Source organism: Streptomyces marinisediminis (genome assembly GCF_026262575.1).
GTDB lineage: Bacteria > Actinomycetota > Actinomycetes > Streptomycetales > Streptomycetaceae > Streptomyces > Streptomyces marinisediminis.
Map to the genome: position 1 here is coordinate 167,733 of NZ_JAPKFL010000007.1, position 50,510 is coordinate 218,242.

50 protein-coding genes (1 of these 50 only partly in view) are annotated in these 50,510 nt (G+C 75.0%); 19 read left to right on the plus strand and 31 right to left on the minus strand.

Annotated features, from left to right (window positions below; genetic code table 11):
- On the plus strand, nt 1–412 hold the 3' portion of the coding sequence (locus OSB71_RS08325) for a rhomboid family protein (protein WP_265945936.1). The gene continues 224 nt to the left of window position 1, outside the view; the window shows 412 of its 636 coding nt (coding positions 225–636); its start codon lies beyond the left edge, outside the window; the stop codon is at nt 410–412.
- Here OSB71_RS08325 and OSB71_RS08330 read toward each other — a convergent pair.
- Nucleotides 403–1,926: a PH domain-containing protein gene (locus OSB71_RS08330; RefSeq protein WP_265945938.1), complete on the minus strand. Its 1,524-nt coding sequence runs from the start codon at nt 1,924–1,926 to the stop codon at nt 403–405. The genes OSB71_RS08325 and OSB71_RS08330 overlap by 10 nt on opposite strands.
- Complete coding sequence (locus OSB71_RS08335) at nt 1,923–2,432, minus strand: PH domain-containing protein (protein WP_265945941.1); 510 nt, start codon at nt 2,430–2,432, stop codon at nt 1,923–1,925. Before OSB71_RS08335 ends, OSB71_RS08330 begins: the two co-directional genes overlap by 4 nt.
- 85 nt (nt 2,433–2,517) lie before the next feature.
- Between OSB71_RS08335 and OSB71_RS08340 the strand changes: the two genes are divergently transcribed.
- Both OSB71_RS08340 and OSB71_RS08345 read left to right on the plus strand, forming a co-directional pair.
- Entirely contained in the window at nt 2,518–3,099 is a 582-nt protein-coding gene (locus OSB71_RS08340) for a TetR/AcrR family transcriptional regulator (RefSeq protein WP_265945943.1), read from the plus strand.
- A gap of 184 nt (nt 3,100–3,283) precedes the next feature.
- Complete coding sequence (locus OSB71_RS08345; RefSeq protein WP_265945945.1) at nt 3,284–4,495, plus strand: glycoside hydrolase family 64 protein; 1,212 nt, start codon at nt 3,284–3,286, stop codon at nt 4,493–4,495.
- Here the strand turns inward: OSB71_RS08345 and OSB71_RS08350 are convergent.
- Both OSB71_RS08350 and OSB71_RS08355 read right to left on the minus strand, forming a co-directional pair.
- A complete protein-coding gene (locus OSB71_RS08350; protein ID WP_265945947.1) occupies nt 4,473–4,898 on the minus strand; it encodes a hypothetical protein in 426 nt (141 codons plus the stop codon). The two genes, OSB71_RS08345 and OSB71_RS08350, sit on opposite strands and share 23 nt — an antisense overlap.
- A gap of 248 nt (nt 4,899–5,146) precedes the next feature.
- Entirely contained in the window at nt 5,147–5,368 is a 222-nt protein-coding gene (locus OSB71_RS08355; RefSeq protein ID WP_265945950.1) for a hypothetical protein, read from the minus strand.
- A gap of 140 nt (nt 5,369–5,508) precedes the next feature.
- Here OSB71_RS08355 and OSB71_RS08360 point away from each other — a divergent pair, with 140 nt between their 5' ends.
- From OSB71_RS08360 to OSB71_RS08370, 3 genes are all read left to right on the plus strand, one after another.
- Complete coding sequence (locus tag OSB71_RS08360) at nt 5,509–6,366, plus strand: helix-turn-helix domain-containing protein (protein ID WP_265945952.1); 858 nt, start codon at nt 5,509–5,511, stop codon at nt 6,364–6,366.
- Nucleotides 6,356–6,574, plus strand: a complete 219-nt coding sequence (locus OSB71_RS08365) for a DUF397 domain-containing protein (RefSeq protein ID WP_265945954.1) — start codon at nt 6,356–6,358, stop codon at nt 6,572–6,574. The genes OSB71_RS08360 and OSB71_RS08365 overlap by 11 nt, the downstream gene beginning before the upstream one ends.
- Nucleotides 6,575–6,645: 71 nt before the next feature.
- Complete coding sequence (locus OSB71_RS08370; protein WP_265945956.1) at nt 6,646–6,864, plus strand: DUF397 domain-containing protein; 219 nt, start codon at nt 6,646–6,648, stop codon at nt 6,862–6,864.
- A gap of 12 nt (nt 6,865–6,876) precedes the next feature.
- Here the strand turns inward: OSB71_RS08370 and mqnP are convergent, their stop codons facing one another.
- Both mqnP and OSB71_RS08380 read right to left on the minus strand, forming a co-directional pair.
- Nucleotides 6,877–7,782 carry a menaquinone biosynthesis prenyltransferase MqnP gene (gene mqnP / locus OSB71_RS08375; protein ID WP_265945958.1) on the minus strand — a complete coding sequence of 302 codons (906 nt, stop codon included), beginning with the start codon at nt 7,780–7,782 and terminating at the stop codon, nt 6,877–6,879.
- Complete coding sequence (locus OSB71_RS08380; protein ID WP_265945960.1) at nt 7,779–9,224, minus strand: menaquinone biosynthesis decarboxylase; 1,446 nt, start codon at nt 9,222–9,224, stop codon at nt 7,779–7,781. The genes mqnP and OSB71_RS08380 overlap by 4 nt, the downstream gene beginning before the upstream one ends.
- 101 nt (nt 9,225–9,325) lie before the next feature.
- On the opposite strand from OSB71_RS08380, the gene OSB71_RS08385 reads away from it, so the two are divergent.
- The 3 genes from OSB71_RS08385 to OSB71_RS08395 all read left to right on the plus strand — a co-directional run bounded on the left by OSB71_RS08385 (nt 9,326) and on the right by OSB71_RS08395 (nt 11,843).
- Nucleotides 9,326–9,691 carry a PLD nuclease N-terminal domain-containing protein gene (locus tag OSB71_RS08385; protein WP_265945962.1) on the plus strand — a complete coding sequence of 122 codons (366 nt, stop codon included), beginning with the start codon at nt 9,326–9,328 and terminating at the stop codon, nt 9,689–9,691.
- 345 nt (nt 9,692–10,036) lie between these two features.
- Nucleotides 10,037–11,260, plus strand: coding sequence for a polysaccharide deacetylase family protein (locus OSB71_RS08390; protein ID WP_265945964.1), 1,224 nt, complete (start codon nt 10,037–10,039; stop codon nt 11,258–11,260).
- A gap of 46 nt (nt 11,261–11,306) precedes the next feature.
- The gene (locus OSB71_RS08395) at nt 11,307–11,843 is read left to right on the plus strand and encodes a DinB family protein (RefSeq protein ID WP_265945966.1); all 537 of its coding nucleotides are present in this window, start codon (nt 11,307–11,309) and stop codon (nt 11,841–11,843) included.
- Between the two features lie 61 nt (nt 11,844–11,904).
- Here the strand turns inward: OSB71_RS08395 and ccsB are convergent, their stop codons facing one another.
- The 6 genes from ccsB to hemL all read right to left on the minus strand — a co-directional run bounded on the left by ccsB (nt 11,905) and on the right by hemL (nt 18,518).
- On the minus strand, nt 11,905–13,011 hold the full coding sequence (ccsB, locus tag OSB71_RS08400) for a c-type cytochrome biogenesis protein CcsB (protein WP_265945969.1): 1,107 nt from the start codon (nt 13,009–13,011) through the stop codon (nt 11,905–11,907).
- Complete coding sequence (resB, locus tag OSB71_RS08405; protein ID WP_265945971.1) at nt 13,008–14,990, minus strand: cytochrome c biogenesis protein ResB; 1,983 nt, start codon at nt 14,988–14,990, stop codon at nt 13,008–13,010. The genes ccsB and resB overlap by 4 nt, the downstream gene beginning before the upstream one ends.
- A gap of 3 nt (nt 14,991–14,993) precedes the next feature.
- Nucleotides 14,994–15,758, minus strand: a complete 765-nt coding sequence (locus OSB71_RS08410) for a cytochrome c biogenesis CcdA family protein (protein ID WP_265945973.1) — start codon at nt 15,756–15,758, stop codon at nt 14,994–14,996.
- Nucleotides 15,759–15,770: 12 nt separating this feature from the next.
- Entirely contained in the window at nt 15,771–16,382 is a 612-nt protein-coding gene (locus OSB71_RS08415; protein WP_265945975.1) for a TlpA family protein disulfide reductase, read from the minus strand.
- Between the two features lie 67 nt (nt 16,383–16,449).
- Nucleotides 16,450–17,202 (minus strand): histidine phosphatase family protein, encoded by a 753-nt coding sequence (locus OSB71_RS08420; RefSeq protein WP_265945977.1) that lies wholly within the window; start codon nt 17,200–17,202, stop codon nt 16,450–16,452.
- Nucleotides 17,199–18,518, minus strand: a complete 1,320-nt coding sequence (gene hemL / locus OSB71_RS08425; RefSeq protein WP_265945979.1) for a glutamate-1-semialdehyde 2,1-aminomutase — start codon at nt 18,516–18,518, stop codon at nt 17,199–17,201. Before hemL ends, OSB71_RS08420 begins: the two co-directional genes overlap by 4 nt.
- A gap of 117 nt (nt 18,519–18,635) precedes the next feature.
- Here hemL and OSB71_RS08430 point away from each other — a divergent pair, with 117 nt between their 5' ends.
- Nucleotides 18,636–19,187, plus strand: coding sequence for a hypothetical protein (locus OSB71_RS08430; RefSeq protein WP_265945981.1), 552 nt, complete (start codon nt 18,636–18,638; stop codon nt 19,185–19,187).
- A 67-nt stretch (nt 19,188–19,254) separates the two neighbouring features.
- On the plus strand, nt 19,255–19,656 hold the full coding sequence (locus tag OSB71_RS08435; RefSeq protein WP_265945983.1) for a hypothetical protein: 402 nt from the start codon (nt 19,255–19,257) through the stop codon (nt 19,654–19,656).
- Nucleotides 19,657–19,669: 13 nt separating this feature from the next.
- Here OSB71_RS08435 and OSB71_RS08440 read toward each other — a convergent pair whose 3' ends face one another.
- From OSB71_RS08440 to ccmA, 3 genes are all read right to left on the minus strand, one after another.
- Complete coding sequence (locus OSB71_RS08440) at nt 19,670–20,077, minus strand: hypothetical protein (RefSeq protein WP_265945985.1); 408 nt, start codon at nt 20,075–20,077, stop codon at nt 19,670–19,672.
- Nucleotides 20,078–20,154: 77 nt separating this feature from the next.
- Entirely contained in the window at nt 20,155–21,828 is a 1,674-nt protein-coding gene (locus OSB71_RS08445; RefSeq protein WP_265945987.1) for a DUF6297 family protein, read from the minus strand.
- Nucleotides 21,818–22,516, minus strand: coding sequence for a heme ABC exporter ATP-binding protein CcmA (ccmA, locus tag OSB71_RS08450; RefSeq protein ID WP_265945989.1), 699 nt, complete (start codon nt 22,514–22,516; stop codon nt 21,818–21,820). The genes OSB71_RS08445 and ccmA overlap by 11 nt, the downstream gene beginning before the upstream one ends.
- A gap of 115 nt (nt 22,517–22,631) precedes the next feature.
- On the opposite strand from ccmA, the gene OSB71_RS08455 reads away from it, so the two are divergent.
- On the plus strand, nt 22,632–23,387 hold the full coding sequence (locus OSB71_RS08455; RefSeq protein ID WP_265945991.1) for an SDR family NAD(P)-dependent oxidoreductase: 756 nt from the start codon (nt 22,632–22,634) through the stop codon (nt 23,385–23,387).
- A gap of 35 nt (nt 23,388–23,422) precedes the next feature.
- Here the strand turns inward: OSB71_RS08455 and OSB71_RS08460 are convergent, their stop codons facing one another.
- The 3 genes from OSB71_RS08460 to OSB71_RS08470 all read right to left on the minus strand — a co-directional run bounded on the left by OSB71_RS08460 (nt 23,423) and on the right by OSB71_RS08470 (nt 26,817).
- Nucleotides 23,423–24,823 carry an MFS transporter gene (locus OSB71_RS08460; protein WP_265945994.1) on the minus strand — a complete coding sequence of 467 codons (1,401 nt, stop codon included), beginning with the start codon at nt 24,821–24,823 and terminating at the stop codon, nt 23,423–23,425.
- Nucleotides 24,820–25,515, minus strand: coding sequence for an ArsR/SmtB family transcription factor (locus OSB71_RS08465; protein ID WP_265945996.1), 696 nt, complete (start codon nt 25,513–25,515; stop codon nt 24,820–24,822). Before OSB71_RS08465 ends, OSB71_RS08460 begins: the two co-directional genes overlap by 4 nt.
- A gap of 108 nt (nt 25,516–25,623) precedes the next feature.
- Nucleotides 25,624–26,817: an RtcB family protein gene (locus tag OSB71_RS08470; protein ID WP_265945998.1), complete on the minus strand. Its 1,194-nt coding sequence runs from the start codon at nt 26,815–26,817 to the stop codon at nt 25,624–25,626.
- Nucleotides 26,818–27,513: 696 nt separating this feature from the next.
- On the opposite strand from OSB71_RS08470, the gene OSB71_RS08475 reads away from it, so the two are divergent.
- From OSB71_RS08475 to OSB71_RS08485, 3 genes are all read left to right on the plus strand, one after another.
- Nucleotides 27,514–28,425, plus strand: a complete 912-nt coding sequence (locus OSB71_RS08475; RefSeq protein WP_265946000.1) for a hypothetical protein — start codon at nt 27,514–27,516, stop codon at nt 28,423–28,425.
- A gap of 41 nt (nt 28,426–28,466) precedes the next feature.
- A complete protein-coding gene (locus OSB71_RS08480; protein ID WP_265946002.1) occupies nt 28,467–29,180 on the plus strand; it encodes a DUF3558 family protein in 714 nt (237 codons plus the stop codon).
- A 128-nt stretch (nt 29,181–29,308) separates the two neighbouring features.
- Nucleotides 29,309–30,598, plus strand: coding sequence for a DUF2637 domain-containing protein (locus OSB71_RS08485; RefSeq protein WP_265946004.1), 1,290 nt, complete (start codon nt 29,309–29,311; stop codon nt 30,596–30,598).
- A gap of 27 nt (nt 30,599–30,625) precedes the next feature.
- On the opposite strand, the gene lysS is transcribed toward OSB71_RS08485, so the two are convergent.
- Nucleotides 30,626–32,392: a lysine--tRNA ligase gene (lysS, locus tag OSB71_RS08490; protein WP_265946006.1), complete on the minus strand. Its 1,767-nt coding sequence runs from the start codon at nt 32,390–32,392 to the stop codon at nt 30,626–30,628.
- 280 nt (nt 32,393–32,672) lie between these two features.
- Here lysS and argS point away from each other — a divergent pair, with 280 nt between their 5' ends.
- Nucleotides 32,673–34,454, plus strand: coding sequence for an arginine--tRNA ligase (argS, locus tag OSB71_RS08495; protein ID WP_265946008.1), 1,782 nt, complete (start codon nt 32,673–32,675; stop codon nt 34,452–34,454).
- 69 nt (nt 34,455–34,523) lie between these two features.
- On the opposite strand, the gene hemB is transcribed toward argS, so the two are convergent.
- The 6 genes from hemB to OSB71_RS08525 form a co-directional block, all read right to left on the minus strand.
- Nucleotides 34,524–35,546 carry a porphobilinogen synthase gene (gene hemB, locus OSB71_RS08500; protein WP_265946010.1) on the minus strand — a complete coding sequence of 341 codons (1,023 nt, stop codon included), beginning with the start codon at nt 35,544–35,546 and terminating at the stop codon, nt 34,524–34,526.
- Nucleotides 35,543–37,165: a bifunctional uroporphyrinogen-III C-methyltransferase/uroporphyrinogen-III synthase gene (locus OSB71_RS08505; RefSeq protein ID WP_265946080.1), complete on the minus strand. Its 1,623-nt coding sequence runs from the start codon at nt 37,163–37,165 to the stop codon at nt 35,543–35,545. The genes hemB and OSB71_RS08505 overlap by 4 nt, the downstream gene beginning before the upstream one ends.
- A gap of 371 nt (nt 37,166–37,536) precedes the next feature.
- Nucleotides 37,537–38,556 (minus strand): hydroxymethylbilane synthase, encoded by a 1,020-nt coding sequence (gene hemC, locus OSB71_RS08510; protein ID WP_265946012.1) that lies wholly within the window; start codon nt 38,554–38,556, stop codon nt 37,537–37,539.
- The gene (locus tag OSB71_RS08515; RefSeq protein ID WP_265946014.1) at nt 38,537–39,874 is read right to left on the minus strand and encodes a glutamyl-tRNA reductase; all 1,338 of its coding nucleotides are present in this window, start codon (nt 39,872–39,874) and stop codon (nt 38,537–38,539) included. The genes hemC and OSB71_RS08515 overlap by 20 nt, the downstream gene beginning before the upstream one ends.
- Nucleotides 39,871–40,695 (minus strand): redox-sensing transcriptional repressor Rex, encoded by an 825-nt coding sequence (locus OSB71_RS08520; RefSeq protein ID WP_265946016.1) that lies wholly within the window; start codon nt 40,693–40,695, stop codon nt 39,871–39,873. The genes OSB71_RS08515 and OSB71_RS08520 overlap by 4 nt, the downstream gene beginning before the upstream one ends.
- 228 nt (nt 40,696–40,923) lie before the next feature.
- Nucleotides 40,924–41,181, minus strand: a complete 258-nt coding sequence (locus OSB71_RS08525; RefSeq protein WP_265946018.1) for a glutaredoxin family protein — start codon at nt 41,179–41,181, stop codon at nt 40,924–40,926.
- An 80-nt stretch (nt 41,182–41,261) separates the two neighbouring features.
- Here OSB71_RS08525 and OSB71_RS08530 point away from each other — a divergent pair, with 80 nt between their 5' ends.
- From OSB71_RS08530 to OSB71_RS08540, 3 genes are all read left to right on the plus strand, one after another.
- Nucleotides 41,262–42,158 (plus strand): HAD family hydrolase, encoded by an 897-nt coding sequence (locus OSB71_RS08530; RefSeq protein ID WP_265946020.1) that lies wholly within the window; start codon nt 41,262–41,264, stop codon nt 42,156–42,158.
- Nucleotides 42,159–42,578: 420 nt separating this feature from the next.
- A complete protein-coding gene (locus OSB71_RS08535) occupies nt 42,579–43,379 on the plus strand; it encodes an ECF subfamily RNA polymerase sigma factor, BldN family (RefSeq protein ID WP_265946022.1) in 801 nt (266 codons plus the stop codon).
- 331 nt (nt 43,380–43,710) lie between these two features.
- Nucleotides 43,711–44,994, plus strand: coding sequence for a DUF5667 domain-containing protein (locus OSB71_RS08540; RefSeq protein ID WP_265946024.1), 1,284 nt, complete (start codon nt 43,711–43,713; stop codon nt 44,992–44,994).
- A 109-nt stretch (nt 44,995–45,103) separates the two neighbouring features.
- Here OSB71_RS08540 and OSB71_RS08545 read toward each other — a convergent pair whose 3' ends face one another.
- The 6 genes from OSB71_RS08545 to OSB71_RS08570 all read right to left on the minus strand — a co-directional run bounded on the left by OSB71_RS08545 (nt 45,104) and on the right by OSB71_RS08570 (nt 50,372).
- Nucleotides 45,104–46,204 carry a lysophospholipid acyltransferase family protein gene (locus OSB71_RS08545; protein ID WP_265946026.1) on the minus strand — a complete coding sequence of 367 codons (1,101 nt, stop codon included), beginning with the start codon at nt 46,202–46,204 and terminating at the stop codon, nt 45,104–45,106.
- Nucleotides 46,197–47,231, minus strand: a complete 1,035-nt coding sequence (locus OSB71_RS08550) for an NAD-dependent epimerase/dehydratase family protein (RefSeq protein WP_265946027.1) — start codon at nt 47,229–47,231, stop codon at nt 46,197–46,199. Before OSB71_RS08550 ends, OSB71_RS08545 begins: the two co-directional genes overlap by 8 nt.
- A gap of 457 nt (nt 47,232–47,688) precedes the next feature.
- Nucleotides 47,689–47,787 (minus strand): 30S ribosomal protein bS22, encoded by a 99-nt coding sequence (locus tag OSB71_RS08555; RefSeq protein ID WP_003948845.1) that lies wholly within the window; start codon nt 47,785–47,787, stop codon nt 47,689–47,691.
- 119 nt (nt 47,788–47,906) lie between these two features.
- Entirely contained in the window at nt 47,907–48,116 is a 210-nt protein-coding gene (locus OSB71_RS08560) for a helix-turn-helix domain-containing protein (RefSeq protein ID WP_191211255.1), read from the minus strand.
- A gap of 127 nt (nt 48,117–48,243) precedes the next feature.
- Nucleotides 48,244–49,065 carry a phosphatase gene (locus tag OSB71_RS08565; RefSeq protein ID WP_265946059.1) on the minus strand — a complete coding sequence of 274 codons (822 nt, stop codon included), beginning with the start codon at nt 49,063–49,065 and terminating at the stop codon, nt 48,244–48,246.
- Nucleotides 49,066–49,199: 134 nt separating this feature from the next.
- Entirely contained in the window at nt 49,200–50,372 is a 1,173-nt protein-coding gene (locus tag OSB71_RS08570; protein ID WP_265946061.1) for an acetoin utilization protein AcuC, read from the minus strand.
- Nucleotides 50,373–50,510: the final 138 nt, after the last annotated feature.

Here is a 50,510-nt window from a genome sequence, read left to right on the forward strand (position 1 = left end):
GGCCGCCAACACCGTGCCCCTGGTGATCTTCGGCTTCCTCGCGGCCGTGCGCGGGCTGGCCCGGTTCATCGGCGTGGTGCTCGTCATCATCGTCGTCAGCGGGCTCGGGGTGTGGCTCACCGCCCCCGGCGGCACGAACACCGCGGGCGCCTCCGGCGTCGTCTTCGGCCTGTTCGGCTACCTGCTGGTGCGCGGGTTCGTCGAGCGCGACGCGCTGGACATCACCGTCGGCGTCACCGTGCTCCTGCTGTACGGCTCGATCCTGTGGGGGGTGCTGCCCACGTCCTCCGGCGTCTCCTGGCAGGGCCACCTCTTCGGCCTCGTCGGCGGCGTCCTGGCCGCGTTCTGGCTGCGCCGCACCCCCGCGCGCCGCGCGCCGCGCCAGGGCATCGGCCCCAGCCCCTACAGCTGACGGACGGCCGCGCGGCCCCGGGGGTCCCGCGCCGGGGGCCGCTCCCCCGGCGCCGCCAGGAACGGGGCGAGGTGGGGCAGGGCGTCGGCGGCGAAGGGGGCGGCGTCGGCGGCCGCGAGGTCGTGCGCGGTGTAGACGCCGTACCCCGCGGCGGTGCTCACGCTGACCGTGGCCAGGCCCAGCCGCCGCTGGAGGAGCGACTGCCGGACGCGGACCCCGCTCACGGCGTCCCGGCGCAGCGCGGACGTCGCCCGGCTGACGGCTCCGGAGCGCAGAACCAGGTACCGCCCGCTGACGGCGTGGCCCAGCGCGCGGTACCCGGCCTCCGCGAGCAGCGCCCCGGGGAGCAGCAGGGCCAGGGCGCCGAGCCACCAGGTGGCGGCGGGCAGCGCGGTGGTGGCGGCGAGCCAGTACAGGACGAGCGCGCCGGCGGCGGCGACGGCGGCCGCCCAGCACAGGCGGCGGCGCCGCGCGGCCGCGGGGTGCGGCGCCAGGCGTGCGGCGAGGGGGCTGACCGGCTCGGCCAGCACGGCGTCCGCGACCCGCCGCGCCACCCCGCGCGGGCCGCGCGGCAGGACGGTGGCGGCGACGCTCCAGCGGGACAGGCCGGTGGTGATGACGGAGGTGTCCGTCACCCCCGCCCACCGCCACAGCAGCGGCTCGGAGAGGGCGACGCCGCGCAGCCGGGCGTCGTCGCGGGTGATCTCGCGGGTCTTCAGCAGCCCCTGCGTGGTGCGCAGGGCGGTGCCGTTCTCGGTGGGGACGCGTTCGAGCCGGAAGTGGGCGTGCTCGGTGAAGTAGGCCCCGGCCATGCCGAGGAAGCCGAGCAGCCCCACGGCGGCGAGCACGACGAGGGCGGTGCGCCAGGGGCCGAGCGCGTCCCAGTCGGCGAGGCCGCCGACCCACCCGCCGGGGTCCGCGCCGAACATCGTCGCCGTCCAGTACGCGCCCCACAGCAGCCCCGCGGCCATGACGTAGGCCCACACGTTCACCATGTTGTAGAAGACCCACGTCCAGCGGAAGCGCGCCAGCGTGGCGAGGGCGTCGGGGGGCCCGGCCCCGTCCAGCAGGTCGCGGCGGAGCGCGAGGGCGGCGTCCAGCGAGAGCGCGTCCAGGGTGAGCGCGGACTCCCCGGCGGTGTTCACCTGCCCGGCGCCGATGGTGACGCGACGCAGCCCGGCCAGCCGCCGCAGCAGGCGCGCGTCGGCGTCGACGCTGCGGATGCGGTCGCGGCGCACCGAGCGGTGGCGGACGACGAACAGCCCGGTGCGCCGCTCGACGTGCTCGGCGGTGACCCGGTACCGGGTGCGGGACCAGCGCACGAGGTCGGCGACGGCGCTCACCGCGCCGAACGCGGCCACCCCGAGCAGGGGCCACACGGTGTCGGCGTCCACCCCGACGACGACCAGCGCGACGAGGGCCGGGAGCTGGGCCAGGACGAGGCGCAGCGCGTCGACCGCCACCATGCGGCGGTCCAGGCGCAGCCAGGGCGCCTCGGGCGCGGACCCGCTCACGTGGCGTCCCCCGGGGTGCGCTGGGTGAGCGTGTTGAGCCGCTCGGCCGCCTCCTCGGCCACCGCCGGGGCGAGCCCGCGGACGCGGACGGCGCCGCTGGAGGAGGCGGTGGTGACGACGAGGGTGGACAGGCCGAGGAGCCGCTCCACCGGCCCGCGCGTGGTGTCCACGGTCTGGATGCGGGAGACGGGCGCGACGCGCCACTCCCGCACCACCCAGCCGCCGGCGGCGTAGACCGACGCGTCGGTGACCTCCCAGCGGTGGACGGCGTACCGCACGCCGGGCATGACCAGGGCGTGCAGCACGCCGAGCCCGGCCACCACGGCCAGCAGCGGTCCGGCCCACGGGCGGGCGTCCGGCCACAGCAGGTGGACGAGGGTGGGCGGCGCCGCGGCGGCCACCGCGCCGCCCACCGCGCGCACCGCCCACAGGGCGATGGTGCGACGCTCCACGCGGTGACGGGGCGGGCGCAGGCCTATCCCGTCCGGTACGGCATGAGTCAGCATGGGACACAGTGTCCCATAGCAGAACAGCATGCGCCACGGTCGTACGCCGCACTCCCGTGATGGCACAGCGGTCTATCCTCGTCCCATGCCCCGACCCGCGTCCCCGCCCCCCGGAACCACGGCACGGACGCGGCGGGCCATCCTGGACGCGGCCCTCGCCGTGCTCACCGAGGACCGCACCGCCTCGCTCAGCGAGATCGCCAGGGCCGCGGAGGTCGGCCGCAGCACCCTGCACCGCTACTTCCCCGACCGGGCGGCCCTGGTCTCCGCGCTGTTCGAGGACGCCAGCCAGGCCACCGCCCGCACGATCGAGGAGGCGGCACTCGACCGGGGCACCCCCGCCGAGGCGCTCCGCCGCCTCGTGCCGGCCCTGTTCGAGCTGGGCCCCCGGGTGAACTTCCTGTTCAACGAGACGCAGGTCACCGACGCCACCTGGGACACCGAGGCCTGGGAGAAGGCGCACTGGCCGGTCGGCGCCCTCTACGAACGCGGGCGCGCGCAGGGCTACTTCGACACCGGAATCGACGTCGACTGGTTCATCCGCTGCCTGTGGTACCTGACGTCGGCGGGCTGGGAGGCGATGGGCGAGGGCGTCCTGGCCAAGCACGAGGCCGTCGCCCGCGTCACCCGCACCCTGGAGCGCGGCGTCCTCCTGCGCGGGGAGTGAGCCCCCACCCGCCCCACCGGCCCGGGCCGCGGCAGACGCCCGAGCGGACGCCGAAGCGCCGGGCGACCCCGCCCGAGAGGGCCCACCGCAAGGTTCCGCTGCGCGACGCGTTGACATGAGAGCGCTCTCACGCGACGCTGGCGACGCCTCGACCCCATCCCCCCCCCCCCACGAGGAGGAACGGATGCGCCCCCCACGCAGACTGCTGGCATCCCTCGCCGCCGCGGCGGCCGTCGCCGCGGGCGTGCTCACCGCGGGCCCCGCCGCTCCGGCCGCGGCCGAACCCGCGGTCGCCGCCGCCGCGGACACCATCCCGCTGACCCTCACCAACGACTCCGGCCGCGCCGACCCGGTGCACGTGTACGTGATCGGCACCCAGCTCTCCACCGGACGGCAGGGCTACGCCGACGCCGACGGGACCTTCCACCCCTGGCCCCGCGGCGCCACCCCGCCGGTGCCCGCGCCCGACGCGTCGTTCCCGGGCCCGGCCGACGGCCGCTCCATGACGCTGCGGCTGCCGAAGTTCTCCGGCCGGGTCTACTTCTCCTACGGGCGGAAGCTGGACTTCCGGCTGGCCGACGGCGGCCTGGTCCAGCCCGCCGTGCAGAACCCGGCCGACCCCAACCACGACACCCTGTTCAACTGGACCGAGTACACGCTCAACGACGCGGGCCTGTGGATCAACTCCACCCAGGTGGACATGTTCTCCGCCCCGTACACCGTCGGCCTGACCGCCGCCGACGGCACCACCGAGGAGACCGGGCGGCTCCGCCCCGGCGGCTACCGGGCCGTCCTGGACGGCCTGCGCGCCCAGGGCGGCGGCTGGGAGAACCTGGTCCGCACCCGCGCCGACGGCACGGTGCTGCGCGCCCTCTCCCCCGGCCACGCCGTCGGCTCCGGCATCCTCCGCCCGGACGTGATCGACGACTACATCGACCGCGTCTGGGCGAAGTACCGGCACGAGACGCTGACCGTGACCCCCTTCGCGCACGACCCCGGCACGAAGTACCACGGCAGGGTCGACGGCGACCGCATGCACTTCACGGACGCCTCCGGGTCCGTCGTCACCTCCTTCGCCAAGCCGGACGCGGACTCCGTCTTCGGCTGCCACAAGCTCCTGGACGCCCCCAACGACCAGGTGCGCGGCCCCATCGCCCGCACCCTGTGCGCGGGCTACCACCGCACCACCCTGCTCACCAACAGCCACCAGCCCGACAGGGACGCCTCCGGCTTCTACCGAGACCCGGTGACCAACCACTACGCCCGCCTGATCCACCAGCAGATGCGCGACGGCAAGGCGTACGCCTTCGCCTTCGACGACGTCGGCGCCCACGAGTCCCTCGTCCACGACGCCGCCCCCCGCAACGCCCACATCACCCTGACCCCCTTCGACTGACCCCCGGCCCGCCACGGGACGGCAGCGACACCGGCCGCGCGCGCAGCACGTACCGCGCGGTGACGTCCCCGAAGACGACGTCCAGCGGCCGGCAGGCGATCAGCGCGCCCAACGCGGCCCGTTGACGTCCCGGCTCCAGCACCCAGGCCCGCATCCGACCGGACACCCCCGCGTCCCCGTCGGAGTCCGGGCGCGGGCGCAGGGCCCCGGGCGGCGCCCACCAGGCGCCGCCCGGCTCGGGTTCCAGCCGGTCCGCCAGTCGCCACGCCTGCGCACGGAGCCAGTTCAGCGCCCCGTCGGGCGTGCGCGTCTGGCACGCGCCGAGGACGACGGCCACCCAGTCCCCACGCACAGCCCCCTCACCCACGACCTGCGTCCAGTAGCGGGTGACGCCCCGCCTCACCGGCCCAGCCTTTCCAGGTGCTCCCGAACCGCCCGCAGCCACTCCGCGACCCTGCGGGCCAGCTCGTCAGCCGAGATCCGGGGCGCCCGCCCCCGCTCACTCACGCCCCGCCTCCCCGGTCTCCGGCCCGGCGCACCGCCCGGCGTGCCTCCGCATCAGCACGACGCAGTCGGTGACCGCCGACCAGTCGCCGACCGCACGCGCCGCCGCCATCCGCGCACGGAGTTCCGCGCACGTGGCACAGCCGCTCACGAGGCGGCCGCCTGGCGCAGCGCGGCCGCGAGCTCCCGGGCCGCGTCGGGCAGCGCCCCACCCAACTCCACGAGCCGCACCGGACCGTGCGCCGGGGAGTCCCACACCCGCTCGTCCACCCGCACGCCCGGCAGTCCCACACCAGCCTCGCGGCACGCCCGCCGCAACTCCTCCGCCGCCGACTGCGCGTCGGCCAGCCGTCCTTCAGCGATCACCACGGCCACTCCTCGCTACGCGCGCACCCCTCGCCGGGCCCGCTCTTCGTAGTCAATTGGTGACCGTCGAAGCCCAGCCGCCTAGCGCATTGAGCACCTTGAGCCATGCCGCTAAAGTGGGTCACTGGATGGCTACCCTTAGTATGCAACAGTTGTGGGAGGTCAGAGCACTGGACGAAACCTTCGGTCACAGGAGCTTGAATCCACTTCAGCGCTTCGGGCTTGACGTCCGACAAGTACGGTTGGCACGGCGGATCACGCAAAGGCATCTGGGCAGGGCCACCGGCTACTCGGAGGCGTACGTCAGCCTGGTGGAGACCGGGAAGCAAAGGCCAAGCCCACGGTTCGCCAAGGGGTGTGACATGGCCTTCGGCACCGGGGAGTTGTTCAGCAGCCTCCTGCACCGCATCGAGGAAGGCGATCATCCGAGTTGGTTCTGGCCCTACCTGGAACTGGAGGGCAAGGCGTCCGGCATCCTGGACTACTCGGTGACGAGCATCATGGGTCTGCTTCAGACTGAGGAGTACGCTCGCGCCATCTTCCGCGCCGGATATCCACGGGCATGCGCCGAGATCGTCCGAGGCAAGGTGGAAGCACGCTTGGCACGCCGCCACGTACTCGATGAGACCAGTGCCCCGACTGTGTGGGTCGTGCTGCACGAAGCGTGCCTGCGCACGGTGGTAGGCGGGCCGGAAGTGATGGCCGAGCAACTCGCCTACCTCGTGGAAGCCGCTGACTCACCACAAGTCGACATTCAGGTCATCCCGTTCTCGGCCGGTGCTTCCGCGGCGCACCTGGCGGCCTTCACGCTTCTCACGTTCGACTCGTCGCCCACCGTCCTCTACTCAGACGGGCCGTCGGGCGGAAAACTGTACGACCAAGCGGACACCGTAAGCGCAGCCCTGGAAGACTATGATCGTTTGAGAGCCAACGCACTGTCCCTGACGAGTTCCCGCGCCCTCATGCTGTCCGTAATGGAGGAGTACCGCCATGAGCACTGAACCGAACCTCGTGACCACCGAGTGGATCAAGTCGTCCTACAGCGGGTCGAACGGCGGACAGTGTGTCGAGGTCTCGCGTGGCCTCCTCGCACACGGCGTCGTGCCCGTGCGCGACTCCAAGCGGCACCACGGCCCCCAGCTCACCCTGCCCGCCCCCGAGTGGGCCGCCTTCGTCAGCGCCCTGCGCGACGGCGGGCTCACCGCCTGAACTGTCAGCGTCCGGGAACGAACGCACTGCCCCGGACGGCGTCACGCCGCCCGTGCTGGAGGAGTACCGCCATGAGCGCTGAGCCGCTTCACACCGCAGCGGAGTGGATCAAGTCGTCTTACAGCGACGGAGACGGCGGACAGTGTGTCGAGGTCTCGCGTGGCCTCCTCCCACACGGCGTCGTGCCCGTGCGCGACTCCAAGCGGCGCCACGGCCCGCAGCTCACCCTCCCCGCCGCCGAGGGGGCGGCGTTCGTCGGCGCGTTGCGGGGCGGGGGGCTCACCGCCTGACGGGGTGGGGGGTCACAGGGTGAGGCCGCGCGTCGCCAGGTCGGCGAGGGCGCAGGTGAACAGGGCGATGCCGATGAAGCCGTTGACCGTGAAGAAGGCGCGGTTGAGGCGGGAGAGGTCGCCGGGGCGCACCAGGGAGTGCTCGTAGACGAAGGCGACCGCGACGACGGCCAGGCCCGCCCAGAAGAACGCCCCCGCGTCCGTGAGCAGCGCGTACCAGGCCAGCAGGGCGAGCGTGACGACGTGGCTGGCGCGCGCGCCGTACAGGGCCGCGGCGATGCCGAAGCGCGCGGGGACGGACTTCACGCCCTGCGCGCGGTCGGCGGCCACGTCCTGGCAGGCGAAGATGAGGTCGAAGCCGCCGATCCACACGCCCACCGCGAAGCCGAGGACGACGGCCTCCCAGGACCAGGCGCCGGTGACCGCGAGCCAGGCGCCGATCGGGCCGATGGCCTGCGCGAGCCCGAGGACGGCGTGCGGGAAGTTGGTGAACCGCTTGCCGTAGGGGTAGACGACCATCGGCACGACGGCCAGCGGGGACAGCGCCAGGCACAGCGGGTTCAGCAGGGCGGCGGCGGCCAGGAAGACGGCGAGCGCGACCGCCGAGCCGGTCCACGCGGTGCGCACCGACACCGCTCCGGTGACCAGTTCGCGCCCCGCGGTGCGCGGGTTGCGGGCGTCGATCTCGCGGTCGATGATCCGGTTGGCCGCCATCGCGAACGTGCGCAGCGACACCATGGCCACGGTGACCAGGAGCAGCGTCCACCACCGCACGGAGCCGCCGTGCAGGAACATCGCCGTCAGCGCCGCGATGTAGGCGAACGGCAGCGCGAAGACGGAGTGTTCGATCAGCACGAGGCGCAGGAAGGCGCGCACCTTCCCCGGGGGCCGCGTGGCGTTCCCGGCCGCGGAGCTCACAGGCCGTACTCCCGCCAGCGCCGGTCGACCTTGGCGGCGGTGCCGGGGTCGGAGACGACCATCTCCGGCCAGCCGCGCGCGTAGCCCTCCTCGGGCCACTTCCGGGTCGCGTCGATGCCCGCCTTGCCGCCCCAGAACTGCTGGTAGGAGGCGTGGTCGAGGTGGTCCACCGGGCCCTCGACGACGGTGAGGTCGCGCGCGTAGTCGGTGTTGCCGAGCGCCCGCCAGGCGACTTCGTGCAGGTCGTGCACGTCGCAGTCGGAGTCCACGACGACGATGAGCTTGGTGAGGGACATCATGTGCGCGCCCCACACCGCGTGCATCACCTTCTGCGCGTGCTTGGGGTACTTCTTGTCGATCGAGAGGATGGCGCAGTTGTGGAAACCGCCCGCCTCGGGCAAGTGGTAGTCCACGATGTCCGGGATGATGATCTTCAGCAGCGGCAGGAAGAAGCGCTCCGTGGCCCGGCCCAGCGGCCCGTCCTCCGTCGGCGGGCGCCCGACGACGATCGACTGGAGCAGCGGGCGCCGGCGCATGGTGACGCAGTCGACGGTCAGCGCCGGGAAGTCCTCCTGCGGCGTGTAGAAGCCGGTGTGGTCGCCGAACGGGCCCTCCGGCAGCGTCTTCCCCGGCTCCAGCCAGCCCTCGACGACGACCTCGGCCTGCGCGGGCACCTGGAGCGGCACCGTCTTGCAGTCGACCATCTCCACGCGCCGGCCCTGGAGGAACCCGGCGAAGAGGTACTCGTCGATGTCCCCGGGCAGCGGGGCGGTGGAGGCGTAGGTGACGGCGGGCGGGCAGCCGAAGGCGATGGCGACGGGCAGCCGCTCGCCGCGCCGCGCGGCCACCTGGTAGTGGTTGCGGCTGTCCTTGTGGATCTGCCAGTGCATGCCGATGGTGCGCCGGTCGTGGCGCTGGAGCCGGTACAGGCCCAGGTTGCGCACGCCCGTCTCCGGGTCCTTGGTGTGCGTCAGGCCCAGGTTGAAGAAGGAGCCGCCGTCCTCGGGCCAGGTGAACAGGGCGGGCAGCGCCTCCAGGTCGACGTCGTCACCGGTGAGCACGACGTCCTGGACGGGGGCCTCCTTCACCTTCTTCGGCGGGACGTGCGTCATGCCGGCGAGCTTGCCGAACGCCTCGCGGAAGCCGACGAAGCCCTGCGGCAGCTCGGGCTTGAGCAGGCCGCCGATGCGCTGGCTGATCTCGTCGTAGGAGCGCAGGCCGAGCGCCTTCAGCAGCCGCCGGTCGGTGCCGAAGACGTTCATGGCCAGCGGCATCGCCGAGCCCTTGACGTTCTCGAAGAGCAGCGCCGGGCCCCCGGCCTTGTTGACCCGGTCGGTGATCTCGCCGACCTCCAGGTACGGGTCGACTTCGGCCGTGATCCGCTTGAGGTCGCCGTCGCGCTCCAGGGCCCGCAGCAGCGAGCGGAGATCGTCGTATGCCATACGTGCCAGTATCCGGTACGGACGCGGGCGGGTGCGGCGGGGCTCCGTTTAGGCTGGCGGTACCGCCGTCCCGTCCGCGATACACCTGGGGGCTGACCCGCATGCTGAGGTATCTGCCGTTCCTGCTGATCCTGGCAGTGTGGATCTACGCCTTCATCGACGTGCTGAACACGCGCGATGAGGAGGTCCGCAAGCTGCCGAAGCTGGCGTGGGTCTTCATCGTCCTGCTGTTCGGCCAGGTGCTGGTGGGCCCGCTGGCCTGGTTCATCGCCGGACGGCCGCGCCGCAACGCCCCCTACGGCGCCGTCCGCGCCGACGAGCGCCGCTGGGTCGCGCCGGACGACAACCCGAACTTCCTGAAGTCCCTCGGCGACCCCGGCGGGCGCCGCTCCCCGGATCCCGAGGAGCCGCCCGCCTCCGGCGACGCCCGCGACACGGGCCCGGAGGACCCGCCGAAGGGACGCTGACCCGGCCGCGCGCCCGGGGGACGGCCCCGGCCGCCGGCCACGCGGGCCCGCTCGGCCGGGACCGCGCCGGGCCCGGGCGCCGTCGCCCGCCCGCGCCGTCGCCCCGGTGTCGTGCGTCACCCCGCCCCGCGTCGGGGCGGGTCCGCGGGCCGCCGCGGAGCGGTTCGGCGGACGGCGCCGGGGGCGGCCTCACCAGGAGCGTCGCGCAGGGGCGACGCTCCGGCGCGCGGTGTCGCGCGGGGGCGGCGTAACAACGGGGCAAAGCCCGGGGATTTTCGGAACCCGGGCTCGGCGTGTAGACCTCTTGGGCAGTGCACGACCGTCCGCACAGGCGAAGGGGTACGTATGGACGGGGTCTCCCGGCGCAAGCTGCTCACGTGGGGCGCCGCCGCGACGGCGCTCGGAGTGGCCGGCTGCACCCGGCCGTCGGAGGGCGACGCGCCGCCCGGCAAGGGCGCGTCGGGACCGGAGCCGAGTCCGAGCCCGACGGTGACGCCGATCGGGGACGGGTCGACGGCCGACACCGGGCCGCAGCCCAACCAGCCGCCCGCGCCGCGCCCCCTGGAGCCCGGCGAGCGGCCGCCCCAGTTCGTCGTCTTCTCCTGGGACGGCGCCGGAGAGGTGGGCAACGGGCTGTTCCCGCGCTTCCGGAAGGTCGCGCGGGACCACGGCGCGGCCATGACGTTCTTCCTCTCCGGCCTGTACCTGCTGCCCGAGAGCAAGCGGAACCTCTACGACCCGCCCGGCAACCCGCGCGGCGCCTCCGACATCGGCTACCTGGACGACGACAACATCCGCCGCACCCTGCAGAACCTGCGGGCGGCGTGGCTGGAGGGCCACGAGATAGGCACCCACTTCAACGGCCACTTCTGCGGCGGCAGCGGCTCCGTCGAGCACTGGACGCCGCGGCAGTGGCGCTCGGAGATCGAGCAGTCGGCGGCGTTCGTCAAGGAGTGGCGCACGAACACGGGCTTCACGGAGCTGGAGCCGCTGCCGTTCGACTACGACACGGAGCTCATAGGCGGCCGCACGCCGTGCCTGCTCGGCCAGGAGAACCTGCTGCCGACGGCCGCCGAGCTCGGCTGGCGCTACGACGCCAGCTCCCCGGGCGGGCTCCAGGTCTGGCCCGCGAAGAAGCAGGGCGTGTGGGACCTGCCACTCCAGTCCGTGCCCTTCCCCGGGCGCTCGTTCGAGGTGCTGTCGATGGACTACAACATCCTCGCCAACCAGTCCAAGAACAGCACGCAGGGCCCCGTCGCGCACCACGCCGCGTGGCGCGAGGAGGCCGTCGGCGCCTTCACCCAGGGCTTCGAGCGCGCCTACGAGACCAACCGCGCACCCCTGTTCATCGGCAACCACTTCGAGGAGTGGAACGGCGGCATCTACATGGACGCCGTCGAGGAGGCCGTCAAGCACATGGCCGACGGCAGCCGGCGCGACGTGCGGCTGGTCTCCTTCCGCCAGCTCTGCGACTGGCTGGACGTCCAGGACGAGGCCGTCCTCACCAAGCTCCGCGCGCTGGGCGTGGGCCGGGAGCCCACCGGTGGCTGGACGTCCTACCTGTCCTGAGGAAAACCGTTTCCCTTTCGGCACCCGGACCCGTAAGGGTGCTGCCATGACGACGACCACCCCGCACGACCCACGACCCGTCCCCCCGCCGCACGCCGACGAACGCACCATGCTGGAGTCCTGGCTGGACTTCCACCGCGAGACGCTGGCGCTCAAGTGCCGCGGCGTCACCGACGCGCAGGCGCGGACGGCCAGCGTCGAGCCCTCCGCGCTCACCCTGCTCGGCCTCGTCCAGCACCTGGCCACCGTCGAGAGGCAGTGGTTCCGCGCGGTGCTGGCCGGAGAGGACGCGCCCCGGCTGTACGAGGGCGAGGGGGAGGGCTACGGCTTCACCCTCGTGGAGGGCCGCGGGCTGCCGGAGGCGCTGGCCGACTGGCGCGCGCAGATCGCCTACGCCCGCAAGGCGTGCGCCGCCCGCACGCTGGACGACGGCGGCACGGTGAGCGACCGGGCGGCCGAGGTGCTCGGCGCGTCCACGGTCAGCCTGCGGTGGATCTACCTGCACATGATCGAGGAGTACGCGCGCCACAACGGGCACGCGGACCTGGTGCGCGAGCGCGTCGACGGCGTCACCGGTTCCTGAGCACCGGCGCCCGCCGCACCGGGCGCCCGCCGCCGGGCCGCGCGCGGCCCGGCGGCGGGCGTCACAGACCCGAGTAGGAGTGCAGCCCGGGCACCAGCATGTTCACGCCGTAGTAGTTGAACAGCCAGCAGGCGAACGCGGCGAGGGCCAGGTAGGCGGCCTTGCGGCCCTTCCACCCGGCGGTCGCGCGGGCGTGCAGGTAGCAGGCGTAGGCGGCCCAGGTGATGAAGGACCAGACCTCCTTGGGGTCCCAGCCCCAGTAGCGCCCCCACGCCGCCTCGGCCCAGATCGCCCCGGCGACGATGGTGAACGTCCAGAACGGGAAGACGGCCGCGTTGACCCGGTAGGCGAACTTGTCCAGCGACGCGGCGGACGGCAGCCGCTCCAGCACCGAGGTGGCGAACGCGCCCGGGCTCCCGCCCCGCTCCAGCTTCCCCTCGTACCGGTCGCGGAAGAGGTACAGCACCGTGCCGACGGCGCCGAGGTAGAACAGCGCGCCGCAGCCGATGGCCAGCGAGACGTGGATGACCAGCCAGAACGAGTCCAGCGCGGGCGGGAGCTGGTCGCTCTCGGTGTACAGGACGGTCGTGGCCAGGCCCAGGTCGAGCAGGACGGTGGTGACCAGCGGCAGGCCGATCCAGCGCACGTTCTTCCTGGCGACCACGAAGGCCAGGTAGGCGCCGACGGCCACCATCGAGAACGTCGTGGAGAACTCGTACATGTTCGCCCACGGCACGCGCTGGACGGACAGGCCGCGCGTGACGACACCGGCGGCGTGGATCAGGAACGCCAGCACGGTGAGGGCGAGGGCGATGGTGCCGTAGAGGTCGCCCCGGGCGTCGCCGGCCGCCGCCCCGGGCCCGTCGGGCACGTCGGCGCGGGCACTGCCGGAGCGGGTGACGACCGCGGGCCTGTCCAGGACGGCGGTGCCGCCGCCCGCGGCGGCCCGCGCGGAGCCGCCGGCCGCCGCGCCCCGGCCCGCGGGGGCGGCCCCTGCGGACCGCGCGGGGCTCAGCGCCTCCGCCGTGCGGGCCACCCTGCTCCGCGAGCCGAAGACCCACTCGGCGATGTGGCCGACGAAGGCCAGGACGTAGACGGCCATGGCGGAGTAGATCAGCACGGTGCTGAAGTCGGCCAAAGCCTGGTTGTTCGCCGCGGCGAGGTTCACGGTTCGCTCCTTGGGCGCTCATCGGCGGGCTGGGCGGGGACGGTGCGCGGCGCCGCACCGGCGGCGTCGGACGCCGGGTCGGCGGCGTCGGCACCGGCGGCGGCACCGGACTCGGCGGCGTCGTCGGCGTCGGAGGCGGAGGCGGCGGCGGAGGCGGAGGCGGCGGACGCCTCGCCACGGGCGTCGGACCCGGCCTCCAGCACGGCGTCGGACCCGGCGTCGGACCGGGCCGCGCGGGCGGTCAGGCGCTCGGCGAGCGTGCCGAGCTCCTCCGGGAGCCGGGCGGACTCGCTGCGGCCCAGCCCGGCCAGCTCGACCACGGTGCGCCCGTCGGCTCCCGCCCGGGCGCGCACCCACACGCGCCGCCGCTGGATGAACAGCGAGGCGGCCAGCCCCGCGATCGCGGCGAGGGCACCGCCCAGGGCCCAGCCCGTCGCGGGCTTCTCGGAGATCTGGAAGGACGCCCAGCGCTCGATGCGCTCGAACTTCAGCGTCCCGGCGCCGTCCGGCAGTTCCAGCGACTCGCCGGGCAGCAGTGCTTTGCGCAGGATGTCGCCGCTCTCGTCCTGGAACGGCTCCATGTTGGTGTCGTCGAGCTGGTAGACGCTCTGCGGGAGGCCCGCGTCCACGCCGAGGTCGCCGTGGTAGGCGGACAGCGAGAGCACCGGGTAGTTGAGCGCGGGGAAGGTCGAGTGCGGGCCGCGCCGGTCGTCGATGCCGAAGGTGGGCGTGAACAGGCCGATGAAGCCGAGCTGGTCGGGCTCGCCGTCGGCGTCGCGGTAGTCGGTGACCTTGATGACGCCCTGCGCGGTGCCGTTGTCGTCCTGCGGGATGAACGGGACGGGCCCGCGGTAGGCCAGCTCGCCCTGCCCGTCGCGGACGGTGACGACGGGGGCGTAGCCGTGGTTGAGCAGGTGCACGCGCGAGTCGCCGATGGCCAGCGGCTTGTTGACCTCGATGGTGTCCTGGTGCTCCGCCCCGTCGAGGCTGTCCCAGTAGGAGACGTCGGCGCGGAAGTCGCGCGGCGTGCCCTTCTGCGGCCCGGACGGCTCGAAGGCGGAGTGGAACTCCTCCAGGGTGAAGCCGAAGGTGCCCAGGTCCTCGTAGTCGTAGAAGGGGCCGGAGCGGATGTCGTCGTACTGGGTCAGCGTGTTGCTGAACGAGTGGCCCTGGACGACGAGCTTGCCGCCCTCGACGTACCAGAGCTGCCCGACGGCGAAGGCCACCAGCATGACGATGAGCGCCAGGTGGAAGACGAGGTTGCCGGCTTCCCGCAGGTACCCCTTCTCGGCGGCGACGGAGTCCGCGCCGCCGTCCCCGCCCGCGACGCGGAACCGCCTGCCGCGCAGCAGGCCGCGCGCGGCGTCCAGCACCTCCTCGGGCGGGGCGTCGGTGTGCCAGGTGGCGTGGGCGGGCATCCGGTCCAGGCGGCGCGGCGCGCGCGGCGGGCGGGAGCGGAGCTGGCCCACGAACTGCCAGGTGCGCGGCACGATGCAGCCGATGAGCGAGACGAACAGCAGCAGGTAGATCGCGGAGAACCACACCGAGCTGTAGACGTCGAAGAGCTGGAGCGCCTCGTAGACGTCCGCGAGCGTGGGGTTGTTCTCCTTGAACTCGGCCACCTGGAACTCGTCGACGCCGTTCTGCGGGATGAGCGACCCGGGGACGGCGCCCAGGGAGAGCAGCAGGAGCAGCAGCAGCGCCACGCGCATGGACGTGAGCTGGCGCCAGAACCAGCGGGCCCAGCCCAGGACGCCGATCCCGGCGGCGCCCCGCTCACCGGCGCCGCCCGTGGGCTCCTCGGCGGGGGTCGTCGTCAGCTCGGCCCGGGCCGCGCGCGCGTCGGCGTCGGCCGCGCGCGCGTCGGCCGCGCCCGCCTCGGTCCCGCGCGCCTCAGCCGCGCCCGCCTCACCGTCGGCCACGCCCGCCCGGGCGTCCTCGCCGCGCGTGCCGACGTCGGTGCTGTCCACGTGACTCATGCCTCAGATCCCCACGGTGAAGTCCGCGGACCACACCTGCAGCTTGTAGACGATCTCGTTCCAGATCCCCGTGACCAGCAGCACGCCCACCGCGACGAGCAGCCCGCCGCCGACGCGCATCACCCAGGCGTAGTGCCGCTTGACCCAGCCGAAAGCTCCCAGCGCCCGCCGGAAGGCGAGCGCCGCGACGACGAACGGCAGGCCAAGACCGAGGCAGAACACCACCATGAGCAGCGCGCCCCGGCCCGCGCTGGCCTCGTTGTAGGCCAGCGCGTTGACGGCCGCGAGCGTCGGCCCGATGCACGGCGTCCAGCCCAGGCCGAACAGCAGGCCCAGCACCGGGGCGCCCAGCAGGCCCACGGTGGGTTTGCGGTGGATGCGGAACTCGCGCTGCCGCAGCCAGGGCAGCGCGCCCATGAAGGACAGCCCGAGCACGATGACGAAGACGCCCAGCACCCGGGTGATCGTCTCCTGGTACATCAGCAGGTGGTCACCGACGTAGCCGAAGGCGGCCCCCGTGGAGACGAAGACGGCGGTGAAGCCGAGCACGAACAGCAGCGCGCCGCCCACCATCCGGCCGCGCCGCGCCTCGGCCAGATCGGAGCCGCCCACGCCGGTGACGTAGGAGAGGTAGCCCGGCACGAGCGGCAGCACGCACGGGGAGAAGAAGGAGACCAGGCCCGCGAGGAGCGCGATCGGCAGCGCGAGCAGCAGGGCCCCGGACAGGACGGTGTCGTTGGTGTCCGTGACGGCGGCGAGCAGGTTCATGGGTGACCCCGCTCACTTCTCCGCGAGGACCGGCTCGATGATGCCGCGCAGGTCCTCTTCCGAGAGCGGCTTCAGCGCGCGCACCGCGATCCGCCCCTCCCGGTCGATGACCAGCGTGGACGGGATGGCTCTGGGGTTCAGGTTGCCCTTGGGGAAGTGGAGGACCATCTTGCCGCTGGGGTCGAAGAAGCTCGGGTACTCGATGCCGTAGCCCTCGTCGTACTTCCTGGCCATGACGACGTCGAGGTCCCGGGTGTTGATGCCGACGAACTCCACGCCGTCGTCCTTGAGCTCCTTGGAGACCTCGGCGAAGTGGGGGGCCTCGGCTCGGCAGGGCGGGCACCACGAGCCCCACACGTTCATGACGACCACCTTGCCCCGGTAGTCGGTGAGCTTCAGCTCCTGGCCGTGCAGGTCCTCGCCGACGAGGTCGGGGGCCTTGGGGCGCTGGTCCTCGGGCAGCGTGCTGATCTCGCCGGTGCCCTGCACGTAGTTCGTTCCGTTGCCGGAGGAGACGTCGTCACCCTCGCAGGCGGTCAGCAGGAGAGTCCCGGCCACGGCGGCGGCCAGCGGGGTGGCAACGCGGCGTGTGAAGCGGCCCCGGAGGGCGCGGCGGATGCTCATGTGAAAAGTTTCGCATGAGCGCCCGGGGGGTATTCCGCGCCCCCCTTGTCCCGAACGTCCGCCCTGTTCAGGCCGGTCTTCCACCGGTTCGCCACGGCTTGCGCGACGGGCGCGACGGGCGGGGCTTGGGCTGCCGGGCGGAACCGGCGCGCAGGTGCGGCGGCACCAGGTCCAGCGCGGGCTCGGCGTAGGAGACGGACACGATCGTGTCGCCCACGTAGGTGAAGCTCGTCAGCGAGGCGAGCGTGCACTCGCGGCTGCGCGGGTCGTGCCACAGGCGGCGGCGCTCGACGAAGCTGCGCACGGTCCAGATCGGGAGCTGGTGGCTGACGCAGACCGCCTCCCGGCCCCGGGCGGCGTCCTTGGCGGCGTCCAGCGCGGCGGACATCCGCACCACCTGCTCGACGTACGGCTCGCCCCAGGACGGCTTGAACGGGTTGCGCAGGTGGCGCCAGTTCCCCGGGCGGCGCAGGGCGCCGTCGCCGACGCCGAACGTCTTGCCCTGGAAGAAGTTGCCCGCCTCGACCAGCCGCTCGTCGGTGGCCACGTCCACGCCGTGCGCCTTGGCGACCGGCTGCGCCGACTCCTGCGCCCGCTCCAGCGGCGAGGCGACGACGTGCGCGATGTCGTTGCCGTCGAGCGCGTCGGCCACCCGGTCGGCCATCCGGCGGCCCAGCTCGGACAGGTGGTAGCCGGGCAGGCGGCCGTAGAGGATGCCCTCGGGGTTCTCCACCTCGCCGTGGCGCATCAGGTGGACGACCGTGACCGTCTTGTCGCGCCGCACCGCGTCGCCCCGGACGGCGTCGTGCGTCCCGCTCATGCCGCGACCGCCCGGGCCGCGGCGCGGGCGGCGGCGGGCAGCGCGGCGGCGACGCGCTCGATCGCCCGCTCGTCGTGCGCGGTGGACACGAACCAGGACTCGAAGGCCGACGGCGGCAGGTACACCCCGGCCGAGAGCATCGCGTGGAAGAACGCGGTGTAGCGGAACGTCTCCTGGGCGCGGGCCCGCTCGTAGTCGGTGACCAGCTCGTCGGTGAAGAAGACGGAGAACATGTTCCCCGCGCGCTGCACCCGGTGGGCGACGCCCTCCCCGGCCAGCGCCTCGGTGACGAGCCCGCGCAGGGTGGCGGCCGTCTCGTCCAGCCGCGCGTAGGCCGCCTCGTCGAGCTGGCGGAGCTGCGCGACGCCGGCCGCGGTGGCCACCGGGTTACCGGAGAGCGTCCCCGCCTGGTAGACCGGGCCCGCCGGGGCGAGCGCGGCCATCACGTCGGCCCGGCCGCCGAACGCCGCGGCGGGGAAGCCGCCGCCCATGACCTTGCCGAAGGTCATCAGGTCCGGGGTGACGCCGTCGAGGCCGAACCAGCCGGCCGGGGAGACGCGGAAGCCGGTCATCACCTCGTCGGAGACGTAGAGGGCGCCGTGCTCGGCGCACAGCTCCCTGAGCCCGGCGTTGAACCCCTCGGCGGGCGGCACGACGCCCATGTTGCCGGGCGAGGCCTCGGTGATGACGCAGGCGATCTGGTCCGGGTGCGCGGCGAACGCGGCCCGCACCGCCGCCAGGTCGTTGTACGGCAGCACCAGCGTCTCGCCCGCCTGCGCGCCGGTGACCCCCGGGGTGTCGGGGAGCGCGAAGGTGGCGACGCCCGAGCCCGCCGCGGCCAGCAGGGCGTCCACGTGGCCGTGGTAGCAGCCCGCGAACTTGATCACCTTGGCGCGGCCGGTGAAGCCGCGCGCGAGCCGGATCGCGGACATCGTCGCCTCGGTGCCCGAGGACACCAGCCGCACTTGCTCCACGGGCGCGACGCGGGCGACGATCTCCTCGGCCAGCTCCACCTCGCCCTCGCCCGGCGTGCCGAAGGACGTGCCGCGCTCCACCGCGGCGCGCACGGCGTCCAGGACGGCCGGGTGCCGGTGCCCGAGGATCATCGGCCCCCAGGAGCAGACGAGGTCGACGTACTCGCGGCCGTCCGCGTCCGTCAGGTACGGACCGGAACCCGAGGTCATGAACCGCGGGGTGCCGCCGACGGCCCCGAAGGCCCGTACCGGGGAGTTCACACCACCCGGCGTCACGACGGCCGCACGGTCGAAGAGGGACTGCGATACTGGTGCTTCGTACGGATAGCTCACGCAAGCCATGGTGACAGAGCTTCGCGCGCTTGTGCGGCCGGGCGTTTCACCGGCCGTGGGCGGGGGAGGTCTCTGAGACGATGATCGGGTCAGCGCGGCGAGGGCCGCGCACAGTCGGGTGGTGACATGCAGCGCGGAGGCGGACCTGGCGAGGGTCCCGGGGACCTCGAACCGGAACGCGTACCACGGGGCCGGCACCGCGGCGATGCGGCGGAGAGCGAGAGCGTCAGGGGTGGCGGCCGCGTGGAGGTGACGTACAAGTACTTCGGCGCTCCGAACGGCGCCACGGCGGCGCGCGTGCCCCTGTCGATGCGGCCCGAGGAGCTGGGCGGGGACGAGCTGGGCCAGGGCATGTTCACACGCATCAAGCCGGAGACGGTGGCCGCGATGGTCCTCACCGGCATCGAGGGGATACCCCTGCACCGCGTCCCCCCGCTCGAACTGGTCGTGCTGCACCCGGACTACGCGGTGGTCAAGCTGCCGATGACGGTGGTCGACCCCCTGCGCGGCGTCGGCGAGGAGTCCGTGGGCGCCGCCGCGTTCATCTGGTCCACCGTTCCCGAACGCGGCGGCCTCCGCGACGCGTTCGACGTCTACCGGCTGCTGCACGAGTGGCAGGACTTCAGCCACCGCCTCCACGAAGCCGGCCACGAGGCCTACTGCCTCGTCTGGCCCTGACGCCAAGTCAGACGGCTCTGGCGCGGAGCCGGTCGGACCCGGCGCGGGCGGGGCATACTGGGTGGTGATGACGTGGGTGCGGCGTGGGGCAGGGGCGTTGGTCGGCTGCGTGATCGGCGTGGCGGGCGGCGCCGGGTGTGCGACGGTGCCGCTGGAGACGGCGGCGCCCTCCGCCGGACCGGCGCCGTCGCCCACCGCGTCGGAGAGCGGGTGGGACCCGGGGCCGGCGCTGAGCGAGCCGGTGCCCTACGCCAGTTACCTCGCCGCGCACGGCTCCGCCGCGCCCGACCCGGCGCCGCACGAGCCGGGCGCCCGCCACACCGCCCGGGCCGGGGCCGTCCTGCCGGGCGAGCGGTGCTCCGGCGGGGCCGGGGCCGTGCCCGCGGCGGACGGGGGCACGCTGTGGTGCCTCGACGGCACCTGGCAGGAGCCGGACGGAACGTTCCTGGCCCCGCTGCCGCCGCGCTGAGCGCCGGGCCGCGCTAGCGCAGGCGCAGCCGCACCTCGACCTCGTGCTCCCCGGGCGAGGTGCCGTGGTCCTCGGCGTCGAACGCGGCCGTCAGCACCCTCTTCACCTGTCCCACGGGCTCCGCGGGGCCGTCGAGGTCGACGTCCACCGGCTCGGACAGCGCGCTCGGCGCCGCCGTCGCGCCGGAGGAGCCGCGGCGGGTGTCGACCTCGGCGGACCACACCATGTGGCCGCCGTGGGCGCCGCCGTCCCCGCCGTCACCGTCGCCGCCCGCGTCCCGACCCAGCGCCTCCCGGCCCGCGGGCAGCAGTCCGGCGGGAAACGCGCTCTCCAGCGCACCGAACACCGTGCCCGCCGCCGCACGGCCGCAGCCGCTGACGTGGACCCCGACGTGGTACGCGTCCTCAGGCACACTCGTCATCCTTCGACCGTACGCCTCCCGCGCCGCCCGGGCACGCCCGGCTCCCCGGGCGCGGCGGCCCCGCCCGGCGGCCGGGCTCACCCCTGGTGGCGGGCGGCGCGGTGCGCCCACAGGGCGGAGCCGGGGGCGGCGACCACCAGCCACAGGGCCCAGGGGAGGGGGAGCGCGGCGGCGTGCACCGTGGCGGCCAGCGGCGGGACGGTGCACAGCAGGGCGCCCAGGGGGCCGCGGGCGTACCACAGGGCCATCTGGAAGGGCGCGGTGTTGCCGAACGGGGTCTCCACGCCGAGCGCGACGTGCGCGGGCAGGCCGCCGCGGTAGGCGCTCACCAGCGCCGCGCCCACCATCGTCGGCGCGGCGAGGAGCAGCACCGGCCAGCCGGGGTGCCCCGCGCCGGTGAGGGCGCCCGCGCCGCAGACCCCCAAGAGCCCGGCGAGCAGGGCGGCGGCCGGGAGGAGGCCGTGCCGCAGCGCCAGCCCGCCGCGGGAGTAGGGCAGCGGCCCGGCCCGGCGCGGATCGTCCCCGTCGACGCGGGCGGGCTCGGCCAGTTGGGCGGCGGCCAGGTAGAGGGCACCGAGTGCCAGGGCCGACACCAGCACCTGGTACCGCAGCCCGTCGGCCGGGGCGGCGGCCGTCAGCAGCACCGCGGCGGTCAGCGCGACGGCGGCCCCCAGCACGCGGGCCGGGGCGCGCAGCAGGCCGGTGGCGTCGCGCCAGGGGACCAGCAGCCACCGGCGCCGGGGCACGGGCAGCCGCACCCGGGACCGGCCGACCGCCTGGTGCGGGGCGCGCAGCGTCTGCCGGGCCGCCCGCAGCCGCAGCGAGAACAGCGACGCCGTCACCGCGCGGACGAGGTGGGCGCGCCGGCGCAGCGCCTCCCCGGGCACGCCCGGCGCGGCCCGCGCGCACCAGACCGCCGCGGCCCCGAGCAGCGCGGCGGTCAGCGCGCAGGCCACCGGCCACCGCGGCGCCCCTGCGCCGACCGCCGCCACCAGGGGCTGCACCGCCCACCCCCACGGCCCCGACCACAGCAGCACCGGTCCCAGCCAGTCCGGCACCCGCGCGGCCAGTGCGCACGCCGCGAGCGCCGCGAGGCCGCCGAGCACCACCCAGCCGGACGCGCGCAGACGGCGGCCGAGCCGGAGCACGGCGCGGTCGTACCGCTCGACGAGCACGCCCACCGCCACGCAGCCCAGCCCGAGCGCGGCACCCGCCCACGCCCCCGCCGCCGCCCCCGCGCCCACGGCCGCGCCGGGGAGCGTGCCGAGCAGGAACCCGGCCGCCGCGCCCGCCGCGCCGCCCGCGAGCGCGGTGCCGCAGGCGACGGCCGCCAGCCGGGGCAGCAGCAGCCGGCGCCGCAGCAGCGGCTGCGGCAGCGCCCACCAAGCGGTGGCCGGGTCGACGCCGACGGGGCCGTGCCAGGCGGCGTGGCGGGCGGCGAGCACCGGCCCGGCGGCCCACAGCGCGGGCAGCGCGACGGCGAGCGCGGCCGGCCACCCGGCCGCGCCGGGCACGCGCTGCCACCAGGCGCCCTCGGCGGCGGCGAGCAGGTACGGCGCGCCCAGCACGGCCGCGACGAGCAGGACGCCGTAACCGGTCACCAGGGCGCCGCGCCGGCGCTCCCGCCGCCCCCGGCGGTCCGCCGCGCGCAGGTGGGCCAGCGCGCGGCGGGTCGCGGCGTCCCGGGCGTGCGCGTCCCGGGCGGGCGCGTCCGGCGCCCCGGGCCGGCCGGGGTCCGCGTCAGCGCGCATGCGGATCGGCCGCCGGTTCCGGTGGGGCGGCCGGGCGGCCGGACTCCAGTGCGAGCACCCGGTCGGCGGCGCGCTCGGTGAGGCGGGCGTCGTGGGTGGCCAGGAGGACGGCGGCGCCGCGCCGCGCGTGGGCGCGCAACCGGTCGGTGAGCCGGGCGCGCGCCCGGGCGTCCAGGCGCTGCTCGGGCTCGTCGAGCAGCAGCAGCGCGTGCGGGCGGACGAACGCGGTGGCCAGCAGCAGCGCCTGCGTCTGGCCGGAGGACAGCGCCGCGGGCAGCGCGTCGGCCCGGTCGGTGAGGCGGTGGGCGGACAGCTCGCGGGCGACGGCCGCCTCGGCGTCCGCGTCGCGCAGCCCGTGGGCGAGGGCGACGAAGCGCAGGTGCTCGCCCACCGTGAGGTCCGGGTAGAAGGACGCCGCGTCCAGCACGGCGGCGATCCGGGCGCGGGTGGCCGGCTCGTCCTCGTCGACCTCGGCGCCGTCGAACACCACGCGGCCCGCCGTGGGACGCTCCCGGCCGGCCGCCAGCCGCAGCAGCGTGGACTTGCCGCAGCCGTTGGGCCCGACCAGCGCCACGCACTCCCCCGGCGCGACGGTCAGCGAGACGCCGTGCAGCACCTCGCGCTCGCCGTAGCGGTGCGCGACCTCCCGTACGGCCAGCAGCGCGGCACCGCGCTCCGACTCCGCCATCCCCACCCCTCACCGTGCGTCGGCGTCCATGGTGCCAGGGCCGGTAGCCTGCCGACCGGGCCGCACCACGCGCGCCGCAGGGCCGTCGAGCAGCACGTCGCCAGGAGGGCATCGCATGAGCAGCCGGACCGCCGTCGTCACCGGAGCCAGCAGCGGGATCGGCGCCGCGACCGCGCGGCGGCTCGCCACGGCCGGGTACCGCGTCGTGCTCACCGCGCGCCGCGCGGACCGCGTCGCGGAGCTCGCGCGGGAGCTGGCGGACGCCGGGCACGCGGCCGAGGCCCACCCCCTCGACGTCACCGACCGGGCGGCCGTCGACGCCTTCGCCACCGCGCTGGGCCCGGTGGACGTGCTGGTCAACAACGCGGGCGGCGCGCTCGGCACCGACCCGGTGGCCACCGGCGACCCGGCCGAGTGGCGCACCATGTACGAGGTCAACGTGCTCGGCGTGCTGCACATGACGCAGGCCCTGCTGCCCGCGCTCACCGCGTCCGGCGACGGCACGGTGGTCGTCGTCTCCTCCACCGCGGGGCTCGCCGTCTACGAGGGCGGCGCCGGGTACTCCGCCGCCAAGTACGGCGCCCACGCCCTGACGGAGACGCTGCGCCTGGAGCTGTGCGGGGAGCCGGTGCGCGTCATCGAGATCGCCCCCGGCATGGTGCGCACCGAGGAGTTCGCGCTCACCCGCTTCCGGGGCGACGCCGAGCGGGCCGACGCCGTCTACGCGGGTGTGCCGGACCCGCTGAGCGCGGAGGACGTCGCCGACACCATCGCCTGGGCGGTGACCCGGCCGGCCCACGTCAACGTCGACCTGCTCGTCGTCCGGCCCCGCGCGCAGGCGTCCAACCGCAAGGTGCACCGCACCGGCTGACCACCGGCGGGGCGGGGGCGCCGGCCGCCCGGCCGTCAGGCGACGGGACCTACGGGGTGCGGCCCCGGGGCGGCCGGGTCGTCGGCGCTCCGGGCGTCCGGCACGGCCGACGGCGGCACGGCGGACCCGGCGGGCGGGGCCTTGGTGTCGGCGCCGACCGCGCGCCGGGTGCCGCCCGCCCACAGCAGCGCGCCCGCCAGCAGCACGGCCCCGCCGAGCAGCCAGGGCGCCGCCCCCGGTCGCAGCGCCCCGACGAGCAGACCGGTGAGGGCCCCGGCGGCCTGGAGCGCCAGGGACTGCACGGACAGCGCGGTCGCCCGGGCGTCGCTCGCGACGCGGCGGTGCAGGAGGTCGTTCTCGTTGGGCCCGGCGGCGCCGAGCCCGAGGTAGACCAGGGCGTAGCCGGTGGCCGCGAGCACCGCGGCGAGCGCGCCGGTGAAGGCGGCCGTGGCGCCCAGCAGGAGCAGGCCGCCCGCCCCGGCCCCCAGGCTCACCAGGATCGCGCGCTCGCCGCCGCCCGCCACCCGCGCGGTGACCGGCGCGAGGTGGCTGCCGAGGGCCGAGCAGACGAACCCGGCGCAGGCCACCAGGGCGAAGAGCACGGCGCCCGACTCCGCCGCGCCGGTCATCGACGCGGCCCGTCCGGGCGCGAGCAGCTCGATGGTGGCGAGGGCTCCCCCGGCCGCGCCCGCGCTGAGCAGCACCCGGCGCACCAGCGCGTCGCGCCCGCCCAGCCGCAGTCCGCTCGCGACGGTGACCGGCACCCCGCGCAGCACCTCGCGAGCGGTGACCGCCACACGGGGCGGCTCCCGCAGGGCGGCCAGGACGTACAGCACGAAGCCCAGCTCGCCCACCGCGCCCAGCAGCAGCGGCACGGACAGCGGTACCACCAGCCCGGACGTCGCCGCTTCGAGCCGGGAGGCGAGCGCGGCGTCGAGCCCCAGCAGCCAGGGCAGCAGACCCCCGAGCAGGACCCCGGCGGCGAGCGCCGCGGAGGTCGCCGACTCGCCCCGCGCCAGCCCGGTGCGCAGCTCCGCGTCGGGGCCGGCGCACGCGTGGACGGTGTCGACGTACCAGGCCTCGGCGGGCCCGCTCGACAGGGCGCGGCCCGCCCCCATCAGCACCATGCCCCCGGTGAACGCCCAGGCGGTGGTGCCCAGCGCGAGGAAGGTGAGCGCGGCCAGGTTCAGCACACCGGCGGCGGCCAGGACGACCCGGCGGCCCACCACGTCGGACAGTCCTCCGGTGGGCAGCTCCAGCACGGCGGCGGTGAGCGAGTGCGCGGCGAAGAAGCCCGCGATGGCCGCCAGCGCCATGCCGCGCTCGGTGAACAGCAGCACGCCGGGGGCGATGGCCAGCCCCGCGGGCAGCCAGAACAGGGCGCTCACGGTGACGTAGCGCCGCCGGGCGGTGCGTGCCGCCCCGGCCGCGCTCACGCGGCGCCGTCCGCGTCCGGCCCGGCCTGCGTCCGTCCCTGCTCCGCCCGCCGCGGTGGCGGCTCCGACCCGGGCTCCGGCGCCGGCTCCCCTTCCGGTTCCGCGGGAGCCGGCGGCGCCAGCGGGAGACCGGCGGCGAGGAACACGACGTGCTCGGCGCGCGGGTCGCCCGCGTCCCGGTCGGTCAGCGCCGTCAGCTTCTCCTCGACCACCGCGAACAGCTCGCTCAGCGACTCCGGCGTGAGCCGCGGCATCCAGTCGCCGATCCCGGACGGCTCCACCCACGCGCCGTCCAGCCGTCCGGCGGCCATGTCCGCCTGGTGCCGGGCGAGGGAGGCCCCCAGGTGCTCGATCTGGCGCCTGCGCATGAGGTCGACGAAGGCGCGGCTCTCCGGCGAGGCGTCCATGGCCGCGTTGTCCCACGAGGTCAGGGAGTGCGCCGCGCGCCACCGGCGCTCCCGGCCGTCCCGGTGCTCGGCCTCCACCACGAAGTCGTACTTCGCCAGCACCCGCAGGTGGTAGCTGGTGGACGCGGACGACTCCCCGGTGACGGCGGCGAGTTCACTGGCCGTCGCGGGCCCCCTCTCCCGCAGCAGCCCCAGCAGCCGGACCCGCAGGGGGTGGGTGAGGGCCTTCAGGGCCGCCGCGTCCGCCACGGGGTCCAGTACGCGCTTGCGCTCGTCATCTGCCATGCCGGGAGCGTAGGAGCACCGGGAACACTTTGCCAAGAAGTTTTTGCAGAATTTGTTTGGGAAAACCATCGAGCCGGGCCCCACCGCCTGAGCGGCGGGGCCCGGTGGTCAGCCCTTGACGCAGACGACCTGCCTGAGCCGGGCGACGATCTCCACCAGGTCCCGCTGCCGCTCGATGACCTGCTCGATCGGCTTGTAGGCGCTGGGGATCTCGTCCACCACGCCGGCGTCCTTGCGGCACTCCACGCCCCGCGTCTGCTCCGCCAGGTCCCGCGCGGTGAACCGCCGGCGCGCCTGGTTCCGGCTCATGCGCCGACCCGCCCCGTGCGAGGCGGAGTTGAACGACGCCGCGTTGCCCAGGCCCTTGACGATGTAGGAGCCGGTGCCCATGGAGCCCGGGATGATGCCGTACTCGCCACGGCCCGCGCGGATCGCGCCCTTGCGGGTGACGAGCAGGTCCCTCCCCTCGTACCGCTCCTCGGCCACGTAGTTGTGGTGGCAGGAGATCACCGGGTCGAACACCGGCCGGGCCTTCCCGAACTCCCTGCGCAGCACGTCGAGCGAGAGCGCCATCATCACCTCGCGGTTGCGCCGCGCGTACTCCTGCGCCCAGAACAGGTCGTTGCGGTAGGCGGCCATCTGCGGGGTGTCGGCGACGAACACGGCCAGGTCGCGGTCGACCAGGTCCCGGTTGTGCGGCAGCCGCCGCGCCTCCCCGATGTGGTACTCGGCCAGCTCCTTGCCGATGTTGCGCGATCCCGAGTGCAGCATGACCCACACGGCGCCGGACTCGTCGACGCAGAGCTCCCAGAAGTGGTTCCCGCCCCCGAGCGTGCCCATCTGCCGGGCGGCGCGCTCGCGCCGGAAGCGCACGGCCTCGGCCACGCCGTCGAAACCCGCCCAGAAGGCGCCCCAGTCGGCCGTGGCCAGACCGTGCAGCCGGGCCGGGTCGACCGGGGTGTCGTGCGCCGCGCGCCCGACCGGGATGGCCGCCTCGATCCGCGACCGCAGCCGCGACAGGTCCCCGGGGAGGTCGTTCGCGGTCAGCGACGTGCGGACGGCCGACATGCCGCAACCGATGTCCACCCCGACCGCCGCCGGGCAGACCGCGCCGCGCATCGCGATGACCGAGCCCACCGTCGCGCCCTTGCCGTAGTGCACGTCCGGCATGACGGCCAGCCCCTCGACCCACGGCAGCGTGGTGGTGTTGCGCAGTTGCCGCATGGCGACGTCCTCGACGCCGGCCGGGTCCGCCCACATCCGGATCGGCACCCGGGCGCCCGGCACCTCCGTGTACGGCATGATCGCGTCAGCTCCCCCCTGCTCATGGACGACGACTCCCGCGCGGCAACGCCGACTTCGTGGCGGCCAGGGCGCGGGATCGGCTCCATTGTGGCCGCTCGCCACCACCGCGCGGCAACACGTTTTCCCCCCGGCACCGGCCGCACGACGCACCGGACCCCGGCGCGCACCGGGCGGCACGCGCGACGGACCACGGCGCGGAACGGGGGCACGCGCCACGGACCACGGAGGCGGGGCACGGACGACACGGACACCGGGCACGGACGCGCGACGTGCCGACGCGCACGGCCCGGGCCCGTGCGCGGAACACGCGAGCGCGGTTCACCCGGGCATGGGGGGCGCCCCCGGAAGTCCCGGGCGCGGACGGCACGCGGTGCACCCCGAACGCACACCGCGCCCGTCAGCACGCGACGCGCGGGCGCGGAAGGCACCGGTACGCGACGCGCGGGCGACCGGTACGGCCGGGGCGCGCAGGTACGGCCGGGTGCCCAGGCGCGCGCGCAGGCGCCCGCCCCGCGGTGGCGTCCGCAGTGACGTTTCTCAACCCCCGCGCAAGCCGGACATAGCGCCGCATATACGCTGGCGGGCCGGACGGCCGCGCGGCGCGTGCGGTAGACAATGGGTCTGCCGTCCCGACGACGGCGCGCCAGTGCCAGCTTGTTCTCGTCCGACCGTACGAGCCACCGGGAGGCCACCGTGCAGCGCAGGACGTACCTGGGCGGCGTCGCGGTGCTCGCGGCGCTGACCGCGGTCGTGACCGGCTGCTCCGGGGTGTCCGGGCAGGGCGGCGGGGCCGGCGACGGCACGTCCGGCACGTCCGCCGAGGCCACCCCGGCGGCGCCGCCCGGCCGCTACCGCACGCTGCCCGAGCCGTGCGGCGCGCTGGGGCGGGACGTGCTGCGCGGGGCGCTGTTCCCCGGCACGGAGTCGGACGGCGCGGGCGCCGAGGCGGTGGTGGCCGCCCTGGAGGGCGAGGCCGCCGTCACCTACGACACCGACCGGCGCGTCGGCTGCTCCTGGAAGAGCTCCACCGCGCTGGGCAGCCGCCACCTCACCGTGGACCTGGAACGCGTCGTCTCCTACGACCCGACGGTCAGCGACAACGACCAGGCGGCGGAGTTGTACGAGGAGCGCGCCGCCGAGGCCGACATCCCCGAGACGCCGCCACCCACGGAACCCGCGTCCGACGAGCCCACCGACGGGGCGACCGACGGCACGGCCGACGGCGGCGCCACCGACGGGGCGTCCCCCGTGGACGCGCCCGGCGCCGCGGACGGCACCACCGAGCGGACCGCACCGGAGCCGGACGCCGACGCCACGGGCGGCCCGGCCCGGGACGGGGCCACCGGCGCGCCGCCCCCCGACCCGGCGCTGGCCCCACGTCCCCTGGAGGGCGTCGGGGAGACGGCCTACCTCGACGACGAGCTGGTCACCGCCGACGCCGGGGTCCACCGCGACATCACGCTGGTCTTCCGCACGGGCAACGTCATCGTCACCGTCGAGTACGACCAGTGGTCCACCGACAAGCGCCGCCTGCCCGACAGCGGGGAACTGCAGGAACAGGCACTGCGCCTGGCCCGGCAGCTCGCCGAGCGGCTGGAGAGTTGACCCGAGACCGGGCAACCCGAGACTGGGAAAGCGAACACACCATGCTCCACACCACCTCCTCCCCCGCCGCCCGGGCCGGTGCCGTCCGGCTGCGCCGCGCCCTGGCCCTGGCCGCCGTGCCGGTCCTGCTGGTCGCCGGCTGCTCGGGCGGCTCCGACGACAAGGGCGGCGAGGCCGCGCCGTCCCCCAGCGCGAGCAGCGCGCCGCCGGAGCCGGAGCCGGTGAAGTTCGCCGAACTGCCGGACGCCTGCTCGGTGCTGCCGAAGAAGACGGTCGAGGACGTCGTGCCCGGCGTGGAGAACGAGAAGGGCAAGGCCCTGCGCTCCAAGGACACCGACACCTACACGAGCTGCCTGTGGACGGGCCTGGACGAGTACGACTACCGCTCGCTCACCGTCTCCCTGCGCCGCTACGAGTCCGACCTCACCCTGGGCACCGGTGACGAGCGCGCCGCCCAGTACGCCGAGGAGCAGGTCGCCAAGGTCGGCGGCGACGAGGCGCACGCGTCGGTGAAGGAGGCGCCGCTGGAGGGCGTCGGCGACAGCGCGACCGGGGTCGGCTTCGACGCCGAGGTCAAGGACGGCGACGCGGCGGGCGAGTACCGCCACCAGTTCATCGCCGCCCGCACCGCCAACGTCGTCGTGACCGTCGACTACTCGGGCACCGGGTTCGAGGACGCCAAGACCCCGAGCGCCGACGCGATCCGCGAGGGCGCCGAGAAGGCCGCCAAGGCCGCCGTCGCCGGCGTCAAGTAGCCCCGGCCACCCCGCACCCCCGCCCGGTTCGTGCCCCCGTCCCCCACGGGCATGCCCTTGACAACGTGTGCCAGGCTGGGCGCCGCTCACGCTTTCGAGGGCGTACCGCACCGGGAAGGGGTCCGCGCGTGTCCGTGCCGCAGCTCAACCGCACGCACCGGGTGCTCGTCGGGGTCGTCGTGGCCGGGGCCCTGGTCATCGCGGCCATCGGCTTCGCCGGCTCCTACGCGGCCGTCCGCGACCTGGCCGAGCGCAAGGGCTTCGGCGCCTTCGCCCCCTTCTTCCCCATCGGCATCGACGCGGGCATCGTCGTCCTCCTCGCGCTCGACCTGCTGCTGACCTGGCTGCGCATCGGCTTCCCGCTCCTGCGCCAGACCGCCTGGCTGCTGACGGCGGCGACCATCGCCTTCAACGGCGCCGCCGCCTGGCCGGACCCGCTCGGCGTCGGCATGCACGCCGTCATCCCCGTGCTGTTCGTCGTCTCCGTCGAGGCGGCCCGGCACGCGGTCGGACGCGTCGCCGACATCACCGCCGACAAGCACATGGACGGCGTGCGCCTGACCCGCTGGCTGCTGGCGTTCCCCTCCACCTTCCGGCTGTGGCGCCGCATGAAGCTGTGGGAGCTGCGCTCCTACGACGAGGTGATCCGGCTGGAGCAGGACCGGTTGGTCTACCGGGCGCGGCTGCGCGCCCGGTACGGCCGCGGCTGGCGGCGCAAGGCGCCGGTGGAGGCGCTGATGCCGCTGAAGCTCGCCCGCTACGGCGTCCCCCTCGCCCAGACCGCGCCCGCGGGCCTGGCCGCCGCGGGGCTCGTCGAGCCGGAGCGGCCGACGCCGGTCGAGCCCGCGCCGCGCGCCGCCCTGCCCCCGGAACCGACGCCGCAGCCCCAGCCGCAACCTCAGCCCGAGCCGCAGCCGCAGGCCCAGCCGGAGCCGGCGCGCCCGCACGGCACCGGGGACGGCACGCCCGGGCCCGCGCCGGAGCCCGCGCCCGGACCGCGGCGGGACGACGCCCCCGGGCCGCACCCGGCCGGGGCCGGGGAGCCGGAGCCGGGCCGGGAGTACATACGTCAGCCGGGGCGCCGACCGCTGCGCAGCCCCGCGCGGACCCGGCCCGCCCCACCGGAGCCCGCCCCACCGGAGCCCGCACCCGCGCCCGCGCCCGCCGCGGAACCGGAGCGGGCGGAGGAGCCGGTCGGCCTCCCCGACGGCGTTCCGCACGAGGACGTGTACTACGCGACGTACCGCGACCTGGCCGCGCGCGGGGAGCGGCCCACCGCGCGCAGCCTCGCCGTCGCCCTGCACGAGCGCCACGGGGTGACCAACCACGACGGCACCCTGCTCAGCGAGCGCTACCTGCGCCCCTACGTCCGCGAGTGCCGCGAGCGGCTCAACGAGGAGATCGGCGTCACCGGTTGACCCGGTGGGCCGCCGGCCGCGCGGCCGTCACCCCGCGAGGAGCTTGCGGACCCGGTCGGCGCCGACGGCCAGCAGCAGGGTGGGCAGCCGGGGCCCGGTGTCCCGGCCGACCAGGAGCCGGTAGAGCAGGGCGAAGAAGGCCCGCTGGGCCTGCTTGAGCTCCGGGGTGGGCTTCGCCTCGGGCGACAGCCCGGCCTGCACCTTCGGCACGCCGTAGACGAGCGTGGTCAGCCCGTCCAGCGACCAGTGGGTGTCCAGCCCCTCCAGCAGCAGCCGCAGCGCCTCGCGCTGGCCGTCGTCCAGCGTGTCCAGCAGCTCGGTGTCAGGGGTCGTGCGCACTCGGGTGCGCTGGTCGGCCGGGACGTGGGTGGTGACCCAGCAGGCGGCGCGGTCGAGCCGGGGCCGGGTCTGGTCCAGCGCGGTGACCGGACGCCCGGGGTCCAGCTCGCCGAGGATGCGCAGGGTCTGTTCGGGCGAGCCCTGGGCGACGTCCACGACGGAGGCCAGCGTGCGGTAGGGCAGCGGGCGCGGGGTGCGCGGCAGCTCACCGGCCGCGGTGCGCACCGAGCGGTCGTAGGCGGCGACGTCGGCGGGCTGCGCGGTGCCGTCGGCGATCCTGCGCTCCAGCGCGTCCCACTCGTCGTAGGTGCGCTGGATCTCCTGGTCGAAGGCGACCTTGAAGGACTGGTTCGGCTTGCGGCGGGTGTAGAGCCAGCGCAGCAGCGGCGCCTCCATGATCTCCAGCGCGTCGGCCGGGGTGGGCACGCCACCGCGCGAGCTGGACATCTTCGCCATGCCGCTGATGCCGACGAACGCGTACATCGGCCCGATCGGCTGCCGCCCGCCGAACACCTCGCGGACGATCTGGCCGCCGACGACGTAGGAGGAGCCCGGCGAGGAGTGGTCGACGCCGGACGGCTCGAAGGTGACGCCCTCGTAGGCCCAGCGCATCGGCCAGTCGACCTTCCACACCAGCTTGCCGCGGTCGTACTCGCGCAGCAGCACCGTCTCGGCGTGGCCGCAGGCGCAGCGGTAGGCCAGCTCCGTCGTCTCGTCGTCGTAGGAGGTGACGGTGGTGAAGTCCTTCTCGCAGCGCCCGCAGTAGGGCTTGTACGGGTAGTAGGCGCCGCCCGTGCCGCTGCCGTCGTCCTCGGCCGCCGCGCCGGAGCCCTCGGCGGCGGCCAGCTCGTCGGCGTCCACCGGCTTCTGCTGCTGCTTCCCCTGCTTCTGCGGCTGCCCCCGCTGGGCGCCCGCCCCGTCCGGGCCGCCCGGCTTCTGCTTGGTGCGGTAGCGGTCGAGCACCGCGTCGATGGTGTGCCGCTCGCGCATGGCCAGCAGGATCTGCTCGCGGTAGGCCCCGGAGGTGTACTGCTGGGTCTGGCTGATGCCGCGGTACTCCACGCCCAGCTCGGCCAGCGACGTCACCAGCGCGGCCTTGAAGTGCTCGGCCCAGTTCGGGTGCTCGCTGCCGGGCGGCGCGGGCACGGAGGTGAGCGGCTTGCCGATGTGCTCCGACCACGACGCGTCGATCCCGGCCGGCACCTTGCGGAAGCGGTCGTAGTCGTCCCAGGAGATGAGGTGCACGCACGCGTGGCCGCGCCGCCGGATCTCGTCGGCCACCAGGTGCGGGGTCATGACCTCGCGGAGATTGCCCAGGTGGATCGGCCCCGAGGGGCTGAGGCCCGAGGCGCAGACGATGGGTTTGCCGGGGGCGTGGCGCTCCGCCTCGGCGATGACCTCGTCCGCGAATCGGGAGACCCAGTCGGTCTCGGTGCTAGGAGCCACGGTCGGCACGTCCTTCTTTCGCGTTGCTGGGTGGTGCTTGCGCTTGGTCCGCGCGGCCATTGTCCCAGACGGCGCCGCACCCCCCGGCCGGGTCCCGCCCCCAGACGTTCGCCGCCCCCCCGGCCGCGTCCCGCCCCCGGACGGCACTGCCCCCCGGCCGGGTCCCGCCCCCGGACGGCACTGCCCCCCGGCCGGGTCCCGCCGCGTGGAAAGCCGTGCCGGGCCCAGGCACCCGCGTGGGATACTGCGCGGATACGTACCCACCGCCGATCGGAACGGTTCACCATCCATGGCTTCGGTCTCCTCACTCGCCGCAACGGTCCACCAGCGCGTCGCGGACGCCCTCTCGGCAGCTCTGCCGGAGGCCGCCGACGCGGACCCGCTGCTGCGACGCAGCGACCGGGCGGACTTCCAGGCCAACGGCATGCTCGCGCTCGCCAAGCGGCTGGGGGGCAACCCGCGTGAGCTGGCCGCCCGGGTCGTGGCGGGGCTGCCCGAGGACGACGAGGTGATCGGCGGCGTCGAGGTCTCCGGGCCGGGCTTCCTCAACGTCACCGTGGCCGACGCGGCGATCGTGCGCACGCTCGCCGCCCGGTACGCCGACGCGCGCCTGGGCGTCCCGTTCGCCGAGCGGCCGGGCACCACCGTCGTCGACTACTCCCAGCCCAACGTCGCCAAGGAGATGCACGTCGGCCACCTGCGCTCGACGGTCATCGGGGACGCCGTCGTGCGCATCCTGGAGCACCGCGGCGAGCAGGTCGTCCGGCGCCACCACATCGGGGACTGGGGCACCCAGTTCGGCATGCTCATCCAGTACCTGATCGAGCACCCGCACGAGCTGGACCACGCCTCGGACGCGGAGCGGGGCACCGAGGGCGGCGAGGCCGCGATGGCGCGCCTGAACCGGCTCTACAAGGCCTCGCGCACCCTGTTCGACTCCGACGAGGGGTTCAAGTCCCGTGCCCGGGACCGGGTGGTGCGCCTCCAGGGGGGCGACGAGGAGACGCTCGCGCTGTGGCACAAGATCGTGGACGAGTCGAAGATCTACTTCCAGGCCGTCTACGACCAGCTCGACGTGGAGATCCGCGACGCGGACGTGGTGGGCGAGAGCGCCTACAACGACGACCTCCAGCGGGTCGTGCGGGACCTGGAGGAGTCGGGCGTGGCCGTGCGCTCCGACGGCGCGCTGTGCGTGTTCTTCGACGACGTCAAGGGCCCCGACGGCACACCCAGCCCGCTGATCGTGCAGAAGTCCAACGGCGGCTTCGGCTACGCGGCCACCGACCTGGCCGCGATCCGCGACCGCGTGGGCACGCTGCACGCCGACACCCTGCTGTACGTGGTGGACGCCCGGCAGGCGCTGCACTTCCGCATGGTCTTCGAGACGGCGCGCCGCGCGGGCTGGCTGCCCGAGGGCACGGTCGCCCGGCAGCTCGCCTTCGGCACGGTGCTGGGCAGGGACGGCAAGCCGTTCAAGACCCGGGAGGGCGAGACGGTGCGCCTGGTCGACCTGCTGGGCGAGGCGGTGGAGCGCGCGTCCACCGTCGTCCGGGAGAAGGCGCGCGACCTCACCGAGCAGGAGATCGCCGAGCGGTCCGCGCAGGTGGGCATCGGCGCCGTCAAGTACGCCGACCTGTCCACCTCCATGTCGCGCGACTACGTCTTCGACCTGGACCGCATGGTCTCGCTGACCGGCGACACCAGCGTCTACCTCCAGTACGCGTACGCGCGCGTCCAGTCGATCCTGCGCCGGGCCGCCTCCGGGGACGTGCGGCCCGTCGCGCACCCGGAGCTGCCCCTGGCCGCGGCCGAGCGGGCGCTCGGACTCCACCTGGACGAGTTCGGGGCGACGCTGGCGGGCGTGGCCGAGAGCTACGAGCCGCACAAGCTGGCCGCCTACCTGTACGGGCTGGCCACGCACCTGACGACGTTCTACGAGCACTGCCCGGTGATCAAGGAGGGCGTGGAGCGGGAGACGTCCGAGAACCGCCTGTTCCTGTGCGACCTCACCGGCCGCACGCTGCACCAGGGCATGGCGCTCCTGGGCATCCGCACCCCCGAGCGCCTGTAGGCGCCGCCCCCCGGCATGCGAGAGGCCCCCCGCCGCGGCGGGGGGCCTCTCGCATGCCGGGGGGCGGCGTCAGCGCCCCGCGCGGAGCCAGCGGGCGGCCTCGGTCGCCCAGTAGGTGAGGATGAGCGAGGCCCCGGCGCGGGTGAAGCTCGTCAGCGTCTCCAGGATGGCCCGCTCGCGCTCGATCCAGCCCTTCTCGGCCGCCGCCTCGACCATCGCGTACTCGCCGGAGATCTGGTAGACGCCCACCGGCACGACGGCCTCCCGGGAGACGTCGCGCAGCACGTCGAGGTAGGGCAGGCCCGGCTTGACCATCACCATGTCGGCGCCCTCGGCCACGTCGAGCGCCAGTTCGCGCAGCGCCTCGCGGCCGTTCGCCGGGTCCTGCTGGTAGGTCTTGCGGTCGCCCGTCAGCGAGGAGTTGACCGCCTCGCGGAAGGGGCCGTAGAACGCCGACGCGTACTTCGCGGTGTAGGCGAACAGCGCGACGTCGGTGTGCCCGGCGCCGTCCAGCGCGCGGCGCACGTGGCCGACCTGCCCGTCCATCATGCCGCTGGGGCCGAGCACGTGGGCGCCCGCCTCGGCCTGGCGCACGGCCATCTCGGCGTACCGCTCCAGCGTGGCGTCGTTGTCCACCCGGCCCCGGGCGTCGAGCACGCCGCAGTGGCCGTGGTCGGTGAACTCGTCCAGGCACAGGTCGGACATGACCACCAGGTCGTCCCCGACCTCGGCGCGCACGTCCCGCAGCGCGACCTGGAGGATGCCCTCGGGGTCGGTGCCCTGCGAGCCGACGGCGTCCTTGTGCTCGGGGACGCCGAACAGCATGATCCCGCCGACGCCCGCCGCGACCGCCTCGGCGGCGGCCCGGCGCAGCGAGTCGCGGGTGTGCTGCACGACGCCCGGCATGGACGACACCGGCACCGGCGCGCTGACGCCCTCCCGGACGAACGCCGGGAGGATCAGGTCGGCGGGGTCCGTGCGGTGCTCGGCGACCATGCGGCGCATGGCCGGCGTGGTGCGCAGGCGGCGCGGCCGGGCCGCGGGGAAGCCGCCGTGGCGGTGGGTGCCGCCGTAGCCGTCGGTACCGGTCACGAGCGTGCCCTCCTCCTGGTCGGCCGCTTCTCGCTGGGCCGCTTGACGGGTTCGCCCGCGTCGACGGCCGCCGCCCGGCGCCGCGCGCCGAACTCGGCGAGCGCCTCGGCCAGCCTGTGCACCGACGGCTCCGGCGCGAGCACGTCGACGCGCAGTCCGTGCTCCTCGGCCGTCTTGGCCGTGGCGGGGCCGATGCAGGCGATGACGGTGACGTTGTGCGGCTTGCCGGCGATCCCGACGAGGTTCCGCACGGTGCTGGAGGAGGTGAACAGCACGGCGTCGAATCCGCCGCCCTTGATCATCTCCCGGGTCTCGGCCGGGGGCGGCGAGGCGCGCACGGTGCGGTACGCCGTCACGTCGTCTACCTCCCAGCCCAGCTCGATGAGGCCGGCCACCAGGGTCTCGGTGGCGATGTCGGCGCGCGGCAGGAAGACCCGGTCGATCGGGTCGAACACCGGGTCGTAGGGCGGCCAGTCCTCCAGCAGCCCGGCGGCGGACTGCTCCCCGGAGGGGACGAGGTCGGGCTTGACGCCGAAGTCGACGAGCGCCTTGGCCGTCTGGTCCCCGACGGCGGCGACCTTGATGCCCGCGAAGGCCCGGGCGTCCAGCCCGTACTCCTCGAACTTCTCCCGCACCGCCTTCACCGCGTTGACCGAGGTGAAGGCGATCCACTCGTAGCGCCCGGTGACCAGGCCCTTGACGGCCCGCTCCATCTGCTGCGGAGTGCGCGGCGGCTCGACCGCGATCGTGGGGACCTCGGCCGGGACGGCGCCGTAGGAGCGGAGCTGGTCCGACAGGAAGGCGGCCTGCTCCTTGGTCCGCGGCACCAGCACGTTCCACCCGAACAGCGGCTTGGACTCGAACCACGCGAGCTGGTCGCGCCGGGCGGGCGCGCTGTGCTCGCCGACGACCGCTATCACGCTCTGGCCGCCGTCCGCCGCGGGCAGCACCTTGGCCTGCTTGAGCGTCTGGGCGAGCGAGCCGAGCGTCGCGGCCCAGGTGCGCTGCCGGGTCGTGGTGCCCGCGAGGGTGACGGTGAGCGGGGTGTCGGGCTTGCGGCCGGCCGAGACGAGCTCGGCGGCGGCGACCGTCACCGCGTCCAGCGTGGTGGAGATGACCACCGTCGCGTCCGAGGCGCCCATCTCGGCCCAGCAGCGCGCGTCGGCGGTGCGGGCGTCGATGAAGCGCACGTCGGTGCCGTGCTCGTCGCGCAGCGGCACCCCGGCGTAGGCGGGGACGCCGACGGCCGTGGCGATGCCGGGCACGACCTCGAAGGTGATGCCCGCCGCGGCGCAGCCCAGCATCTCGGCGGCGGCGTCGGCGTCCAGGCCCGGGTCGCCGAGCACCGCACGCACCACCCGCCTGCCGGAGCGCGCGGCCGCCATGACAAGATCTGCTGCACCGGCAGATGTGGCGGAAGTCTCGGCCGAGTCGTCCGCCGCTGCCTGCAGGGGTGTGTCCACGCCTGCCCGCGCGTGGGGCCGTACCACGTCGTGGACCTGGGGGTCGGCGACGAGCACGTCGGCCTGGGCCAGGGCCTCGACGGCGCGGAGAGTCAGCAAGCCCGGGTCGCCAGGCCCGGCGCCGAGGAAGGTGACGTGTCCCTCAGCGCCGTACAGGTGTCGCGCCGGCGACGCGGCGGGTGCCGCGCGCCCGGCCGCCGCGCCCTGCGGGGCGGACGCCGACGTGGCGACGGGTCCTCCCTCGCGCTGCGCGGACGCGGTGCTCTTGGCCGCCGGGCGCCGGGGCGCGGCGCTCTTGGCCGTGGTGCGCCGGGCCGCGCCCTTGGCCCGTGGGGCGCGCTCGGCCGGGGGTCGCTCGGCGTCGCCCGGCTCGGGGGCCGCGGGCGGGTTCGGGGTGGGTGGGCTCGGGGCGCCCTCGGTGTTCTGGGCGGCGGCCTTGCCGCGGGCCGTGCGCCGGGGCGGCGCCGTCTCCTCGGGCTGGGTGCCCTGGGCTGCGGACGCGGTGGCGGTGTGGGCGGTGGTGGGGCTCAATGTGCTCGCTCCCCCATCAGACCGGCCGCACCCTTGGCGAGCATCGCGTCGGCGAGCTCGCGGCCCAGGCGCTCGGCCTGGGTGAGCTGCTCGGCGGTGGATGCCGGTACGGGACCGGTGGCGGACAGCTGCACCAGCGTCGCGCCGTCGAGCGTGCCGACGACGCCGCGCAGGCGCATTTCGGTGACTTCCTGCCCGGCGCCCGTGACGTCGGCCAGCGCGCCGACGGGCGCGCTGCATCCGGCCTCCAGGGCGGCGAGCAGCGTGCGCTCGGCGGCCACGGCGGCCCGCGTGTGCGGGTCGTCGAGCGCGGCGAGCGCGGTGGCGAGGTGCGCGTCGGACGTCGCGCACTCCACCGCCAGTGCCCCCTGCCCGGGTGCGGGCAGTACGGCGTCGGGGTCCAGGAGTTCGCTCGCCTCGCCGATCCGCCCCAGGCGGCTCAGCCCGGCGGCGGCCAGGACGACGGCGTCGAGTTCACCGGAACGGACGAACCCGATCCGGGTGTCGACGTTACCCCGGATGGGGACGGCCTCCAGGTGCGCGCCCAGCGCGCGGGCCCAGGCGTTCAACTGCGCCATGCGGCGCGGCGAGCCGGTGCCCACGCGGACGGGCGCGGCGGGCGAGCCCTGCGCGGCGAGCCGCTCGAAGCCGAGCCCGTCGCGGGCGATCAGCGCGTCCCTGGGGTCCTCGCGGGGCGGGACGGCGGCGATCGTCAGCTCGGGCGGCTGCTGGGTGGGCAGGTCCTTGAGCGAGTGCACGGCCAGGTCGATCGTCCCGGCGAGCAGGGCGTCGCGCAGCGCGGAGACGAACACGCCGGTGCCGCCGATCTGCGCGAGCTGCTCGCGGGAGACGTCGCCGTACGTGGTGATCTCCACGAGTTCGACGGGCCGCCCGGTGAGCCGGGTGACGCGCTCGGCGACCTGCCCGGACTGGGCCGTGGCGAGCCTGCTGCGCCGGGTGCCCAGGCGCAGCGGCGGCCCCTGGCCCGTGGGGTGGTCAGTGGGGGTGGGGCTCATGGCCGCTCCTGTTCGGCTTGCTGACAGCGGCGACCGTCTGCGGGTCGAGGTCGAAGAGTTCGCGCAGGGCCTCCGCGTAGCCCGCGCCGCCGGGTTCCCCGGCGAGCTGTTTGACGCGCACGGTCGGCGCGTGCAGCAGCTTGTCGACCACGCGGCGCACCGTCTGCGTGATCTCCGCGCGCTCCCGCTCCGCCAGGCCGGGCAGCCGCCCCTCCAGGCGGGCCATCTCGCTGGCGACGAGGTCGGAGGCCATCGTGCGCAGGGCGACGACGGTGGGCGTGATCGTCGCGGCCCGCTGGGCGGCGCCGAAGGCGGCCACCTCGTCGGCGACGATGCCGCGCACGGCGTCCACGTCAGCGGCCATCGGGGCGTCGGCCGCGGCCTCCGCGAGCGACTCGATGTCCACCAGGCGGGCGCCGTCGACCCGGTGCACGGCGGCGTCGATGTCGCGCGGCATCGCGAGGTCGAGCAGGGCCAGCGGGGTGTGCCGCTCCTCCACGGCCGCCTCCACGGCGGCCCGGGAGAGCACCAGCCCGGTGGCGCCGGTGCAGGAGACGACGACGTCGGCCGCGGCCAGCTCGGCGGGCACGTCCGCCATCGGCACCGCGCGGCCGCCGAGGGTGGTGGCCAGGCGCTCGGCGCGCTCCCGCGTCCTGTTGGCGATCACCAGTTCGGTGACACCGGCGCGCGCGAGCGTCGTCGCGGCCAGCGCCGACATGGAGCCGGCGCCGATGACCAGCGCGCTCTTGTCCTTCGCCCAGCGCTCGACGTCCAGCGGCTCACCGGGGCGTCCGGCGGCGAGCTGTTCGAGACCGAAGGTGACCAGGGACTGACCGGCCTTGTCGATCCCCGTCTCGCTGTGCGCCCGCTTGCCGACCCGCAGCGCCTGCTGGAACAGGTCGTTCAGCAGCCGCCCGGCGGTGTGCTGCTCCTGGCCGAGCGCGAGCGCGTCCTTGATCTGGCCGAGAATCTGCCCCTCGCCGACGACCATCGAGTCCAGGCCGCAGGCCACCGAGAACAGGTGGTGGACGGCGCGGTCCTCGTAGTGGACGTACAGGTAGGGCGTCAGCTCCTCCAGCGCCACGCCGCTGTGGCGCGCGAGCAGCGTGGACAGCTCGGCGACCCCGGCGTGGAACTTGTCCACGTCGGCGTACAGCTCGATGCGGTTGCAGGTGGACAGGGCCGCGGCCTCGGTGGCGGGCTCGGTGCCCACCACGTCCGCGAGCAGCGGTCCGCGCGCGTGCGGGGCGAGCGCGGCCCGCTCCAGCACGCTGACCGGGGCGCTGCGGTGGCTCAGACCGACGACGAGCAGGCTCATGCCGGCATCACGGCGGGGAAGTCCCCGTCAGGCCCTGCCTCGGTGTCGCCGCTCTTGCCGTCGGCCCGGCCCGGGTCGCGCCGCGTCACGGAGACGGCGGGCGGGGCGACCGGTGTTCCGGTGTCGGCCCCCGGCGGTTCGGCGTCCACGCCCTCCAGCTCACCGGCCTTGCGCTGCTCGTGGAAGGCGAGGATCTGCAGCTCTATGGAGAGGTCCACCTTGCGCACGTCCACCCCCTCGGGCACGGAGAGCACGGTGGGTGCGAAGTTCAGGATCGAGGTCACGCCAGCGGCCACCAGGCGGTCGCAGACCTGCTGCGCGGCCCCGGCGGGGGTGGCGATGACGCCGATGGAGACGCCGTTGTCGTCGACGATGCGCTCCAGCTCGTCGCTGTGCCGCACCTCGATGCCCGCGACGGGCTTGCCCGTCATCGCCGGGTCGGCGTCGATCAGGGAGGCGACGCGAAAGCCCCGGGAGGCGAACCCGCCGTAGTTGGCCAGCGCGGCGCCGAGGTTGCCGATACCGACGATGACGACCGGCCAGTCCTGGGTCAGCCCCAGCTCGCGGGAGATCTGGTAGACGAGGTACTCCACGTCGTACCCCACGCCCCGGGTGCCGTAGGAGCCGAGGTAGGAGAAGTCCTTGCGCAGCTTGGCCGAGTTCACGCCGGCCGCGGCGGCCAGCTCCTCCGAGGAGACCGTGGGGACCGAGCGCTCCGACAGCGCCGTCAGCGCCCGCAGGTACAGCGGAAGTCGGGCGACGGTAGCCTCGGGAATCCCTCGGCTGCGGGTCGCCGGTCGGTGGTTTCGGCCAGTTGCCACGTTGCTCCTGCCGGTTGCGCGAAGCGGTGAGCGGCCCTGTGCGCCGGGCGCGCCGGTACCGCTCCGTCCCGGACAGGCTATGCCTTTGTGAAAGCGTGCACAAAGATGGTGTCCGTTTTGTCCGCAGGAAGTGACCGGCGCCACACGCACCAATGGGGACACCCGCACACTCTCCTCACGTATAGCCCGCCGGCGGCAAAACGACCTTCGATGGTAAACCAGCCCCGCTCAGCCGCCCAGTGCCGCGCGCAGCCGGGCCGGGTCCACCCGCCAGAAGTCGTGCTGCGCCCCGTCGACGAGCACCACCGGGATCTGCTCCCAGTACCTGCGGTGCAGCTCGGCGTCCCGGGTGATGTCCCGCTCCTCCCAGGTCGCGCCCGTCTCCGCGCACACGCGCTCGATCACGGCGCGGGCGTCGTCGCACAGGTGGCAGCCGGGCTTGCCGATGAGCGTCACGGTCTTCACCGACCGGTCGGGGGTGTCCATGAGCACCATTGTCCCGCCCGACGAGGACGGTCCATCCCGTCGTCACCGGACCGATGCGCCGCACTGGCTATCCTCGTCGCATGGGCGCACTGGCATGGCTCACCCCCCGTAAGCGCGCGGCGACCGAGGCGAGCGTCCTGGCGGGCGAGGCCGCGGCGGAGGCCGCGCGGAAGACCGAGCGCCCCGAACCCGACTTCCCCGTCGCCGGGGACACCCGCGCCGCCGCCTTCTTCGACCTGGACAACACGGTCATGCAGGGCGCCGCGCTGTTCCACTTCGGCCGCGGCCTCTACAAGCGCCGGTTCTTCCACACCCGCGAGCTGGCCCGGTTCGCCTGGCAGCAGGCCTACTTCCGGCTCGCCGGCGCGGAGAACGCCGAGCACATGGCCGACGTCCGCAGCAGCGCGCTGTCCATCGTCAAGGGCCACCGCGTCGACGAGCTCGTGGCCATCGGCGAGGAGATCTACGACGAGTACATGGCCGGCCGCATCTGGCCCGGCACCCGCGCGCTCGCCCAGGCCCACCTGGACGCGGGCCAGAAGGTGTGGCTGGTGACGGCCGCGCCGGTGGAGACGGCCACGCTCATCGCCGCGCGGCTGGGGCTCACCGGCGCGCTCGGCACGGTGGCCGAGTCCGTCGACGGCGTCTACACCGGCCGCCTCGTCGGCGAACCGCTGCACGGGCCCGCCAAGGCGGAGGCGGTGCGCGCGCTGGCGGTCGCCGAGGACCTGGACCTGGCGCGCTGCGCCGCCTACAGCGACTCGGCCAACGACATCCCCATGCTCTCGCTGGTCGGCCACCCCTACGCCATCAACCCCGACAGCCGGCTCCGGGTCCACGCCCGGGACAACGGCTGGCGCCTGCGGGACTACCGCACCGGGCGCAAGGCGGCCAGGGTCGGCCTGCCCGCGGCGGCCGGCGTCGGCGCGGTCGCCGGCGGCGCGGCGGCGGCCGCGGCGATCCGCCGCCGCCGCTGACCCCGGCCCCCGCCCCGCGCGCACCGCTCCCCGCGCCGCGCGCCGCGCACCGACCCTCCGGGGGCCCGGCGGCCTCTCGGCCGGTCGGCGCGCCGCCCGGGGTGACCGCCGGGCTTCCCGCGCACCCACCGCCGCCCGGCGCCGCGCGCGAAGGGTAGGGCACCACCCCGTCACTCCACCGGAGTCGGACGGAAATCGACCGGACTACGCGAGAAAACGGTCAACTCCCGTCGCGTGTTCGATAACCGAGCGAACCGCAAACCGCGACAGACCAAACCGAATCGATGATTTAGGCAACTACGCGTAGCGCGGTCAGCACGAAGGGTTATTCTCCTCAGACGCAATCCGGTGCCAGACGTCCCGCCATCGGACGGTCGGTCCCGCACTGCACGTGATGGAAGTTCTGCCTCTGGGAGTCCCGTGTACCCACACGTCGGGGTTGACGCCTCGGGCCTGGCCAGGCTGCGCGCGACGGTCGCCGACCGGCTGCGCGCACTCGTCCCCGTCCCCGCCGCCAGCGCCGTGCCGGCCTTCGCCGGAGCCGTCCCCACCCCCGCACGCCCCGCCTTCGCCCTCGCCGACGGCGTCGTCAGCGCGGTGCCCGCCACCTCGCTGGGCAGACGGAGCCGCACCGGGGCCGCGGGCTCCACCGCCCGACGGCCCACGGACAGCGACAGCCGCCGGATGATGGATCTGGTGGAGCGGGCGCAGGAGGGCGACACCGACGCCTTCGGCCAGCTCTACGACCAGTACTCGGACACCGTCTACCGGTACATCTACTACCGCGTGGGCGGCCGCGCGACGGCCGAGGACCTCACCAGCGAGACCTTCCTGCGCGCCCTGCGCCGCATCGGCACCTTCACCTGGCAGGGCCGCGACTTCGGCGCCTGGCTGGTGACGATCGCCCGGAACCTGGTGGCCGACCACTTCAAGTCCAGCCGCTTCCGCCTGGAGGTCACCACCGGGGAGATGCTGGACGCCAACGAGGTCGAGCGCAGCCCCGAGGACTCCGTCCTGGAGTCCCTGTCCAAAGACGCCCTGCTCGCCGCCGTCCGACGGCTCAACCCGCAGCAGCAGGAGTGCGTGACGCTGCGCTTCCTGCACGGCCTGTCGGTGGCCGAGACGGCCCGGATCATGGGCAAGAACGAGGGCGCGATCAAGACGTTGCAGTACCGCGCCGTCCGCACCCTGGCCCGGCTCCTGCCGGATGACGTCCGCTGACCGGGCGCCCCGGCCGCCCCTCGCCGCCCCGGCCGCACCTGTCCCCGCCTCCGTCCCTTTACCCGAGCACCTCCCCGGTCCCGTTCCCGAGCACGTCCCCGCCACGCTCCGTCGACACCGAGCCACGACCGATGACCTCTCCGTCATGTTCTTCCGCACATCGCGGCTTTTCCGTAACCCGGATGCGTCGCCGCTCGTTGGGGGGTGTGCAGGCTCCCCGCGGTATCGCGCGGTCCATCCCGTGTCACTCGATCGGGTGGTTCGGCGCGGGCCGCGCAACCCGCCGTACGGTGCCGGGAGTCAACCGTGCTGACGTAAGGAGGTGCCGCCCGTGATCGGCTCCGTATCGACGACCCGGCGGGCCAACGCCTTCGCCCAGGCCCTCGACGAGCGAGCGAGCGCGACGGCGGGCGACACCGCCGACGCCGCCCCGCCGCCCGACGCGGCCCCGCCCGGCGCGCACCGTGCGCCGAGCCCGGGCGGGGCAGCGGACGAGGCCGAGCGCGGCGTCCTGCTCGCGCTCACCGAGGACCTGGCCGCCCTGCCCGCCCCGGAGCTGGACCCCGAGGTGAAGGCCGTCCAGCGGGCGCAGCTCATCGCCGCGATGGAGACCCAGTTCGCCCACGGCGGCGCGGCGGTCCCCGAGCAGCGCGGCCGCTCCCGCAAGGGCGCCCACCGGGCCACGGCCCCGCTCGGCCGCATCCGCCCGCGCACCCGGCTCGGCAAGGGGCTGGCGGCCGGCGGGCTGACGGTCGGCGTGGCCGCCGGGGCGCTCAGCGGCGTGGCGGCGGCCAGCACCGACGCCCTGCCCGGCGACACCCTCTACGGCCTCAAGCGCGGCATGGAGGACCTCAAGCTGGACCTGGCCGGGGACGACGCCGAGCGCGGCGTCGTCCACCTCGACCACGCCTCCACCCGGCTCAACGAGGCCCGCCGCCTCCTGGAGCGCGACCGTGCCGGGGCGCTCGACCACCAGTCGCTCACCGAGGTGCGCGGCGCGCTCACCGCGATGCGGGTCAACGCGGCCGAGGGCCATCGCCTGCTCAGCGGCGTCTACGAGCGTGACGGCAGCCTGGGGCCGATGCGCTCGCTGTCCGCCTTCGCCCAGTCCCACCGCACCACGTGGGCGCAACTGCGCGACCGCCTCCCGGCCCAGTTGCACGACGTGAGCGACGAGGTGACGTCGGTCTTCGACGCCATAAGCGACGACGTGGAGCCCATCGAGGATCTGCTGCCCTCCACCGAGCCGCGCACCGCACCCCCCGGGTCGGCCGGCCCCGGCTCGGACGACGGCACCGGCGCGGGCCGGGACGGCGCCCCCTCCTCCCCCCGCGGCGACGCCGGCCCCGGCTCCGGCCCGGCGTCACCGCCCGTGGAGGAGCGCTCCCCCGACGGCCGCGAGGCCCCGAGCCCGTCCACCCCCGGCGGGGACGGCGGCGAGCCGGAGGACGGCGGCCTCCTCGGCGGCCCCGGGCTGCTCGACCCGCCGCGCACCGGCGCGCCGGGCGACGGCGAACGCCCGGGCCCCTCCGGGCTCCCCACGCCGGACATCACCATCCCGCCGCTGCTCCCCGGCGGCCTTCCCGGCCTGGGCCTGGACGTCGGCGAGGAGTGACGCGCCTCCCGTCCGCCCGCGCCGGGCGCACGGGAGGCGTGGCCGCGCCCGGCCGTCGGACGAGCCCCGACCGCGGACGCCGCCCGATGGAGGGGGCCCGGGAGATCCCTCAGAAGAACACCGAGCGGCGCTGGACCAGCAGCTTGTAGAGCGTGTGCTGGATCTTCTCGCGCACCTGGTCGGTCAGGTGGAACATCAGCACCGGGTCGTCGGCGGCCTCCGGTTCGTACCCGTCCGTCGGGATCGGCTCGCCGAACTGGATCGTCCACTTCGTCGGTAGCGGCACCGCCCCCAGCGGCCCGAGCCAGGGGAACGTCGGCGTGAGCGGGAAGTAGGGCAGCCCCAGCAGCCGCGCGAGCGTACGGGCGTTGCCGAGCATCGGGTGGATCTCCTCCGCGCCGACGATGGAGCACGGGACGATCGGCACCCCCGCCCGCAGCGCCGTGGAGACGAACCCGCCGCGCCCGAAGCGCTGGAGCTTGTAGCGGTCGGCGAACGGCTTGCCGACGCCCTTGAAGCCCTCCGGCATCACGCCGACCACCTCACCGCGCGTCAGGAGCCGCTCGGCGTCCTCCGCGCAGGCCAGCGTGTGCCCGGCCTTGCGGGCCAGCTCGCCGACGACGGGGAGCACGAACACCAGGTCGGCGGCGAGCAGGCGCAGGTGACGGCCGGCCGGATGGTGGTCGTGCACGGCGACCTGGAGCATCAGCCCGTCCCACGGCAGCGTGCCGGAGTGGTTGGCGACGACGAGCGCGCCGCCGTCCGCCGGGATGTTCTCGATGCCGCGCACCTCGACGCGGAAGTAGGCGTCGTAGACGGGCCGCAGGAGCGACATGAGCACCTGCTCGGTCAGCTCCGCGTCGTACCCGAAGTCGTCCACCTCGTACTCGCCGGTGAGGCGGCGCCGCAGGAAGGACAGGCCGCGCGCGGCACGCCGGTCCCACTCGTCCCCCAGGAGCCGCTCCAGCGCTCCCGGCCGCGCCACCGCGCCCGGCCCCCGGCCGCCGCCGGGCGTGGACGCCGGGCCGCCCTCCGCCGCGCCGCCTTCCGCGCCGGACGGCCGCTCCCGGGACCGCTCCGCCAGCGGGCCGCGCCGCGCCGGCCGGGCGGCGGACGCCTGCTCGCCCACCGAGGCCAGCGCCCCGCGCTTCGTCCGCCGCGCGCCGCGCGCCCGGTCGTCGTCGAAGGGGATGACCTTGGCGTCAGCCATGGCGGACGGCCTCCTGGAGTCGGTCGACGGCCCGGTGCACGGTGCTGGGCGGCAGCGGTCCGGGGCCGTGCACGCGGATGAAGTCGGCGAGCGCGTCGGCGGTGGTGTACTCGGGCTCGAAGCCCAGGATGGCGCGCATCGCGGTGGTGTCCACCACCCGCCCGTGGGTCAGCAGCCGCACGTGCTCGGGGGAGATCTCGCGCGCGCCCACACCGCGCAGGGCCGCACCCGCCCAGGTGAGCGCGGGCAGCGGCAGCGGCAGCGTGGGACGGCCGAGACGGCGCGCGCACTGCGAGAGCACCACCACGCCGTCGCCCGCGATGTTGAACGTGCCCGCGGCCAGGCTGCCGCGCCGGGGCTCCCCCGCCGCCAGCGCCAGCACGGCGAGGGCGTCGTCCTCGTGCACGAACTGCAGCCGCGGGTCGTAGCCGAAGACGGTGGGCAGCACGGGCAGCGTGAGGTACTCGGCCAGCGGCGACCCGGCGCGCGCGCCCAGGACGTCGGCGAAGCGCAGCACGGTCACGGCGATGTCGGGGCGGCGCCGGGCGAACCCGCGCACGTAGCCCTCGACTTCCAGGAGGTCCTTGGCGAAGCCGCCGCCGGGCAGCTCCTTGGGCACGGTCGTCTCCCGGCACACCGCCGGGTCGCGCGGCGCACCGCCGTAGACGTGGGTGCTGGACTTCACCACCAGCCGCCGGACGGCGGGCGCCTTCTGGCACGCCCCGAGGAGCTGCATGGTGCCGATGACGTTGGCTTCCTTGACCGCCGCCCGGCTGCCGCGGCGCACCGGTGGCGTGGCGTTGACGTCGAGGTGGACGACGGTGTCCACGGAGCGCTCCACGAGGAGCTTGCCGACCGCGGGGTGTTGGATGTCGGCCCGCACGAACTCGGCCGCCCCCAGCCGGTGGGCGGGCGGCTCGGTGTCGACGGCGAGGACGAGGTCGACGTCCGGCTCGCGCTGGACGCGTCGCACGAACCGACCGGCCAGCGGCCGGGCGGCTCCGGTGACGAGAACGACCCTGCCCACATTCCCTCCCGCGTCCCGGGGGCGGTGCGACATCCCCGGCCACCGTATCGGCTGAACGTTTCGCCTGCCGCGACCCACCGGCTCGTGCGCGCCCCTGCGGACGGTACGCGCCGCACCGGACGGTACGCGCCGCTCGGGACGGTGCGGACGACGGCCGCCCGGTCGGCACACGCGGCGCGGCGCGGACGACGACCGGCACACACCCGCCGCGAGCGGCGCGTGGTGGCGGCGGCACGTGACGGCGGCGCGTGGTGCGCGCACGCTGCGCGGACCCACCGGAGCAGGAGGCGGAGTTCGGACGGCGCCGTGCGACGGCCCGCGGGAGGTGGCGTGCTCGGCGCCGCGGCCGTCCGCGCGCGCCACCCCCGGAAACGCCGCGGCCCTCCCGGGTCGCGGAAGACGCGACGGGGAGGGCCACGGAGGGTTCGGCCTTACGGCCGGCGCGTGCGGCGCTCGCTCACTTCTTGTTGCGGCGCTGCACACGCGTGCGCTTGAGCAGCTTGCGGTGCTTCTTCTTGGCCATCCGCTTACGCCGCTTCTTGATAACAGAGCCCACGACTACCCTCGCTCACTTGATCACTCGGTGCGGGGCGTCCGAGCCCACACTACCTACGTTGGCCCAGCCTACCCGGCACTGGCGGCTGGCCGTGAATCGAGGGGGGCTCCCAGCCGGCGTCAGGCGCTTTCCACCCCCACATACGATTGCTGGAGGTACTCGTGGACGGCGTTCTCGGGCACGCGGAACGACCGGCCCACGCGAATGGCCGGCAGATGACCGCTGTGCACCAGCCGGTACACGGTCATCTTGGAAACCCGCATCACCGCGGCGACTTCCGCCACGGTCAGAAAGTTGACCTCGCTGAGAGGCTTCTCGCCAGCAGCCATGTCACACCTGAACCTTTCGCACATGTCGGGCACCGGCTTCCCCTCCGATGCACCTGCTCGCATGCGCGCTCCTCCCCAGATTAGGGGCGGGTGATGCAAGTGGGGAAGAGGAGTAGCGATCGGTCTCCTACTGTGACAGACGGGCCCGATTGAGTACATAGCGCGTGAGCGGCAGGTAGTGGACCCGCGCCACAGCGTCATCGAGGGGCACGGCCACGCGCACGGTGCCCTCGGCCTCCGCGACGAACGGCGCGGGGTCGGCCGTGCCCGCCGGTCCGACCGCGTCGATACCGAGCTGACCTGCGCCGCAGAGCCAGCCGTGGTCACCGATCACCAGCTCCGGCACCCCCGCTCCGGCCGCCGCCAGGTCCGCGAGCGCCACCCGGAGCGGCAGGGGGGAGCGGCAGGGGGCACCCGGCGCATCGGGGGCGCACGGAAGCCCGTTCCCGCGCACCAATGCGACTCCTCGTACCGCGGTGAGGGTGTGCGCGCGCGGTCCGCCGGGGGCGGGCACGGCCACGCCACGGCCCTGCCGGGGCGTCAGCACCCGGCAGCCGGCGGCCTCCAGGGCGGCGGCCAGCGCCCCGAAGAAGTCCAGCAGCGACCGGGGCCGCCCCGTGCCGAGCAGCACGGCGGCCCGGCGGCGGGCGGCCGCGCCCAGCCGGTCCGCGAACGCGTCGAGCGCGTCGACGGTACGGGCGGGATCGATCCGGCAGCCGGACGCGGCCACCGCGTCCGGAGACGTGCCGCACCGCTCGGCGACGAGGCCGACCAGCTCCACCACGCTCCACCGTCCGCGCGGCTCCAGGCCCAGCAGGGCACGCGGGTCCCGCGCGGCGAAGAGGCGGTACCGGTCCAGCCGGCCGCCGTCGGGGCGGCCGGGCTCCGCCACCGCACCGGGCGGGGCGGCCGAGGCGAGATGGGCCCGCAGGGCGTCGCTGCTCAACACCCTGCGTATGGTGCCGGTTGACCCGGCGCCAGGGGGCGGAACGCGTCCGCGTCACCCGATGCGGTGGGGCACGGCCGGGCCGGTCCGGGCGCCCCGGGCGGTGCGGTGGCCGCAGCCGCGTGCCCCACCGGGTGTCAGGGCAGCAGGCCGTGGGCCGGGAAGACGGCGCGGCGCGCGGCGAGCACCGCCTGGTCCAGCGCGTCGGCCGGGTCGTAGCCGGACGTCTCCCAGTCCCGCCACGTCGGCTCGCGACCGTCGGTCATCCGTCGCGGGGCGTCCTGCCGCGTGGCCGCGTAGACGGCCTGGCGCCACTCCTCGGGCACGGGCGTCTCCGGCGCGATCGGCTCCCCTGCGGCGATGGCCACCAGGTGCGTCCACGTGCGCGGTACGACGTCGACGACCGCGTACCCCCCGCCGCCGAGCGCGAGCCAGCGCCCCTCGGCGTACGCGTGCGCCCAGTCGTGCAGCGCGCTCGCGGCGGCCCGTTGGGCGTCGACGGTCACCGCCAGGTGCGCCAGCGGGTCCTCCAGGTGCGTGTCCGCGCCGTGCTGGGTGACCAGCACCGTCGGCCGGAACGCCGCCAGCAGTTCCGGGACGACCGCGTGCAGGGCCCGCAGCCACCCCGCGTCCGCGATCCCGGGCGGCAGGGCGACGTTGACCGCGGAGCCCTCGGCCCGCGCGCCGCCGGACTCCTCGGGCCAGCCGGTGCCCGGGAACAGGACGCGCGGGTGCTCGTGGAGCGAGATCGTCAGCACCCGGGGGTCGTCCCAGAACGCCGCCTGCACCCCGTCGCCGTGGTGTACGTCGACGTCGACGTAGGCGACGCGTTCCGCCCCCAGCTCCAGCAGCCGGGCGATGGCCAGGGCGGCGTCGTTGTAGACGCAGAAGCCCGCCGCCGAGCCCGGCATGGCGTGGTGGAGCCCGCCGGCGAAGTTGACGGCGTGCCGCGCCGCACCCCGCCAGATCGCGTCGGCGGCCCCGAGCGACTGCCCGGCGATGAGCGCCGAGGCCTCGTGCATGCCGGCGAAGGCCGGGTCGTCCTCGGTGCCGAGCCCGTAGGAGCCGTCGGCCAGCGAGGGGTCGGCGGAGATTTTGCGCACGGCGTCGACGTAGTCGGCGCGGTGGACGAGCCCGAGCGTGGAGGGCCCGGCGGAGGGGGCCGCCACCACCTCGGCCCGGCGATCCAGGCCGAAGGCCCGGACGAGGCGCATGGTCAGGTCGAGACGAACCGGGTCCATGGGGTGCCCGGAACCGAAGTCGTACCCGGTCACCGCGTCGTCCCACATCACACGTGCTGTGCCGCTCATGCCGCCACCGTATCGACCGCGGATGGCACAAAAAAGAGTTGTGGCCCATGCCACACGGCATGGGCCACAACTCATAAAATTTGTTCGGCGGCGTCCTACTCTCCCACACACTCCCGCATGCAGTACCATCGGCGCTGA

Excerpts from the sequence above, each read along its gene's own strand:
- OSB71_RS08335 (WP_265945941.1), bottom strand. The coding sequence starts at position 2,432 with ATGCTGACTCATGCCGTACCGGACGGGATAGGCCTGCGCCCGCCCCGT.
- OSB71_RS08340 (WP_265945943.1), top strand. The coding sequence starts at position 2,518 with ATGCCCCGACCCGCGTCCCCGCCCCCCGGAACCACGGCACGGACGCGG.
- OSB71_RS08345 (WP_265945945.1), top strand. The coding sequence starts at position 3,284 with ATGCGCCCCCCACGCAGACTGCTGGCATCCCTCGCCGCCGCGGCGGCC.
- OSB71_RS08360 (WP_265945952.1), top strand. The coding sequence starts at position 5,509 with ATGCAACAGTTGTGGGAGGTCAGAGCACTGGACGAAACCTTCGGTCAC.
- OSB71_RS08365 (WP_265945954.1), top strand. The coding sequence starts at position 6,356 with ATGAGCACTGAACCGAACCTCGTGACCACCGAGTGGATCAAGTCGTCC.
- OSB71_RS08370 (WP_265945956.1), top strand. The coding sequence starts at position 6,646 with ATGAGCGCTGAGCCGCTTCACACCGCAGCGGAGTGGATCAAGTCGTCT.
- OSB71_RS08380 (WP_265945960.1), bottom strand. The coding sequence starts at position 9,224 with ATGGCATACGACGATCTCCGCTCGCTGCTGCGGGCCCTGGAGCGCGAC.
- OSB71_RS08385 (WP_265945962.1), top strand. The coding sequence starts at position 9,326 with ATGCTGAGGTATCTGCCGTTCCTGCTGATCCTGGCAGTGTGGATCTAC.
- OSB71_RS08390 (WP_265945964.1), top strand. The coding sequence starts at position 10,037 with ATGGACGGGGTCTCCCGGCGCAAGCTGCTCACGTGGGGCGCCGCCGCG.
- OSB71_RS08395 (WP_265945966.1), top strand. The coding sequence starts at position 11,307 with ATGACGACGACCACCCCGCACGACCCACGACCCGTCCCCCCGCCGCAC.
- resB (WP_265945971.1), bottom strand. The coding sequence starts at position 14,990 with ATGAGTCACGTGGACAGCACCGACGTCGGCACGCGCGGCGAGGACGCC.
- OSB71_RS08410 (WP_265945973.1), bottom strand. The coding sequence starts at position 15,758 with ATGAACCTGCTCGCCGCCGTCACGGACACCAACGACACCGTCCTGTCC.
- OSB71_RS08415 (WP_265945975.1), bottom strand. The coding sequence starts at position 16,382 with ATGAGCATCCGCCGCGCCCTCCGGGGCCGCTTCACACGCCGCGTTGCC.
- OSB71_RS08420 (WP_265945977.1), bottom strand. The coding sequence starts at position 17,202 with ATGAGCGGGACGCACGACGCCGTCCGGGGCGACGCGGTGCGGCGCGAC.
- hemL (WP_265945979.1), bottom strand. The coding sequence starts at position 18,518 with ATGGCTTGCGTGAGCTATCCGTACGAAGCACCAGTATCGCAGTCCCTC.
- OSB71_RS08430 (WP_265945981.1), top strand. The coding sequence starts at position 18,636 with ATGCAGCGCGGAGGCGGACCTGGCGAGGGTCCCGGGGACCTCGAACCG.
- OSB71_RS08435 (WP_265945983.1), top strand. The coding sequence starts at position 19,255 with ATGACGTGGGTGCGGCGTGGGGCAGGGGCGTTGGTCGGCTGCGTGATC.
- OSB71_RS08440 (WP_265945985.1), bottom strand. The coding sequence starts at position 20,077 with ATGACGAGTGTGCCTGAGGACGCGTACCACGTCGGGGTCCACGTCAGC.
- OSB71_RS08445 (WP_265945987.1), bottom strand. The coding sequence starts at position 21,828 with ATGCGCGCTGACGCGGACCCCGGCCGGCCCGGGGCGCCGGACGCGCCC.
- ccmA (WP_265945989.1), bottom strand. The coding sequence starts at position 22,516 with ATGGCGGAGTCGGAGCGCGGTGCCGCGCTGCTGGCCGTACGGGAGGTC.
- OSB71_RS08455 (WP_265945991.1), top strand. The coding sequence starts at position 22,632 with ATGAGCAGCCGGACCGCCGTCGTCACCGGAGCCAGCAGCGGGATCGGC.
- OSB71_RS08465 (WP_265945996.1), bottom strand. The coding sequence starts at position 25,515 with ATGGCAGATGACGAGCGCAAGCGCGTACTGGACCCCGTGGCGGACGCG.
- OSB71_RS08470 (WP_265945998.1), bottom strand. The coding sequence starts at position 26,817 with ATGCCGTACACGGAGGTGCCGGGCGCCCGGGTGCCGATCCGGATGTGG.
- OSB71_RS08480 (WP_265946002.1), top strand. The coding sequence starts at position 28,467 with ATGCTCCACACCACCTCCTCCCCCGCCGCCCGGGCCGGTGCCGTCCGG.
- argS (WP_265946008.1), top strand. The coding sequence starts at position 32,673 with ATGGCTTCGGTCTCCTCACTCGCCGCAACGGTCCACCAGCGCGTCGCG.
- hemC (WP_265946012.1), bottom strand. The coding sequence starts at position 38,556 with ATGAGCCCCACCCCCACTGACCACCCCACGGGCCAGGGGCCGCCGCTG.
- OSB71_RS08515 (WP_265946014.1), bottom strand. The coding sequence starts at position 39,874 with ATGAGCCTGCTCGTCGTCGGTCTGAGCCACCGCAGCGCCCCGGTCAGC.
- OSB71_RS08525 (WP_265946018.1), bottom strand. The coding sequence starts at position 41,181 with ATGGACACCCCCGACCGGTCGGTGAAGACCGTGACGCTCATCGGCAAG.
- OSB71_RS08530 (WP_265946020.1), top strand. The coding sequence starts at position 41,262 with ATGGGCGCACTGGCATGGCTCACCCCCCGTAAGCGCGCGGCGACCGAG.
- OSB71_RS08545 (WP_265946026.1), bottom strand. The coding sequence starts at position 46,204 with ATGGCTGACGCCAAGGTCATCCCCTTCGACGACGACCGGGCGCGCGGC.
- OSB71_RS08560 (WP_191211255.1), bottom strand. The coding sequence starts at position 48,116 with ATGGCTGCTGGCGAGAAGCCTCTCAGCGAGGTCAACTTTCTGACCGTG.
- OSB71_RS08570 (WP_265946061.1), bottom strand. The coding sequence starts at position 50,372 with ATGAGCGGCACAGCACGTGTGATGTGGGACGACGCGGTGACCGGGTAC.